The following is a 52347-nucleotide window of genomic DNA, read 5'->3' as shown; positions in this document are numbered from 1 at the left end:
CCGAATCGACCGTCTTGTTTCCGATCTCAGCCTTCTCTGCGGCCGACATCTCCTGAAGCGGCCGGAACGTGAACGTGAAGTCCTCCGGCAGGGGCGCGCCAAGCACTGAACGAGATAGCACATCGAGTAGGCGACCCAGCGGGCGGCGCAGCTTGCGCTCCTGCCGGGTGTTGACCTTCTCGTGGTACTGCTTCATCTCGCCATCACCGGTCGCGCCGAGGCCGCCGGGCGACTGACCGAACAGGCGCGTGAGCGGGATGCCCGTCGCGCCACTCAGTTGCTCGGCGAACCGGATCAGCACGTCTGACAGCCCCGAGAACGAGTACTGATGCGTCTCGAACTTGTCCGTCGAGTCGAGAACAGTCATGCCCTCGTTGGTCTGCGCGAGACGCGTGAACTCAATTTGCCCCTTCAAGCCGGCCAACGCAGGGCCGCCCGCCGCGATGATGTCGCGCAGCTTCTCGACCTGCAGGACGCGAAGGTGCGCCTTGTAGACGAGCTGCCCGGTGCCGACCGACGCGCTGTCAAACGCAATCAGTCGGTCCCACATTGGCTCAAGGATCGACAGCCCCCATCCGTTCTCGCTGATGCGCTGGTAGAACGGCAGCGCCTCGCCATCCATGCGAATCACGCGCGAGTAGTGGATGCGCCCCTTCGGAAGTCCGACGGAGTCGGTAAGAACGTCGTAGAACTTCGGCATGCCCATGTCGGGACCAAACTCAGTAACGATCTCGCCTACCGGCGGCGCCACCATCCAGCGGTCCAGCACGACGAGGCCCTTGAATTGGCCTTTGCCGATGGTCTCAGGCCGGAGTGGAGTCTCCATGTCCTGCCCATCGATCAGCATCACGGCAATCGCGCCGCCGTACAACTGCGCCCACTTTCCGGTGTCGCACAGCTGATCCCAGATCGCCAACTCCGTCATCGCGTTGTCGAGCTTCGTGGCGGCGGTCGGCTCGAGGCCCGACATCGCAATGCCCTTGCGCGTCATGTCCTCGGGGATCGCATCAACCGCGGCACGCACGATCCACGATCCGCGATACGCGGCTTCGAGCCAGACGCGGTTGCGGCTCTGATACGACAGCGTGTACTGCGATGCGGACGCCTGGTTGTCTGCGCCCCAACCGAGTCGCGCCTCGAAATTTGCGAACGAGTCGGTTGTGCGCTGCTTCGGCGCAGCAGTAGCCGGCGGCGACGGCCGCGCGTTTCGATTCTTTCTCGACATCCTCGGGAAGTCCTTCGTGCTCAACCGGCGAGCCGCTCCCAGACCGACAGGTCTTTCGCGCCTCCCAGCATGTCATTGATGGCGTCGACCATCGGATCGATCTGGTCGTCGTGCATATGCGTGTCGTCCGCTGTGAACGAGTCGCACTCGGTGATGAAGTCGTTGACGAAAGGCGCATCGGCCGGCACGCATACGTTGCCGACGTCGATATGGCTGACAACGTCCATGACGCGCGTTAGCTTGTCCTTCACCCGCTCGATACCTTCGATCGGAATGCCGCCGTCCGCCTGAATGTCTTGGATGAGGCCGGTACCGCTCGACTTGTCCTCGACCTTCATCTGGCGAAGCACGGCCGCGCTAGGATCGTCAGCTCCGATGGCCGCGTGCTTGTTCCAGAAGTCGATCGCCCGCTGTTTAAGCTCGGGCGCCTTCCACTTGCCGCGGATCTGGTCGATCAGATAGATGCGCTTGTCGTAGCCCAGACCCCAGCACTGGAACACGCTGTAGTCGTTCCGCTCCGCCGTCTTTTGCGCCGTGTCGGCGAAGATCTTCCGGTATTGCAGCTGCGGCAGCGCGCCGTAACGCACGAACTTGCCGCTTTGGATGATCCCGCCGCCCAGCGGTGCCGGCCGCTGCATGTACTGACCGTTGAACACGTACGCGTCGGCCTTCTCGGCCGCGAGCAGTTCCTGCAGAGGCTCTTTGTATGGCCAGTAGCTAAACCGGCCATCGTCGTCGCGCTCTTCGCTGTCAACCATCGCGCGGATGTGCTCCGGCAGCGCGGCGACGTAGTCGTCGGTAATCAACGCTGGAATTTCGATGAATTCCCACTCGCCGGGCATCTTCCCCGACTTGATGAAGCCGGTCGGATCCTCTTCGGCGAGACGCTGCATGATCACGATGATCGGCGTGTCCGGGTTCGCCTTCCGGCTCTTCACCGTGGACATCAGCTTCCGATTCGCCTTGTCACGATTCGTCTTGCTGTACGCATCCTCGACCTTTAGCGGGTCGTCGATGATGATCGCGCCCTGCCAGCCCTCGGCCATGTGCCCAGCACGAAAGCCAGTTATCTGACCGCCGAGCGACACTGCGTATACGCCGCCGGCCTTCTTGCCGTTGACGACCACGTTCCATCGCTTCTTCGACTTCGCGTCGGCGGCGATCGTCATCGGCCAAATGGCCTGAAAGTCGTCGGAGCCGACAATCTCGCGCGATGTCTCGCTGTTGAGCAGCGCGAGGTCGTCTGAATACGAGATGTGCAGAAAGCGCGCGCGCGGGTTGACTGCTAGGCCGCGCGCGATCAGATTGATCGCGACGAGCTCCGTCTTCGATGAGCCCGGCGGGACGTTGATAACGACGTTCTTCGACGTGCCATCCATCACACGCTGCACGATGTCGCAGATCAGCACGTGGTGCCAGTTCACACGGAACTCGATGCCCTGCCGCGCACGGAAGAAGTGCTTCGAGAATTCGAGGTGGCTGGCCGAGAGGCTCTTCCGCAGCTCGGCCAGCTTATTCTGGCGGCGCTTTTCACGCTCAGCCCGGATTTCCTCCAGGCTGGCGCCGAGCAGCGATACGCTCGAGTAGGTCGAGTTCAGCATCGGTCAATTCATCCAGATCGACCGGGACGGCCGCAGTCTTGATCGGCGAGCCGTCCTTCCCCGTGTGCTCAAGCTTCTGCCGGTTCGTGAACGCGCCGCCCGCCTCCTTCGCGGCCTGCTCAAGCAACTGCGCGGCGCCCACCGTGTTACCGCTGCGCGCGGTGCGATCGAACAGGCGCCCCAATTGACGCAGCCGGTACGCCTGGTCGGCGATGGGAATCTCCGCCACCTCGCGGCGAAAGCGCTCGCGCGTGGCGTGGAACAGCTCCACCCACTTCTTGCCGACGCCTTTCCCGGCGACCTTTGTAGGGTCGTACTGCGCGACCTGCACGCGGGAAACTTCGATGCCGAATTCGGCCTTCACCGAATCTGCTACCTCGGTGGGGGTGTCGTAGCAGGCAAGCGCTTGCACAATGAAGCACTTGACCGCCTCATTGAGCGTTGCCATTGCGTGAATTCCGTATTGGTTGGGTATCGGTTATGCCGCGCGCAGCATGCACGTCCCGCAGGCGTGGCCGATCTCGACACGCCCGATCTCCGGCGCCCGCTGCGCAGCAGCAACGAACGCCTCCGTATCGCCCGAGCCACCCGCGATGCCGTACCGCCGGACGATGCCGACGAACTCTTCGACGTCGTGCCCGCGAATGCCGAGCTTCGGCATGCCGTCCTTCGTGAACGCAGGCGCACCGAAGTCGTCGACTCGCTGCCCGACGTGGTACAGCTCGTGTTCGACCAGCGCGCACCACTGAAGATCGCTGCACTCGTGCGCGTAGTGCGCATCGAACGTGATCAGAAAGTCCGGCACCCGGCCGAACCATTCGCAGAACTGTTGCTCCTGCCGAGCCTTCTGCCATCCACCAGCGCGGATCATCACCTCCTCGCACTGGCCGACAACACGGCGCATGCGCTTCGTGTTCTCAGCCGATGCCCAGAGATAAGCGATGTCAGCATCCCAGAGGTGCCGGTGATCGTCGTTGTGTAGCGGCGCGCCCTCGCGGAGGATGGACTGCCACACCCAATCCGACATGTCGTGGGCCGGCACGATCCGGCGCGTCAGCGTCAGGTCGTTGAGCATGTCGCTCGGCGGCATGGGCCGCGAGCTCGCAGCGCCAGCGACCGCGACGTCGGCATTCTTGCGTCGCGCCATCTGATCTCCTGCGGCTTGTTCGGAATTGGTCACGCCCGGCGCTTGGGAAAATCCCGCCGAAGCGGGCAAAGGCCCCAGCATGCACCCCGTCATGACCTGCGGCGGTTACTCGTACAGATGGCGCCACTCATCCGCTAGGCGCCCCAGCTGTGAAAACGAGTGCGCGCTCGCCGGTGCGATTTCGTCTGGATAGGTTTTGGTCTCCAGCTACGAATTCGCACCGGGAGCAGCGCAACTTGGAGCGAACGACGAGAATCGAACTCGTGTGAACGGCTTGGAAGGCCGCCGCCTGACCATTCGGCCACGCTCGCATGATGATCTGGTGCCCCCGGCATGGATTCGAACCTGCGACCCGTCCCTTACAGAGGGACTGCTCTGCCGTGCTGAGCTACGAGGGCGTTACTAGCGAAAGATGCGCGGGCTCTTCCCCCACTTGCCGGATTGCGTACCGGGACCACCCTCTGGCGGGCAGTGAAGGAATCGAACCTCGCTCGACTCGGATTTGGAATCCGGCCTGCTCCCTGAGCTACCACCCTCACGGCTTACGACAACTTAGAACAGATTTCCGGTCTGTCCGGCGAACGCCTCTTTTGTCAGTTATCGCAATGCGTGAAGGTGTATAGAGACACACCCGCGGCACAGAGCCGGCATCCACCGGTTAGCTGCCTTGGGCGTTCCCTCTTTTGTATGCGCGCCCTGCGGGCGGTCAGCGGCGCGCGTGGCCCGAACAGGGCCATTTCGTTGAATCGAATCAAGCGCGGTCGCGCATGTACTGCTGCCGGTTACGTTTCCGGCGGCATGCCACTGCCCGTTACTTGACCTTCGCGTCGCTTGGCAGGCGCAGGTTCTACAGGTCGCGGCCGACTTCTTTAACACTCGCTCGGCGGGCGAACCCCACACTTTCGCGGCGGGGAAGCAGTACCAGCAGCAGGCGGTCAGCGTTATTTCATGTCACACCTCGTCAGTAGCCAGAGTTCGCGAGCGACAGCGAGGCTGCGGCCAGCGTGTTCAACGCCTGCGCGATCTCGATCTGTTCGGGGTTGTCGGGGTTCAGCGGGACGGCGCGCGGCCGCATGTCGGCGATCTCCATCTCGACGCCGCCGTGCTCGGCCATCACGCGCCGGGCGACCTCGATCGCTTTCGTCAGCGTCATTCGCTCTCCGCGTAGTCGAGCAGACGGCCGATCGTCTCGTCGAGCGCGAGGCAGGCATCCTCCATCGAGTCGCCCACCGTCGCGGTGACCCACATCAAGCCGAGCAGCGGCCAGCACATCAACCAAGCGGCCGTCCTCACGCGACACCCCGCAGCCTGCGGTGGAATCCCGCCATCAGGTCGGCCCGGCGCTCGATGTCGCGCCACCGCGCCTCCTCAATTGATCGACGGCGCCGGTTCGCCCGGGCCCGCTCGTCACTTTCGCGGATGCGTCGGACCAGGCTGCCGACGATGCAGCGCAGCGCGACCGTTAGTAGCACCGCGCCACTGAACGCCAGACAGATGACGACCGGGTAGACTTTCGGACTCACTTTTCACCCCTCTCGCCCGGCGCACCGGGCTGCGGAACGGACTGTCACGGAAAATTCCCTTGCACAAAGCGATACCATGTTGGTATCCTTTAATTGTACTCGATCACGAGCCAACAAGGGGAGAAAGCCATGTCGCGCAGATTCGAAACCTCATGCGATGCGCACCTCGATCGCGCGGCGGGGCGACACTACGCCGAGTACGACGTACTGGACGATCTCAACGAGTTCGCCGGCGAATTGATTGAGGAAGCACTGCGAACACTGCCGGGCGAAGAACTGGTCGCCGGGATGCAGTCAGTAGAACTATCGGACGCGGAACGGATCCGCGCCGCCTATCACGATGACAAGGCGCTTGCCGCACTTGTCCGAGAACTGGTGAAGAAGTCGATCACCGATAGCGCGTCAGAGAAAGCGCGCAAGCAGTTTGCTGAGCATCACTGACCACGATCAATCAGGGAGGATCAATCGATGAAATGCACATTCAGGCGCTTGGCGTTATTACCGCTGCCGGTCGGCAGTTGTCGAGCCGATCGGCCGAAACCAGCACTCGGAGCGTGACGAAATCATGTGCTCGCGCGCGCAACGAAACCCCGTGCTGAGGTTATAGCCAATGACGTTACGAGAATTACGATGAGCCCGCCGAGCGCGGGCTTTCGCTTTTCAGCGTGCCAGAAACGCAACAGCCGACGCGCGATATGATCGGGCGACGGCCGAAGAATAAAAAACCGCCACGGCATCCGTTCGGCGGAAGCACCAATATCAATTGGCGCGGAAGGAACCGACACTAGCGCGATCTCTCAACTCGCACTAATGACACGGTATAGAAACTGTACCAGAACCATAACAGTATCGTCAAGCGATAAACGTCACCATGTTGGTATCCGTTTTGGGCGAAAAAATAAGCGCCCTCATCTTCGCCAATACCTCCTGACGTTGATCAGCCGGGATCCCGCTTGCCATGGCGCGGATCTCATCGATCTCCTCCCACCCTGGCGATAAGGCAGATGCCGTGCACACGGCCGAATCTGCATCGCAGGGTACAGCGGCGCGCAGTGAAGTACCTTCCATTTGTTGCCCCCAAGCGTTTGCTTTTGTTGCGAAGTGCGCGGCCTTTCTTACCGCTGGCATTACTTCAGATTACATTTTGACACAGTTTTTTTCCACGCGCATCAAATTAAATGCGCGCAGAAAAGGTAACTTTTACGTGATTTTGTCTAGAGGCTTCCCAGCGACAAGTGCGGAAAATATCTTGAGAAGTGCAGACTTCGAAGCCTCAGGCGCCTGAGCATACAGCGCCATCACTGCCTCGTTGAATGCACGAGCATCATCGTTGTCAGCAAGGGCCTCTATGGTGTGGTCAGTGTCCATCCACCCTTTCCCTAGCTTCAATACGTTCTCTATCTTGTCCGCTGTCTCAGTACCAATCACTTTGCGATGGTTGTTCACTTGAGAGACATAGACACGGTTCATCCCAAGCCGCTCTGAGAACGCTTTTAGCATCCCTCTGTCTTTGGCTTCCGGATCGGCGCGACGCACCTCGTCCTTGAACTTCTGGAAAAGAAACTCGAAGTTTCTCCAGCGTATTTGCTCGATCGTGTCAGCCATGATTTCGGTTCCAAAGTGTTCGCCAGCTCCGGCCCCGTAGCTGAGGGCCTCGCTGCGTTTATTCGAGAGCGGGCGTGCCGCTGCAATGCGCCAAGGTAGTGGTCTCTATGGGGCGAATAGTGAAGCGTTTTTGTCCGAAACGCAACCTTAGAAGTATCTTTGTTAGGGTTATCAAAGGCTTAGAAAAGTAGGCTCACCCTTCACGCAGGGATACTTTCTGAGGATCGGATGCTACAATGGTATCCGTTCTATCCACCTAAGGAGCCTGCCCTTGAACGCCAAGGAATTCCACGACCACTACGGCATGGATGTCGTTCGCCGCATCGTCGATCGCCTCGAAGTCAGCATGATCTACTGGAACGGCATCAAGAACGGGCACAAGGCCGTCAGCAGCGCCCGCGCGCTCCAGTTAGCGCAGCTCAGCTCCGAATACATCGGGCCGAACGACGAGCCGATGACCGTGATCGACCTGCTCGGGTTGCGCGATGTTCCTGGCCGCATCACCGGCATGGGACGCGGCAAAGACAAACCGGAAACGCCGCGACCGAAGATCGAAAGTCGTGCGCCGGCGGCGCAGTAAGGAGCCGACGATGACGACTAAAAGCTTACCGTGGTTCCGGATGTACTCGGACTTTTTGAATGATCCGAAGATGATCTCCCTCGCGTTCGAGGATCAACGCCATTTCATCGGCGTCCTAGCCCTCAAGTGCGGCGGCGTGATCGATCAGAAGTGCGCTCCCGAGCTTCTAGACCGCATCGTTGCGCAGCGGCTCTGGATCGACCACGCCATCATCCGCGAGGTCAAGAAGCGCCTGCAGGCAGTCAATCTGATCGATGAGAACTGGCAGCCAACCGGCTGGGAAAAGCGCCAGTTCCGGAGCGATGCGGACCCGAGCGGCGCAGAACGCCAACGGCGATTCAAGGAACGCAAGCGCGCCGAGGCTGCAGCCTCCGACGCCGGGCCGGACGACAACGGAGACGGTAACGCACCCGGTAACGCGTTACCTAACGGACAAGGTGACGGTCAGGTAACACCGCCAGATACAGAGTCAGATACAGAAGCAGAGGGAGATAAGAAAGTAACGCGCACGCGCAAGCGCGGCGCTAGCGAATCCTCGGCCCTCAACGCGAAGGCGTTATCGGCGGAAGGCGTCGATCGGCAGGTGGCCGCGGATTGGCTGACGCTTCGCAAGGCCAAGCGCTTACCGCTGACGCAGACCGCATGGGACACCGTGAAGGACGAGGCTGCGAAGCTCGGCATGTCTCCTGCCCAGGCGGTGAAGTATGCCGTCGACGAGGGATGGGCCGGTTTCAAGGCGAGTTGGGTTGAGCGCCAGCGTACTGATGGCGGCGCAACGCACGCGCGCGCCGGCGCGCAGCCAGCGAACAAGCAAGAGGCGCTCGAAGCCCGCAATCGTGATGTCGCCGCCCGCGCCGCCGCGCGATTCCAGTCTCAGCAGGGAGGAGCCCAGCAATGACCCCGAACGACCACGGCGCCTTCGTTGCGCTGATCGCCGACGTGCATGCTTTCTATCGGCGCGACTTCTCCGACTTCAGCGCGGATGTGTGGTGGAACGCGATGAAGCCATTCGACCTCCCCGCTATCAGCGATGCGTTCGGGCGCCATAGCGTCAACCCGGATTCCGGCCAGTTCATGCCGATGCCGGCCGACATCGTGAAGATGCTGGGCGGCTCGACGCAGGATGCCGCGCTGGTTGCGTGGGCGAAGGTCGACACCGCGGCGCGCTCGTGCGGCACGTACAACAGCGTCGTGTTCGACGACGCTCTGATTCATCGCGTGATCGTCGAGATGGGCGGCTGGGTGCTTGTCGGCTCGAAGGACGAGAAGGAGTGGCCGTTCGTGCGAAACGAGTTCGTCAACCGGTACCGCGGCTACCGGATGCGCAGCGAAACGCCCGATTACCTGCCAGTCCTGATCGGGATCGCGGAGGCGCAGAACAACCGAACCGGGCAAACGAGCCAGCAACCCGTCCTGGTTGGCGACGTGCGCGCGGCCGTGCAAGTGATGCTCGCGGGCCAGGATAAACCGATGCTGGGATTCGTGCGGATGAGCCCCGAAGAGGCCGCCAATCGACCGCCACCGCAGCTTAGTTCCAGCGGCAATCGCCCGGAGATTCGCGGTCAAAAAACAGCGTGACATTTTTCCGGACACAACGGATACTTTGATAGTATCCGATACCGGAAATCGCATTTGTCGGATTCTTACCGTGTTTTGTGTGAAGAATTGAAAACAAATACCATGAAAGGACTTTAAATGCGCACGACAAACGCTTCTTTATCAACTGGGGCAGCGCGATCGACCACGAAAGCCGCGCCGGCGTTCGTCATCGAGAAGGGCTTGCCGATTCCCTCCCCCATGCGTGGGCGACCGCAGCGGTATCCGTTCTCGAGGATGGAGATCGGCGACTCGTTTTTTGTCGCCGGCGAACAGGCTGCGCTCCTTAAAGAGTTGAGCAATTGCGCGAACTATCACCGTCGTCGCCATGGTGGAAATTTTGTCGTGCGCGCGGTCGACGGCGGCGTGCGCGCGTGGCGCGTGGAACCGTCGAATACCTCCAGTTCGTCGGAGGCCGCATGACCAAACGGCAAATGAGCAAGTCGGCCTATGAGATCGTCGACTTCCTGAAGTCGCACCCGAATAGCTCGACGGAGCAGATCGCGGCCGGGATTTGCAAGAGCATCAAGTACGTCCGCAACAACATCGTGCGCCTGCGCGAGCAAAAGATCGTGAAGCGAGTCAGTTCGCGCATCCCGACGTATCGGGCGAACAGTGACGTCGGCACGAGGGTGACTGCGGCGGCCACCGTCCGCGAGCAGATGGATCCGATCGCGCTCGACTGCTCCCTGCTGATCCAGTGCGTCGACAACATGGTGCGAACGGGAGCGAGAGCATGCTGATTCGCGAAATCGAAGGCGCCACGCGCCGCCTCGGCGCACCGGCCGATTGGGATCAAAGCAAGAGCGCATGCGACGTGCTGCCCATCGTCGACGTCGAGACCGACAACGGGCCGTTCATGGTGTCGGCCTGGCAGCCTACCGCCGAGGAGCTGGCCGCGCTCAATGCTGGCGCCCCGATCCGTCTGTGGATCCAAGGCACGAACCACCCGGTCGTCGCGCTCGCCGTCGATGCGCCGGCCGAGCAGAACGAAGTAGCGCCGAATCGCACGCTTGACGAAATGTTCGATGAAGCCTTGGCGAACGTTAAAACCGACCCGGCATTGCTCGCAAGGCTGCACGCTGCAGTGCATTCCGAAAAGCCAGTGGCGGACGAGCGCACAGCACGGCTGGACGACGAAGACATCGACGCGATCGCCGAATCGATGCCGGGCGGCCTTCCCAGCTTCATGAAGCAATGGGGATGGCGGCAGTTCGCACGCGCTGTAGAAGACGAGGTGCTGATCAATTGCACCCGCGCTCCATCATCCAATGCAACGGGGCCGGAAGTGGGCACCGATCTGAACGAACGCGCGCACCTCGCGGCCGGCCAATGGGCCACGTCGAACACACCGATCGCAGAGGCGCTCGCATATCGCGACGGCTTTATCGCTGGCGCGAACGCCCCCGCGCAGTCGGCCGCCCCGGCGGCGGTTCCAGCCGATGTACGCACCGCGCTCGACCGCATGTGCACGCCGCTCGACGAATCGGTGCTTAGCGGCGCCACGGCAACTGCCGACGCGCACTCAATGAAGGTGATCCGCGACTACGTGCTGCGCGACGAGGCGCCGGCGCTCAACCGCGCAGAAGGCAAAGTATGAGGATCCATGTCCGATACGGCCCGGCACGCAAGAAGCCGCGCGTCGGCGACCGGCGCAACACGAAAGAGCATGGTGAGCAGATTCGCGTGTTCTCGATGGCGCGCGATATGCGCGGCAACGTCATCGGCTACGACTGCACCGGTGGCCGGCAGCGCTATGAGTGGGTTCCGATCGCTGATGCGGCCAAGCACGCCGCTGCGCACCACTGGACGACGGAAGAGCGCGCGAAATACGGATCGCGGGAGGCCGCATGAAAGACGCAGCCATTCCATGGTCCGAGCAGTGCCGCGACTTCGGCTCCGAGCATAAGCTCGGCGTCGTGAATATCGTCGGCGCGAAACGCTACCGGTTCAACGATCGCATGAACGGGTATGAGTTGCCCTACTACGTCAGCGACCATCGCGGGCTGCTGGGCGTGATGAAGCGCTACATCGCGGGCAACCGCAAACCGATGTGAGGGCCCCGCATGTTCAACGCATCCACGACCAGCTTCTTAGCCTACGTCTCCGTCCGCGACGACGGCACTGTCGCCAACCAGCAGGCGAAGATCCTCGCCCTGCTCCGCACGATCCCGGCCACTGCGTTATCGCGGCTCGACATCGCCAACCTGACCGGTATCCGCCTGTCGTCGGTTTGCGCGCGCGTCGCCGAACTGCGCGACGATGGCCTGGTGTTCGAGCCCGGCACGCGCCGCTGTCCGCACACCGGGAAGACCGTGAAAGTCGTGCAGGCGACGCCTGACCTCCTCTCCCAAGTCGTCCACTGACAAGGAACCTGAATGCATACGCAATCGAAAGTTGTGCACGAAAGCGCGCTCGGCCGGCTCACGCTGCGCAGCGCCGATCGCGAGGACGCCGAAGCCGCGCGCGTGCCGATGTTCCGCGACATGGACACCGCCCTGCTCTTCGCCTACACCTGGCGCGCGCGGCCGGGCGTGAAGATCGGCCAGATCGGCGAGTACACAGGACCCGACGGTTCGGCACTACTGCTGAGCATCCACGAGAAGAAGACGCAGGCGCAATTCATCCTCGACGTCGTCGAGACGCACCTGTCGCTCGACCAGCGCGCGGTGCTCGACGCCACGTACGGCGGCGAGCGTGGCGAGCGCCCGGCGGCGATCGACCGGCTGCTTCCGCAGTTCGAGCACGTCAACCGGAACCGCGCGCTCGTGCGCTTTCTGCTGATGCGCGAGTTCATCTTCGGCGAGGGATATGCCCCGAGCATCAGCGCAGTTTCCAGAGAATGCAGCTCTAATCCAATGACCGGCTCGCGCGTCGCCGCGAAGATAGCTACGAGTGTTTCGGAGTTGCGCAAAAGTGTCCTTGAAAAGCTGACGCCAGCGTTTCAGCGGCGCGGCTACATCCCACGCGAGGAGCGGCAATGAACCCACGCAATGATTTGACTCGGGAGGACGTCGCCAAGATCCTGATCTATGACCAGGAAACCGGCGTCTTTACGTGGCGCGCAAATTATCACAAGCGTCGCATAGGCGGTGTTGCAGGCGGCGTGAACAATACGGGCTATCGGCATATCCGAATCGGCTCAGGGCGATACCTGGAGCATCGCTTGGCATGGCTTTTAGTGCACGGGGAGTTGCCGGCCGGAATGCTCGACCACATAAATGGAAATCGACTCGACAATCGGATAGCAAACTTGCGGCTGGCCGACTGCACGCAAAATGCCTACAACCGAAAAAAGAAGCGAGACAACACCAGCGGGAAAAAAGGCGTGTCGGTCAATCAAGAGCGCCATCGGGCCCGAATCAACGTGAACGGAAAGACATTCCACCTAGGCTACTTCAGCACTATGGAGGATGCCGATCGGGCGGTCCGTCAAGCGCGCGAATCCATGCATGGAGAATTTTCGAGCCACGGCTGAATTTTCGGTTGCATTTCGGATACCTTGTTGGTATCTTTTAATCCAACGAGGTATCCGATCAACGCAACACGAAGGGGAACGACGATGGAACTCCAACTCGACACCGTGACCGTCACCGCAGAAACCGCGCAACGGTGGCACGACAAGCGCTTGTCAGACGCCGAAACGGCTCGTTCCCGCGGCATGTTCGAGATCGAGGCCGGGTGGCGCGCAGAGGCTGCTCAGATCGCTGAGCACTTCGGCCTTCTCGTCGCCTAACGACCGCTCCCGCTACAGGAGAAAGACCATGGAATTGAGCAATGCCGCGCAACGCTACCGAGAAGACTCGTCTCTTGTCGGCAAGGGTGGCGTTGTGGTGTTTTTCAACGGCGACGTCCAAGGCTGGGTAAATGAGCTTCGCAATCCCGAGCACTGGCAGCCAGGTTGCATTGCAATCGACGAACAAGGGCTCAGTTGGACAGCCACTGGCGGCTGCGAATACGACGGCGCTCTGAAGTGGCTGCCCAGCCATACAGGCTAAAGCAACCCCTCCCGCCCCTGCGGGAAATCACACCAAAGGAACCGGCATGACCACGCAACTTACCCTCGCAGACCGAGCAAAGGTCGCGCTTAGGACTGCAGACTGTGAACCGGCGCTTGCCGAGATGGTTCGCCAGAGCGCAGACGTCACTGAAATCAAAAATGCTGACGGCCGAACTCAGGTGCACGGCATGTATATGGTCCTGAAGAAGCGCCGCACCGACATTCGCGGCGCTGGGAAGGACGCGCGCGACGACGCCACGAAGTTTTCGACGGCGATCATTGCCGAGGAAAACCGACTCGTCGCACTGATCGAGCCAGAAGAAAAGCGCCTGCAGGCGCTGCGCGACGCATGGGACACGGCCCGCGAGAACGAGCGCCGCGAGAAAGCAGCCACCGAGCAGCGCCGCAAGGACGGCATCCGCGCGAAGATCGACGAACTCCGCGCCGTGCCGCTCAACCTGATGGATGCGCCGACAGCCAAGATCGCGGACGCGCTCGAGGACATGGAAACGTTCGACGTGACCGCCGACGTGTTCGCCGAGTTCGTCGATGCTGCGATCACCGCCCGCGCCGAGGTAGTCGCGAAGCTGACGACGATGCGTGCCGCCGCAGTGGCCCGCGACGCGGAAGCCGCCCGCGTTGCAGCCGAGCGCGCGGAACTGGCGAAGCAACGCGCCGAGCAGGAGGAGCGCGAGCGCCAGGCGGCTGCCGAACTCGTACGGCAGCGCGAGGAACAAGCCGAGCGCGACCGCCAAGCCGTCGCCGCACGCGCCGAGCAGGAGCGCCTCGACCGTGAGCGCCGGGAGGCAGCAGAAGCCCAGGCGCGCGCCGAGCGCGAGGCCGAGCAGCGCAAGCTCGACGAGCAGAAGGCCGAAATCGCCCGCCAGCAGGCCGAGATCGCCGCTGAGCGCCAGCGTATCGCTGACGAGGAAGCGTCCCGTCTGCGCGCCGAAGAAGCCGTCGCGGCCGCCAAGCGACACGCCGCTGAAGAGGCTGCCGAAGCAGCACGTCGCGAAGAAGCCGCACGCCACCGAGCCGAGCAGGAGAAAGCGGACCGTGCGAAGCATGCGGCGGCCGAGATTGAAGCGTCCAAGCGCCGCGTACACGAACAGGAGCAGGCGGCTATCCGCGACGCCGCACCAGCGATGCTTGAGGCATTGGAGAATTTGCTTGATCGCTATGTCGGATTGGCCAGCAGCGGCGATGCTGGAAATTGGGACTTCGAATCCGAGCCGCAGGTTATCGCAGCGCGCGCAGCAATCGCCCTCGCCCGCCAGGCCGAAGCGCAAGAGGTGGCAGCATGAGCCTCACGAAAGGACGAATCGAGCGCGCGGGTCGCGTCGTGTTCCGCGATGCAGCGTTACACGTTTGGGAAGAAGGAATCAGCGATGCGCGCAACGCCGGCGGTTACGCAGGTGCGCAGCGCTGGGAGCAGCAATTCAAGCGTGATGTTTTCGCACGAATCATCCAAACGCTCAATCGGCTGGGCTGGACCTGCACGATGCAGCCCATCGACGAACGCGACGTCAAGCACTACGGCGGCAACATTGCGCGCTGGGCGTCGGAGCGCAAGCGCTTCTGCGTAAAGGGCAACCTCAAAGCAGATTTGTCGATCAGCGGTCGGTGCATCGAGTTCAAGATGTTTCAATCAGTCAATACGCCGACACGCGCAGACCATGAGGGCCGCTATGAGTCGAATAAGGAAGCGTGCATGCCCTATGTGATCCGGCTGGAGATGGAGCGAACGCGCCGACGCATTCGCGACTATCTGTGCGGCGTGTTCACCGGCTACGAGTTCGATTCGCCGAAGATTGCGAGCCCCAATCCGGATCCGCTGGCCTATTTCAATGACTCATGGGACGGCGAGTACGAGAAGCGCCGCGGCATCCACCGGTTCAAGCGTGGCGTGGACGGCTGGCCGAGCGAACACGAGATCAATTCGTGGAATCGGAAGGACAAAGACGGCGCGACGCTGAATCATGGCGATGTCCGATGGATGCGCGACCGAAAGGGCCGCGCGATTTGCGGTCGGGTATATGGCGGCATCAACGGCATGTGGCTGTTCGTCTATGGCCCGGGCCATCGTGACCACACCCACGAGAGCGCCGGCCGGTTCTTTACCTATCGGCCCGGCGAGACGCCGCGAAAGCTGGTCGACGACAGGGAGCGCCGCAAGCGCATCGAGCGCGAGCTATCCGCCGCCGTCGAGAAGATGAATTTCGAGCGCGCCGCGACGCTGCGTGACATTTTGTTTCCGAGCGCGCCGATCGACGCCGCGCTCGCCAAGGAGGCAGCATGACCCCCGAAATTTCCGCATACAAGATCGTGCAGGCAATCGCAGCTATCCGGGCTATCGAGGCAGTGTGGCAGGCCACGCCGGCCGCCATCAACGCGCGGCACATGTCCGACCTCGCCATCGCGCGATGTGACCTTGAAAGCGCGCTGCTCGCGGTGCGGCTTCCGATCGCGGAGGCAGCATGAGCACGCCAAACGAAGGGACGCCGTTACAGACGGCAGTGCGCCGGCCGGTGACGGACGCCGAGCGCGAGCGCCGCCGCGAGCTGAACAAGATCTACCGCCGCTACAAATGCTACGAATGCGGCACGCACTACGAGCATGAAAGTGACGCGCAAACTTGCTGCCCTGCGGATCAAGTCTACGTCTGCCCCGAGTGCGACGAGTCGTACCACGACATTGACGAGGCGAAGAACTGCCACCAGTCGCACGCCGATGCCGAAGCCGTGCCGTTCGCGTTCAACTGCTGCCCGGCGTGCAAGGAATCGCAGCGCGACCACGAGGCTGCAATCGAGCATTGCCTGTGGAAGACCATGCCATTCGCTGACCGGCTGCACCTTGAGCGCCTGGTGCGCTATGGACAGCTCGACGCAGCGCACGCGATGCTGAGGAGCCACTGATGAACAAGCAACTGAAAGCGTACATCATCCACGACAACTACGAAGGCTACGGATGCGTCAGGTTCGCGACGAACTCGGCGACCGCGCGCCGGGAAGGCGCGTGCGAGCTCGACACCGATTGGGAAAGCATCGAGTCGTGCCGGCGCGCTCCTCACCTCGATCAGTTCAGCCCCGGCCCTGTCCCGCCAGGCGCCCTGATCGAGTCCGGATGGTGGTTCGAGTGCCATGGATGCGGCGCGCGCGTGTCGAACGATGAATACGACGAAGACGGCGAGGACGTCGCGCCGGGCACTTACGTCGCCCGCAAACAGCAGGTGTTCTGCTGTCAGGAATGCCTCGCGCGCGACGACGCACGCAAGCGCATGAACCTCGCCGCGCAGAACGCGCTCATCGAACTCGTCGAGGCGAAGTTTTTCGGATGCACCGTGACGTCGGTTCACGTCTACGGCGAAAAGCTCGAAGCGTCCGAGCCCGGACACGGCATCAGGTGCAAAGCCTACTTCACCTACCCGGGCGCAACTCACCTCGCGACGTACCACTACGGCGAAGGCAACACCGCATGGGTGCCGCGCGCTGACGAGGCAGCGTTCGTCGCCCTCTTTGGTACGCAGGAGGCGCGATGAGCGAACAACTGAAGCCCTGCCCGTTCTGCGGCGGGAAGGCGATCGTGCTCGGCGGCGGCCGGCACATCAACTGCGGCAACGAGCACTGCTACATGACGTCGGTTTGGGCGAAGGCCGAGACGCGCGAGCTGGCCGCTGAGTGCTGGAACACGCGTGCGCCGGCGGCAGCACCGTGGGTTCAAGCGTCCGAGCGGATGCCCGACGCGCCTGGCTGGTGCCTTGTGATGCTCGTGCCCGGCAACGACTGGGATCTGATGAGCGACACGCCGCTGCAGGTCGAGTACGACGCGTTCACCAAAATGCCGCAGGCGTTCACGTATAGCGACGGTTGGCACGACGGTCCGCAGGACATCAGCGATGCAGTCACGCACTGGATGCCGCTGCCGGCCGCGCCGGAGGTCACAGCATGATCGACGCACTAAGCCATGTCCGACAGCCGTCAATCGTCTGCCCGCACTGCGGCCATGCGATGACCGACGACGAGATGTGCAGCAACAGCTATCTCGACGGCAGCGACGGCGATGACCTATACGGGATCGCTCCGAACGAGGAACGCACGCATGTTGTTTGCCCGAGCGCGCTTTGCGGAAAAGGCTATTACGTGCAAGGCCACTACTTGCCGCAATACACGACCGCGATCGACGAGGACGACCTGTGAAAGCCATCGCCTACGCCCTCGCCTGCATCGCACTGGCGAGCATCGCGCCCGACGCCGAGACGCCGGACGTGCGCCTGGCACTCACCGCACTCGCTGCAGTCGCGTTCGCGGCGTTCATCTGCAATGTCGGCCGCCGGCCGGCGCGCAAGCATCAGGAGCGAGCATGAAGCGGATCACGAAAGATATGGTCGAGCGCGGCGGCTGGCGCTACTGCTGCGAGTGCCGCAAGACGGGCCCGCGCGTCAAAGCGCACTGGACCCACGGAGGCCGCGACTACTGCGACGAGCACAAGCCTACGCCCACGCCAACGCTGGCCGACGAGCGCCTCAGCGAGGCCGACTATCAGACATGGATGCGGCTGTAGCGCGCACGCAAAAAACTTGGAATCGGATCTTGCATATCCGATACCTTGTTGGTATCCTTCAATCACCGCAGCACAAACCACAACGAACGGAAGGAAGGAATCAGCCATGAACGCAGCAATTGCAGTACGTCCCCTCGCGTTATTACGCCCCGCAACCGTGTTCCACCCGCGGCAGCGTCCTGTCGCGGAAAAAAATTTGGCCACTACGGATACCATGATGGTTACTCATCGTGAAATGAAGCAGATCCCGAGCACCCTGATGCTACGCGAACTGATTCAGGCCGGGCAAGAGCATGTAGCCGATGTGGTGACTCTGGCGGAGCTGATGCGACAGACGCAGATCGCAGAAAAGTTCGCCGACGCCTATGTGCTGCTGCGCGACCTGAGCGCCGAGTGGGATCGATTCGCGGCCATCTACCCCGACGCGGCCGCCGACGGATGGCTCGGGCTTCTCGTCAACCGTGCGCGCGTGCTGCGCGCCGAGATCGACGGCATCGCAGATGCGAACGGTCCTTGAGTGGGCGATCGCGCTGGTCGTGTGCCTCGGGTATGGCGCATGGGCTGCAGTGCACAACCTTGGAGCGCTCCCATGAACGACGACGACTCCGCATTCTGGCAGCAGGTCATGGAGCAGGAACAGCAGCAGTTCGAGGAGGAAAACGGAAATGGAACCGAATCTGAAGGTGTACGGCGCGATCGCCGCAGTCATGCAGGAAATGTCACAGGTCGGGATCTCGAAAGATCGCCGCAACCAGCAACAGGGCTACAACTTTCGCGGGATTGACGACGCGTACGCAGCGCTGTCGCCGGCGCTGTCGAAGAACAAGCTGCTGATGCTCCCGCGCGTCACGAAGCGCGAACAGGTCGAGCGCACCACGGCAAAGGGTAGCGCGATCTTCTACACGACCGTCACGGTCGAATTCGACCTGATCAGCGCCGAGGACGGATCGAAGCACACGATCGTCACGGTCGGCGAGGCGATGGACAGCGCGGACAAGAGCAGCAACAAGGCGATGTCGGCCGCGTACAAGTACGCGGCATTCCAAGCGTTCTGCATCCCGACCGAGGGCGACAACGATGCCGATGCGCACACGCACGACGTCGCAGCGCGGAAGAGTGAGCGTACCACGGGTCCAGCGCCCCTGAGCGACAGTGAACTCACGGATTGCCTGCTCGCGCTCACCGAGGCGAGCGACATCGAAGTGCTTCAGGGAATTTTCGGAGCCGCATGGAAGCGCGCGAGCAAGGAGCAGCGTCCGAAGCTCAAGAAGAAGTACGACGAGCGCATGAACGCGCTCACTGAAACCGCAGCAGCGTAAGGAAACGTCATGGCATCCGTGAACAAAGTCATCCTCGTCGGCAATCTCGGCGCCGATCCCGAGGTCCGCTATCTGCCGAGTGGCGACGCCGTGGCGAACATCCGCCTCGCGACGACCGACCGCTACAAGGACAAGGCCAGCGGCGACTACAAGGAAGTGACCGAGTGGCATCGCGTCAACTTCTTCGGCCGCCTTGCCGAGATCGTCAGCGAGTACCTGAAGAAGGGTTCGTCGGTCTACATCGAAGGGCGCATCCGCACGCGCAAGTGGCAGGACCAGGCGGGACAGGATCGCTACTCGACCGAGATCGTCGCGGACCAGATGCAGATGCTCGGCGGCCGCGGCGGCTCGGGCGCCGGTGACGACAGCGGCTACGGCGGCAGCAGTGGCAACAGCCAGCGTGGCAGCGGTCGCGCAGGCAGTGCGCCGCGCGGCGGCACGAGCGGCGGAACGCAAAGCCGCCCGAGCGTTCCGGCCGGTAGCGGATTCGACGAAATGGACGACGACATTCCGTTCTAGGAGGAACGTAAGCCGCGCCACTGACCCGCAAGGAGACCGCCATGCAGCTCACACACTGGTTCGACAGGAGCATCACACCGCTGCACGTCGGCGTCTACGAAGTGCGGCGCAAGCCGAACGGCAAGCAGCTTGTCCGCTGGTTCGCGTACTGGACCGGAAAGCATTGGGCCTGCACGGCGCCGACGGTCGACGAAGCGCACGCGGCGCGCGAGTCTCCGAGCTACGAAGCGCCGCGCATCGGCGGGTTCGAGTGGCGCGGCATCAGGCGCAAAAAAATTTCTTCACGACGGATACCGTCATAGTTACCGTGACACTTTTAAAGGAAACATCATGAGCCTCAGCCTTTTCGAAATCGCCGGCGATTACCGGCAGCAGCTCGACCAGCTCGAGCAATTGGGCCTCGACGAACAGACGTTCAAAGACACGCTCGAGTCGATCAGCGGCGACATCGAAACGAAGTCGATCAACGTCGCGATGTTCGCGCGCAACCTCGAATCGAGCGCAGCCGCCATAGAAGCGCAAATGGCACTCATGGCCGACCGCGCCGCCGCGATCCGCAAGAAGAGCGAGCACGTCAAAGGCTACCTGCTCGCCAACATGGAGCACGCGAAGATCCAGAAGATCGACTCGCCGTATTTCGTGCTGTCGATCCGCAAGAACCCGGCATCCGTCGTCATCGACAACGAATCCGACGTGCCGCCCTCGTTCCTCACGACCCCGGAACCGCCGGCGCCGCGTCTCGACAAGACGAAGATCAAGGAAGCGCTCAAGAACGGCGAGATCGTTCCGGGCGCGCACCTCGAGCAGAAAACCCGTCTGGAGATCAAGTAAATGACCGCGTACATCTTCGACACCGAGACCACCAGTGCGGACGAACCGCAACTGATCGAAGCCGCCCTGCTCCGCATGAGCGACGACCTGGTCGACACCGCGCCGCTCGACGTGTTCCTGCAGCGCTACCGCCCGACGAAGGCGATCAGCTTCGGCGCGATGGCCGTGCACCACATCCTGCCGTCCGACCTCGTCGACTGCCCGCCGAACAGCGAGTTCCGGCTGCCGACTGACATCCGATACATGATCGGTCACAAGGTCGATTTCGACTGGGAAGTCGCCGGCTCGCTCAACGTCAAGCGTATTTGCACGCTCGCGATGGCGCGACGCGTCTGGCCGGATGCTGAGTCGCACACGCTCGGCGCGCTCAGCTACATGCTCGGCAGCGACCTCGAGGCCGTGCGCCTCGAACTGCGCGATGCGCACAACGCGCTGGCCGACTGCTACCTGTGCGCACGTGTCCTGTACGCGATCCTCGAGCACTGCGGCGAAGACCTGAGGACGTGGGAAGACGTCTACCAGTTCTCCGAGAACGCGCGCATCCCGACGCACATGTCGTTCGGCAAGTATGCCGGCCGCGCCATCGCCGACGTCCCCCACGACTACCGCGCCTGGTACGCGCGGCAGCCCGACACCGACCCGTATCTGCTGAAGGCGTTCGGGCTGCCGTACCAGTCGGCCGTCTAACCGGAGCCAGCCATGCGCACCGCGATCATCCCGCACTTATCCGACTACACCGAGTACGGACGCGTCGACGGTGGTGCATGGTTTCAGCGGCGCGTCGTCAGCTACCGCGAGGTGGTCTGGTGCTGACGGCCGCCGAGTGCCTGCGCAACTTCAAGGCCGCGGTGCGCGATGGGCGCTGCGGCCAGTACGGCGCGGCGAGCGAAATCGTGGAGCGCGTGCGGAAGCAGGCCGGCGATGAGGCGGCCGAGCGCGCGAAGAAAGAACTGTGGGCCTATATCAAATCGGGAAAGGCAGCATGACAGATTGGAAAAATCAGTCTCACTTAGGCGACACGCGGGATCTCATGCGCGCGATGATCGCCGACGGCGTGAAGGTGCAGACGATCGTAACTTCCCCTCCCTACTGGGGGCTGCGCTCGTACCTACCCGACGGCCACCCCGACAAGCATCGCGAGATCGGACAAGAGCCAACGTTGCGCGAGTTCATTGACACCATGGTCGGCGTCTTTGACCTCGCGCGCGAGCTGCTCGCCGACGACGGCACGCTGTGGCTGAACATGGGCGACAGCTACGCCGGCACGCGCGGCGCGGCATGGGGGCCGTCACCGTCATCCGCCGAGGCCCGCGCGATGACCGCGAGCCGCCGGCGCGACGACGCACCGGTACCGCGCTCCGACGTGCGCGTTGAGGGACTGAAGCCGAAAGACCTCGTCGGCCAGCCATGGCGCTTGGCGTTCGCACTGCAGGACGCTGGCTGGTATCTCCGTCAGGACATCATCTGGCACAAGCCGAACCCGATGCCGGAGAGCGTACGCGACCGATGCACGAAGGCGCACGAATACCTGTTCCTGCTCAGCAAGGGGCCGAAGTACTACTTCGACCAGAACGCGATTCTCGAACCGGTCAGCCCGAACACGCACGCGCGCCTGTCGCAGAACGTACAGGCGCAGATCGGCAGCGAGCGCGCGAACGGCGGTGCGAAGACGAACGGGAACATGAAGGCCGTCGCGCGCGGTGTGGGTTGGGGCCACGGCACCGACGCCGACGAGCGCAGCCGCGGTCGTGTGACGCGCAAACTGGCCGGCGACGGCAGCGGGACGAAGAACAACGGCAGCTTCGACGAAGCGATGGCGATCATGCCGACCGAGCGCAACCGCCGGTCTGTCTGGACGATCCCGACGCAGTCATACAGCGGCGCGCACTTCGCGACATTCCCCGAGGCGCTCGTCGAGCCATGCGTGCTCGCTGGCAGTCGGCCGGGCGACGTCGTGTTCGATCCGTTCTTCGGCAGCGGCACGACGGGCCAGGTCGCGCAGCGGCTCGGCAGAGCCTTCATCGGGTGCGAACTCAACCCCGATTACCGGCCACTCCAGCGCGAGCGCCTCCGTCAACCCGGCCTCATGCTGGAATCGGCATGACGACCCGCGCATTATCAGCGCCGCCACGCGGCGACTCGATGGAACTGATGCCCGCCCGCAGGCTGATCGTCGTCGCATACGGAGGCGGCACCGACTCGACGGCAATGCTGATCGAGATTGTGCGCCGGCGAATGCCCGTCGACCTGATTCTGTTCGCCGACACCGGCGGCGAGAAGCCGCACACGTATCGCTATGTCGAGATGTTCTCGGCGTGGCTGGTGTCACACGGCTATCCGGCGATCATCACGGTGCGCAAGGTGCGCGCGACCGGCGAGGTTCACGCGCTCGAAGAGAACTGCCTCGAGAACAACATGCTCCCGTCGATCGCGTACGGATTCAAGTCGTGCTCGATCAAGTTCAAGACGGATCCGCAGGACAAGTACTGCAACAACTGGCAACCCGCGCGCGATGAATGGGAAGCCGGCCGCAAGGTCGTCAAGCTGATCGGCTACGACGCGGATGAATCGCACCGCGCGAAGATTCCCGAGGACGCGAAATACGTCTACGAGTACCCGCTCGTCCAATGGGGCTGGGGCCGCGACGAGTGCGTCGCGTGCATCCGTGGCGCCGGGCTGCCCCTGCCGGGGAAGTCGTCGTGTTTCTTCTGCCCGTCATCGCGCAAGAGCGAAATTATCCAACTCAAGAGGATGTACCCAGACCTCGCCGCGCGCGCCGTCGCAATGGAACGCAATGCAGACCTGACAACCGTTCAAGGTTTGGGCCGGCGGTTCGCCTGGGGCGACCTGCTGGCCGCGGACGAAGCGCAGACGAAGCTCTTCCCCGAAAGCCCAATCGATCAAAGCTGCGGCTGCTATGACGGCGCCGCAGAAGAAGAACCGGAGATCGCCGCATGAGCGACAAGCAATCCTACCGATTAGTCCACTCCACCGCGCGGCAGTTTGCGAGCCGCGCGTGCATCCAAGCCCCCGACGGCTTCATCGTCGAGATCAAGCCGCCGCCGAAGTCGCGCGACCAGGAAGCGAAGTATCACAGCATGTTTTCGGAAATCGCCAAGCAAGTGCCGTTCATGGGCGCGATGCGCGACCTCGAGACGTGGAAGCGCCTCCTCGTCGACGCGTTCGCGCGCGTGAAGGCTGCCGAGGGCGATCCGGTGCAAGGCGTCGGCGCGATCATCCCCAACCTCGACGGATCCGGATTCGTACAGCTCGGCGTGCAGACGCGCCGATTCAGCAAGCGCCACGCGTCCGAGTTCATCGAGTTCCTGTATGCGTGGGGCGCCGAGAACAACGTCACCTGGTCGGAAACGGCCGCGCGCGGCTACGAGGAAATGGCGCGGGAGTTCGCCGCATGAATCGAACCCTTAAGCCGAAGCGCTGCCCGCAGTGCCGCGAGGTATTCACGCCCGCCCGCTCGATGCAGAAGGTCTGCGGCCCGCTCTGCGCCGTCTCGCATGCGAAGAAGCTCGCCGACCAGAAAGCCGCCCGAGCCCAGCGCGACGCGCGCAAGTCACTGCGCGAGGCGCTAGATAAATCGAAGACGCGCGGCACGCACCTTCGCGAACTGCAGGCCGCGTTCAATGCCTGGGTGCGGTGCCGGGATGCCGGGCACGCATGCATCTCGTGCGGGCGCTTCCATCAGGGCCAGTGGCACGCCGGCCACTACCGGTCGGTCGGATCAGAGCCGGCGCTTCGGTTCGAGCCGGACAACGTGCATCTGCAGTGCGCGCCCTGCAACACCCACTTATCCGGGAGCCTGATCCCGTACCGCTCCAACCTCATCAAGAAGATCGGCCTCGAGCGCGTCGATTGGCTTGAGGGCCCGCACGTCCCGCAAAAGCTCACCATTCCGCAGATTCAGGAAATGAAGACGTTCTATCGCGCCGAGGTTCGGCGGCTCAACAAGGAGGCAGCATGAATGATCCCGTGCAAGGCATGGTCCGCGCCCTGAGCGCGAAAGAAATGGTCGATTGGATGGTCAAGCATCACGGGCTGCCGGAGGGCGCGCGTCAGACCGTCGAGATGAATCTGCGCGAGCAGTTCAAATGGCACCGCCTGCAGGGGCGCCTCGATCGCGGCGGCTGGCTGAACTTCTTCGCGACGCTCTTCGGCCTGAAGCAATCGCCACTCGCGCTGAACAAGCCTGAGACTCTCTGGGACCAGGCATGAAGAACATCCCCGTTAGCCGCTCGCGCCAGCCCGAGACGGTCGCGCTGCAGGATCTCGTCGACGCCATGCTGCCCGGCCACGGCTACACGCAGGACGAAGTCTGCGACCTGATGCCCGACCGGCCGCGCAGCGCCGTGCGCGACACGCTAAACACACTTGTTGGCAAGGGCCTCATCTGGCGCGACGCGAGCGAATCGCGCGTGCGCTATTCCCTGCCCGATTGCGATGCGTTACGCGCCGCCATCGAGCACAAAGCGACGCCTCCTCAGCAATCGTTCGGCGCGCCGCTCACCGGCTACGACGCTTCCATCCGGAAATTTCGTGAGCTGTGCATGGTCGCGCGCTTTTTTTAGTTGCCTATCGGATACCTTGTTGGTATCTTTGATCCCGTAGCAGATAACAACGATTCAGGGAGGAATCGAACATGACCTACTTCACCGCGCAGTTATTACGCCGCCCCGCGGCGATTTGCTAACCAGCAACGATGCCGCTTGAGCGGCAGCAGATAACGCATTTAGGACACTTAAATGGCAAAGAACTCGATAGACGTCTACGGGGCGAAAGGAAAGACGAACACCTTATTCTTCGACCCCGAAGACCTGACTCTCGTGACCGACCCGGCGTCGCCGCTTTTCGACGAACGCGTTCACTGGCCGGTCAACGAAAACATGGTTCGAAACATCATGTTTCAGGGTGTTTTGCAAGCGATCGAAGTCAGCAAGAACCCTGAAACTGGCGACATCGAAGTCGTCACTGGGCGGCAGCGTGTCAAGGCAGCCCGCGAGGCGAATCGTCAACTTCGCGATCAAGGGCGGCCTCCCGTCCATGTTCCGGCCAGCGTACGCAAGGTGACCGCTGGGCGTCGGGCGCTCGACCTTTCATCTGCAATGGTGAGCGAGAACGCAATCCGGCAGGAAGAGACGCCCCTCACGATTGCCGCGAAGATGTCCCGCCAAGTTCAGATGGGACGAAGCGAGGAAGAAATCGGCATCCTCTTCGGCTGCAATCCGCAGACCGTACGCGCGACGCTTTCACTTCTGGATTGCTGCGATGCCGTCCAAAAGGCCGTCGATAGCGGACAAATCAAGATCACGGATGCGCGGAAGCTCGCGAAGGCTTCGCCCGAAGAGCAGCGCTCGAAAGTCCGCGATCTCGTGGCGGCGGGTGCCGGGAAAACGGGGCATGCCCGCGCGCGCGCTCAGCGGGCCGTAATGGACAGCAATGTGCCACGGATGCGCACGCGCTCCCAGATCGCGAAAGAGCTTGGGAAGAGCGACGGCGCACGCGCTGATGCGCTCCGATGGGTGCTCGGCCACGGTGACACATCCACCGATATGCACGACGCACACAACGCTGCGGCCTGATCACGGAAACCACCATGACCACCACACCGATGCTCCAGAAAATCCCCGTCGTGCGTGACCAGGACGGCTACTTCATCCACCCGGATTTGCGCCACTTCTGGCACGTCACGATGGACGGAGCCGAGCACTGCACGCCTGAACAATGGGCGGCGCTCGAAGCGCAGGCCGGCATCACGACGTCTATCTACCACCTCGAGAACGAGCGCATGGACCATCCGGCGTACGTCTCGTATTTCGATAACGGGAACCTCGACATCACGGCATGGGACCCGTCACCGGAGCCCGGATGGTGGCTGCTCGAAATTGGCGACAGCGAAGACGGGCCGTACGCGGTCTACGCAACGCACGCGTGAGGATCTCCATGACCACCGACAAGAGCCGCGCTGATGCGCCGAAATACCTGCTGCCCTGCGCATTCTGCGGCTGCACGAAATGCCCCGTTCGCCAAGGAAATGGCATCGGCGATTACTGGCTGGAATGCACGGACTGCGGCGCGAGCACCCGACTCCGCGAAGACGGCGCAGGCTGCGAGAAGGACTGGAACCGTCGCCCAGTCGAGCAACACGAAGCAGCGCCGGCCGGAGCGTTGGAGCTGATCCGCGATGCCGTCGACGCGGACAGCCATTCGAACCTGCTCGGTGAAGAATGGCATACGCAGGCGCAACAGTATCTGCGGCGCACTCCGATGACGCCGCCGGGCGACGGCAATTTCGATTGCCCGCGCTGCGCTGGCTCGGGCGAAGAGACGGAAATGACCGACGAAGGCCCGGACGCGCGCGAGATCACCGTCAACTGCCGGTACTGCGACGGTCACGGCACGCTGTACAGCGCATACGTCGGTGCGTCGAATCTGCTCGTGAAGGCAGAGGCGAAGGTACTGGAATTGAGCGGGAAGCTGTTCTTCGCGCAGTCCGAACCTCCAGTGGCGGACGAGCGGGCGGCGTTCGAATCGTGGGCGCGCGACATTCGGATGGATGCCAGCGTAAGTGTGGAAGGACATTACACGGAGGCTGCCACAGCATACGCGTGGGCTGCGTGGCGTGCCCGCGCCTCATCGCCCAATGCGGCGGGGGCGGAAGGGCTGTCGGCGATTCAAGCCGTGCTGCGTGAACTCGATCCGAAGTGGCGCGAGCGCGGCGAGTTTGGCGTAAAGCCTCACGAGCAGATCATCGCAGCGATCCGCGATCTCGCTGCGCAGCCTGAACGATCGCAGGCCCAAACATCGCGGCTGAAAGCGATCATCGATGCGATCGAAGGCGAATGCGACGGCCTTGCGATCGACGAAAAGCAAGCCGCCAGCATCCTGCAATGGCTCGACAGCACTTCCCCGAACGGCATCGTTACCACCCCCGCGCATGCGGCGGAACCGGTGGCCGTTACCGATTTGCCGCGCTTCCCGACGATGCTGCGGAAGATGTGGAGCGGAGCCGAGATCCAGCAGTGGATTGACGACAATATCAAACCGCTCGTGCAAGAGCGGCATCACGATTGGCACTGTGTTGATCGCGGTCCCGCGGCGATCCCGACCGGCTATGCGCTCGTGCCGATCGAGCGCTCCTACGGTATGCGCGCAAAGGCGCTCATCGCGTTCAACGCCACCGAAAAAGCCGGACAAGATCGAGACGACGCACTCGACGCTGCGCACCGCGCCATGATCGACGCCGCCCCGCCCCCTCCCGCCCCGGCATCCGCTCCTGTCGGGCTGACCGAACGTCAGCGCATGGACTTGCTGCTCGTCGCCGATGACATGACGGTCAGCGGTGATGCGAAGCTGGCCGACGCGCTCCGCGCCCTTCTCGAAGGAGCCAAGCAATGATCGAACTGCGACCGATCTCGCAGAAAGACGCGTTCGACTTCATTCGCGCGCATCACCGGCACCACGGCGTGCCGGTCGGCGGCCTCTGGTGGCAAGCCGTCCATGACGATGACGGCTGCCTTGCGGGCGTCGCGATCACCGGCCGTCCCGTCGCGCGGCCGCTCGACGATGGACTGACGGCCGAAGTCACGCGGCAATGCACGAACGGCACGCCGAACGCATGTTCGATGCTGTATGCAGCTGCACGCCGCGTTGCGATCGATAAGGGCTATCGCCGCGGCATCACTTACATCCTCGCGAGCGAGAACGGCGCGAGCCTGCGCGCGGCCGGCTGGCGGTTTCTGTGGAAGGTGCGCGGCCGCACATGGGATTGCCCGAGCCGGCCAAGGACCGACAAGCACCCCACCGAAGACAAGGAAGCGTGGGGATGGGGCGCGTGGCCCCAAATCATCGAAGGGAGCCAAGCATGAATAAGACGCTGACGGACAAGCACCGCAGCTTGATCGAACACGCCGAAGAGCGATTGCGCGGCCGCGGCCCGGAAGATGTTGAGGCTGCGAATGGCTTGCTCGAAGTGCTAACAGCCCATCCGGGCCAGCCGGAGCCGTTCACTCTCGCCAGCGCACTCGAATGGGCCGGCGTGTCCGATGCCTATCGCAAGGATCCGGAAGTGGAAGCAACGAGGGCCACGCGGGCCTACCCCGACGAGCTGACCGACGATCTCCGCCACGTGCTCGGCTTTCCGAACTTCCGGTGCGGGCCGTACGCGCACCTCATGCGCGCCGCCGGCGCCGACATCAAGACGAAGGCCGAGGACGAGCAGGCGTACGTCCTGCACTGGCTCGTGAAGATGGTCCTCGACCACGGCGCGCGTTGGGCCGATGTCGCTGGCGACGAGCTGGAAGCGATCCGCGCGAAGGTTGACGGCGCCCGCGCAGGAGACGCCCCATGCTGAGCGACGTCGAGGTGTTTGCGATCCGCGCCGCCGGGCTGCCGGCGCAACTGCGCGAGAAGCTGTATCCGGAGCTGGGCACGTCTTGCGAACGATGCAGCGGCACCGGCACCGTGAACTACCTGCCGGGCGGCATGCTCTTCAGCTGCCCGCTCTGCACCCAAAAAATTAGGGAGCCGCGATGAATTCAGCCGTAGCGGCTCAGCCACTCGACCGAGAAGTTCTTCGCGTACGCGACAGCCTCGGCCTCGGTGGCGAACTCGCCCAGCGAGCGGAACGCGGCCTCGCGGTTGAAGCCGACCTTCGTCACTTCGACCTGTGCGGCGAACTTGCCGTCATCAGTGGGGCGCGGCGTGCAGTTCATCTCGTAGCCGCGCATCAGAAAAACAGACTTCATGGGTGGTGCTCTTCAAAAATCGTATGTGCCAACGCCGATCACGTTGCCCGACGGGATGCCGAGTTTTTCGGCGGCCGCCGCGAATATCCGCTCTTTGCCGCGCTCGAACGCTGCCAGCCGGTCGGTGGCGTCACCCGGCGGATTGCCGAAGTGGTCCTCCAGCGCCTCGCGCGACACGCAGAAGCGCTGAACGATGCCGTCGACGGTCAACGAGAAGTGAACGTCGCCGCTTTTCACAAACGGTTCCGTGCCTGGTGTCGGTTCGTGCGCCACGGCGCTCTCCTTTCGAATGTGGAAGCGATCCTAGCATGACTGAATCGACACAGAAAATCATCGACATCACACGCAAGCACTGGGGACTCTGACAATGGCGGGAACGAAGAAGAAGCCGCGCAGCAAGTACGACCCGCGCCGGGCGTTATCGGCCGCGGAGCGCCTAGACGCGCGCGCGCACGGTCGGAGGCGGCTGCTGGACTCGCAGTTGCGGGACATGGGGATCGCGTATCGGATCGCCTTCGACCGGATGCGATCTGGCCGCGGCGACGCGTCGACTTGGTCGACGCTCAACGGGATGATGCATATCGCTGCGGCCATGGCCGAGCGCGGCATCGGCTACGAGCACACCGACGAGCTCGACCGCGCGCTGGCAGGCATTGAGCGGGCCGAGCGACACGGCCGCGAGTCAGGGTGCTGGACGTTTGACGGCGATGCTCTGTCGGCCGTCTGCGACGCGCTCATCATCCACGACGCGCAGCTCGAGGTGGCCACGATTGGCGACGCACGGGAGGCTATCGAAGAGGCCGAGCGTCGCATCGACCAGGAGATGGGCGCACGGCCGGCAAACGACAGCGCGGCGGCGCAAAGGATGGCAGCATGACCAACACGAACGCAATGGCATCGGCCGAGATCCTGACGCTTCCCAACGTGGGCGCCGCCGGTGCGTACGCCTCAACCGGCGAACGCCTCATTCGACTCCCGCAAGTGCTTGAGCTGGTTGGGCTTGGCAAGACCACCATCTACGCGCTGATGAAGGGCGACGAGTTTCCGCAGCCGAGGAAGGTGCGGAATGTCTCCCTGTGGGTCGAGTCAGAGGTTCAATCGTGGATCCGGTCGATCGCGCAGCCGGCAGCATGATGCCGCGCCACCAAGACAAAACGGACGGTTCGCCGTCCGTTTTTTATGTCCGCGCCCAGCCGAGAAAAAACCGGGTATCAGGCCGGGTATCAAACTCTACTGCCGACAAATATTTTCTTTAAAATCAATGTCGAGCTACGCCATATCGCGATTCAACTTCCACATGACGATATGACGGATCACTTCGGTTGCTCCTGTTCGTTCTGGTTCGGCGACTTGCCTGTCACCCTTCTTGCCAGTCGGGCATCTTACGCCCTTCCACCGTTCGCTCGCGTTCGCCGGGAATTGCGTCTGGCCGAGAAAGATGCGGGTAACAAAGCGGGTATCGTTTCGATCACGCGAAGACGATACCCGCTTTTTCACCGTGCCACTTGACGCCGTCAAGATCCGACAAGCAAAGGCAGGCGATAAGCGTACCAAACTTGCCGACTTCGATGGACTGGATCTGTTGGTGAGTCCGACCGGCTCCAGGCTATGGCGATACAAGTGCAGAATTGCTGGGAAGGAGAGTTTCTTTGCTATCGGCGAATATCAAAGCATCACCCTTCAAGACACGCGTGGCGAATTTAGCGAGCGATGCCCACCTACCCGGCGCTACAACAGTCAACGACTTGAACCGCCACATCGACCGACCGAATCCGCACCGGAAGCATCACCGTCATATAGAATGGTGCGCTTTGCCCGTACTCCTATGTGGTTCAAGAACCTTCAGCTTCACCGTCTTCCGGCACCTTGGGCCGTTACCCCCGATCAGATGGAAAAATGGCTGGCGCCCCACGCGTTTCAGCCGGGCAGCAGCGTCGAGATGCAGAGCCACGGATGGGCGTCGCCGCGTGACGACGGCGCACTGGTGTATTCGATCAACCGGCAAATGTTGCTGACGTTTCGTGCCGAAAAGAAGCTGCTCCCGGCGTCGGTCGTCAATCAGGTGACCAAGGAGCGAGCGCTCGAAGTCGAGGAGCAGCAGGGCTTCAAGGTAGGGCGAAAGCAGATGCGCGAGCTCAAGGAGCAAGTGACCGACGAACTGCTCCCGCGCGCGTTCACCATTCGCCGCGACACCCGCGTGTGGATCGATACGGTGAACGGCTGGCTCGTCATCGATGCGGCTTCACAGGCTGTTGCCGACGACGTTCGCGGCCTGCTCGTCAAATCGATCGATCAGTTGCCGCTCGCCGGTGTTCAGGTGGCGCATTCGCCGGTCGCCGCGATGACGGATTGGCTGTTGTCCGGCGAAGCGCCGGGCGGATTCACCGTGGACCAGGACGCCGAGTTGCGCTCGAGCGGCGAAGGCGGCGCCACGGTGCGATACGTCGGCCACGCGCTGGAAGCGAACGACATGCGCCGGCACATCGAGGCCGGCAAACAATGCATGCGCCTTGCGATGACCTGGGACAACCGGATCTCCTTCGTGCTGACGCCGTCGTTGACGATCAAGCGCGTGACGCCGCTCGACGTGATCAAGGAAGCGTCGGATCCGACCGCGCAGAACGACGCTGAACGCTTCGACTCGGATGTCACGCTGATGACCGGTGAATTGGGGCGGATGCTCACCAGTCTCATCGATATCCTGGGTGGCGAGCAGCACAACTCGCTTCATCAGGCGGCAGCAGCCTGAACGCCGTCGGCGGCCGAGAAACCTCCCCGCGACGGTGAGGTTTCGCGACGGCGCGACAGTACAACGAGGACTGTCGTTGCCCTGTCGGAGGGTCGCGACCGGGCGCTCGCGCACGATGCCCGATTCTTCTCCGTGTCGGCCGCCGACGCGAGGATCCCGCCCGCGACCGCCGGCAGCCAGCCTACCGGACCTGCCGGCTCCAATGTCCGACATCCCGAGATTCACGCATCCGGCCCCTGGAACGCGGTTTCCGTCAGCGCACCGGCACCTCGACTCACTTGATCAGGCGCAGCCCATCGCGAAAACGCGGATGCCGGCTGGAGCCCAGCCATTCGAACGCGATCATCTCGACCGTCGCGATTTGCACCCCCGCCGCCCCGAGCCGAGCGATCCCCGCATCCCGGTCGATCGTCTTGCGCGACCCCACGGCATCGCTGACCACCGTGACTTTGCGGCCGCTGCGCAACAACCCGAACGCCGTTTGCAACACGCACACGTGCGCCTCGCAACCGGCGACGATCACGCTATTGCGCCCGGCCGGCAATGCATCGACCAGGCCCTCCGCGCATGCGTCGAAATGGTCCTTGACGACGGTGTTCGAACACAGCTCCTTGATCTCCGGTACGTTCCGGCCCAGCTGGACTGGGCTCTGCTCGGTACCCAGCACCGGCACCTCGAGTATCTGCGCGATACGGGCAAGTCGGACAGCCTGCGTGACAACGGCTACCCCGTCGTGAATCACCGGCATCAGCCGCGTCTGAAAATCAACCAATACGACCACTGAATCGTCGGACACGTGCAGCACGGCGCATTCTCCGGAGTGAAGGGGACGTCAACCACCATCGACCATCGATGAATAGTCGCTCTGTCGCAAAATCGTCAGCCCCGCAAAAGACGAATATCGAATCGCATCAGTGACCGACTGCGTCAATTCGGTAAGCGGAGGCGAGCCCCAAGCCTACCAAACTTGCCGACGCCGCAGGTGCGATCGCGTGACGTCCGGTTCTCGGGATCACCCGCCGGTCCGGTCGCAGGAACGCCGGTTGCTCACTGCTCCGGATTGCCTGATCCACCGCATTCCGCGCCTTCCGTTTGCCCCACCCGGGACACAGCGACGAGCGAACCGTCACGATTCAGTCCCGGTTCGGAATCAATCGCCAATACGGACATCGATTGCCAATCTAATTTCACCAGCCTCAATAATCAGCGCCCCCAATTCATCATGAATTCGCATATTTTACCGATTCGGCAAGCAATAATTGCAGCCTCATTTAAGAACATTATTCGAAAGCCGTCAAATCATTATTGACTTCGACTTTATCCGAACTTTAGAATCCCCTACGACGGCTTACGTTTTGTTTATCACGGCGCACACGCACCAACGCCGGCACTACACCGGAGCCTCAACCGAGAAGTCTTTCATGCCTGGCCGGGGCAGCGCCTCCTTTTTTTCAAATCGAGAATTAACCATCAATCGGTTATTTCCCATTCAATTCACCCCCGAATCACGCCCGGATTAATTCCATCATTCCCAGGAATTCCGCAATACCGGACGAAGCAAGCCGAGCAGCCGCTCACTCGATAATTCTCATAAAAATCGCCAGTCATCAGGAGGGACATCAACATGCATCGCCTTGCGAAGTCGCTGTGTCTCGGATTCATCTGCGCCGGCCTGCTTGCGGCCTGCAATGACGACGACGTCAAATCGAGCAACCCGCCGTCGAACACTGCGGCGCTGTCGTTCCGCATGGACAACGGCGGCCAGATCAACGCGTTCTACCGGCAGGACAAGGTCGCCGCGCACCTGCTGGTGCGCTCGTCGACGAAACCACGGTTGCTCGTGGTCTTCCCCGCCGGCAACAGCGGCACCGGGCTGTGGTTCGACGACACCGCACAGCCGGTGAACTGGAGCCTCGATACGTCGCCGTCCGCGCTATCGGCTCCCGACACGCACGGTCGTCCGCTGTACGGCATAGGCGCCGACGTGTCGGTCGACACCAACACGCTGACGATCCGCCAGGGCGTACTCAGCAACGTGCGCTTCCTGCGCGACTTCAACGGCGGCGCGACGATTCCGCAGCAGATCCTCACCGCGCCGACGGTCCAGGGCGGCGCCGCGCAATGGCAACGCGACCGGATCGATGGCGCGCCCGGCTATTCACTGCGCATCACGCTGCGCGACGGCGGCAGCATTACGCCGGCGGCGGGCGGCAAGCTCGTCCTGAGCGCACCGGCGGGCTCGCACACATTGCGACTGCATGTCGACGCGCTGTCGGGCGAGACACCGTTATCGCCGATCACGCGCACCGACCTGCTCGCGCCGTCCGTGAACCCCGACCCGGTGAGCCAGAACGTGCTCGAGTTCCTGAGCTTCCACGACAAGCTGCTGGCCGGTTCGTGGCAGTACGACACCTACTTCGGCCGCGACACGCTGATCTCGGTACGCATGCTGATGCCCGTGCTCGAACCCGCGGCGGTCGAGGCCGGTCTGTCGTCGGTGCTGAGCCGGCTGTCGACCGACGGCAAGGTCGCACACGAAGAAGGGATCGGCGAATTCGCCCTCGTCGACAACCAGAAGAACGGCCGGCCGAACGATCCGACGCCGACCTACGATTACAAGATGATCGACAGCGACTACCTGCTCGCGCCGATCGCGGCCGCGTGGCTGATCGACGACACGCGGGGCCAGGCCCGCGCGGCCGCGTATCTCGCGCAGCGCGGCAGCGACGGGCAGACCAATGGCAGCCGCCTGGTCGTCAACCTGCTGCACGTCGCGTCAACCGCTCAGCCATTCGCGCAGCAGCCGTCGGTCGCGAACCTGATCCACCTGCGGCCCGGCGAGATCGTCGGCAACTGGCGCGACAGCACCGACGGGCTCGGCGGCGGCGTCTACCCATACGACGTGAACGCGGTGCTCGTGCCCGCCGCGTTGCGCGCAGCGAACGCATTCCTCACGCGCGGCCTGCTAGATCCGTATCTGGATGCCGGACAGCGCGCGACGCTCGCCAACACGGCGAACCAGGCGGCCACATGGGAAACGCAGGCACCATCGCTGTTCCAGGTCAGCGTGCCGGCCGCGCAGGCAGCCACCGACGTGTCGGCCTATGCGCCGTCCGCCGGCGTGCCGGCCGGCGCCGCGCCGGGCACACCGCTGGCGTTCTACGCACTGTCGCTTGATCAGCAGGGCAACCCGATTCCGGTGATGAATTCCGACGGCGGCTTCGCACTGCTGTTCGGCACACCGCCGGACGACGAACTTCAGCGGATCGTCGCCGACGTCACGCGGCCGTTCCCGACCGGGCTCGTGACCGATGCCGGCATGCTGATCGCGAATCCCGCGTATGCCAGCCAGGCGCTGTGGCCGAAGTTCACGAGTTCCGCGTATCACGGCACGGTGATCTGGTCGTGGCAGCAGGCGATGTGGGTGGCCGGGCTCGATCGCCAGCTCGCGCGCCAGGACCTGTCGGCCGCGACACGCACGCTGCTCACGCAGGCGCGGCAGACGATCTGGCAGGTGATCTCGAACGGACGCGACATGCGGACGTCGGAGATGTGGACGTGGTCGTACGTGAACGGCAAGTACCAGACCGATGCATTCGGCACGCGCAGCGCGGACGCCACCGAAGCGAACGCGGCGCAGCTCTGGAGTACGACGTATCTCGCGATCCGCGATCCGCAGCAGCGCGCGGGCAAGTACTGGTGGCAGGCGTCGCAGCGGATGCAGGATGCGCAGCCGAAGCAGAGCGCGGCGGCCCTGGCATCGCGGTAACGCATCGCCGGACGCGTGCTGACCGGGCATGCAAAAGCCCCGGGGCGTTACCGCCTCCGGGGCTTCGTTAGAGATCGAGGCGCTCGACACCGCCGCTGTACGCCCGAGTTGCCGAATGTCCCGCGCCCGGTCACCGGTGCCCGCATGCCGCGCAAAACCATGTCACCGCGACACGACCCGGTTCCGCCCTTCCCGCTTCGCCTGATACAAGCGCTCGTCGACCACGCGCAGCAACGCATCCACCGTGCTGCCGTCGGCCCCGTATTGCGCGACGCCCACGCTGACCGTCACCTGCACACGCTTGAAATCGAGCCCGAATGGCGAGCTCGCGATCGACGAGCGCACGCGCTCGGCCGTCATCCGCGCGCCTTCGAGCGGCATATCCGGCAGCAACGCCATGAATTCCTCGCCGCCGACGCGTGCCAGCCCGCCCGCCGGCCGGATCGCATCGAGGCACTGGCGCACGACGCCGCGCAGCACCTCGTCGCCGATCTGGTGCCCGTACGCATCGTTGATGTTCTTGAAATTGTCGAGATCGAGCGCGAGCAGGCAGAACGGTGTGCCGTCACGCTCGGCCCGCACCATCTCGCGCTCGACCTGCGCGATGAACTGCCGGCGGTTCGACGCGCCCGTCATCGGGTCGGTCGCGGCCATGTATTCGAGCTTCTGGTTCGTGCGTCGCAGCTCCTGCAGCGCGCTCTCGGTACGCGCCATCGATTCCGACAGCCGGCTCATCAGGTCTTCCTGGCTGTAGATCGCCGAGAATGAGCGCGTCGTCTGCAGCGCCTGCACGACACCGTAGCTGAGCAGGAAGAAGCCGCCGGCGAAAATCGCATGCGCGAGCCACCACATGTGATTCCACGGCTTGCCGAGGATGAACGCGAGCGACGACAGCGCGAACGCCATGATCGACACGCCGTAGATCACCATCAGCGGCGAGCGGATCCGCCGCGCGAGCAGCACGGCGACGTTCAGCAGCGAGAACACGAGCGCGCCGCCCTCCATCGACAGCCGTGTGCCCAGCGCGCCCGCGACCGGCGAATATGCGATGTACGCGACGACCACGTTCACGATCACGAAAAACACGATCCACGGCAGCCACGTGCGCACGCTGGTGCGCTTCTCGATCCGATCGGGCGGACGCGAATACGACAGCAGGCCCGTGAGCAGCAGGATCGACATCACGAGCCGCGACGCGGGTCCGTACAGCAGGAACAGCCAGATGTTGTGATGCGCCATTCCGGTGAATGCACCGTGCAGCGCGTAGATCATCGCGAAGCCGAGAAAGCCAAGTGTCAGCCAGCGCAGCAGCGGCTCGCCAGATGAGCGGTAGCACACCCACGTCACGTAGGTGACGAACGCGCCTTCGAGGGTCGCGGCAGCGATTGCGATTTCATGGAACGCGTGGCTCTCGAACACGACGTGCGGGTCGCTGAAGAACCACAGATAGGCGATCAGATAGGCAGGCAGCAACGCGAATCCAATCAGCAGGCATTTCGCGTAGAGCCTCGCGGCCGCGCTGACGACGCGCGGCGGTTCCCCGGCTGCATAGGTCGTACTCATTCGGTCCCCGGTCGGTCTGCTGCGTTGGTTCGAACCTTCGCGGCACGGATCGCGCGACGCATGATCCGGCCCATCGTGCCGAAAGGCAAATGTCAGAGCAAGTATAGGTGGGGCAATTCGTTTGACAAGTAAGGGGAAACGGCATTGCCGGGCGCATGCCTTTTGCTTCCCGATTGTTTCGAATGGTGGTTCAGTCGCACCGATTCGCGTCGCGGCCGCCTGCCTCGCCGAAGCGAAACCGCGGCCGCCATCTGCCAAAGATCAGAGGATTTCGAACAGGCCGGCTGCGCCCTGCCCGCCGCCGATGCACATCGTGACGACCACGTACTTCACGCCGCGCCGCTTGCCTTCGATCAGCGCATGGCCCGTCAGGCGTGCGCCCGATACGCCGTACGGATGGCCGACCGCGATCGCGCCGCCGTTCACGTTCAGTCGATCTTCAGGAATCCCGAGCGTGTCGCGACAGTACAGCACCTGCACCGCGAACGCTTCGTTCAATTCCCACAGGCCGATATCGTCGACCTTCAGCCCTGCCTGCTTCAGCAGCTTGGGTACCGCGAACACGGGGCCGATGCCCATCTCGTCCGGCTCGCACCCGGCCACCGCGAAACCGCGGAACACGCCGAGCGGCTGCAGCCCTTCGCGCTGCGCGGCGTCGGCGCTCATCACGACGCAGGCCGACGCGCCGTCCGAGAACTGGCTCGCGTTGCCGGCGGTGATCACGCCACCCGGCACGGCCGACCGGATCTTCGACACGCCCTCGAGCGTCGTGTCGGGGCGGATCCCTTCATCGGCCGAGACCGTCACTTCCTTCGTGAACAGGCGGCCCGTCGCCTTGTCGGCGAGGCCCGCGAGCACGGTGATCGGCGCGATCTCGTCGCGGAAGCGCCCGGCTTCCTGCGCGGCCGCCGCCCGCAGTTGCGACTGCACGCCGTACTCGTCCTGCCGCTCCTTCGAGATGCCGTAGCGCTTCGCGACGTTCTCGGCGGTCTGCAGCATGTTCCAGTAGATCTCGGGCTTGTGCTGCACGAGCCAGCCTTCCTGGATCATGTGGTGGTTCATCTCGTTCTGCACGCACGAGATCGATTCGACGCCGCCCGCCACATACACTTCGCCTTCACCCGCGATGATCCGTTGCGCGGCCAGTGCGATGGTCTGCAGCCCGGACGAGCAGAAACGGTTCACCGTCATCCCCGGCACCGTCACGGGCAGCCCCGCGCGCAGTGCGATCTGCCGCGCGATGTTCGCGCCGGTCGCGCCTTCGGGGTTCGCGCACCCCATGATCACGTCCTCGACGCGTGCGGGGTCGAGCTTCGAGCGTTCGAGCGCGGCCGCGACCGCGTGGCCGCCGAGCGTCGCGCCGTGCGTCATGTTGAAAGCACCGCGCCAGGATTTCGCCAGCGGCGTGCGGGCGGTCGATACGATTACGGCTTCGGTCATGCGAGTCTCCTTCGGTCCTGCATCATGTCCTGAATCGGATGGGGAATGCGCTACGCCTGCGGGCGCGCGCCCGCGGACGTCACATGCGCGACGCCCGCTGCCTGCATCTGTTGCCATGCGTGGGCGAGCGACCCGTTCAGGTCGATCGCGCGGCACGCATCGTTGATCACTGCGGCTTCGAAACCGGCCGCTCGCGCATCGAGCGCCGACCACGCGACGCAGTAGTCGGTCGCGAGCCCGCAGCACCACACGCGCTTCGCGCCGAGCTCGCGCAGATAGCCCGCGAGCCCGGTGCGCGTCGTGCGGTCGGCTTCGACGAACGCGGAATAGCTGTCGACCTGCGCATCGCCGCCCTTGCGGATCACGAGCCGCGCGTGCGGGATGTCGAGGTCGCGATGCAACGCCGCGCCGTCGGTGTCCTGCACGCAGTGCACGGGCCACAACACCTGCTCGCCGTACGGCAGCGCGAGCGTGGAGAACGGTTCGCGGCCCGGGTGGTTCGCCGCGAACGACACGTGCTCGCGCGGGTGCCAGTCCTGCGTCAGCACGACCTGGTCGAAGCGTTGCGCCAGCGCGTTGATCACCGGCACGACCGCGTCGCCGTCGGGCACCGCGAGCGCGCCGCCCGGCATGAAGTCGTATTGCACGTCGATCACGAGCAGTACGTCGTCGGTGCGTTTCATTGCGTTTCTCCGGGTGTGCGTCGCGCCGCGATCCGGCGCGTCAGCCGTTGAACCCGCGGCCCGCCTTCGCGAGCTCCGCGATCGACGGCGCGAGCTGCCATGCGTCGCCGTTCGGTGCCGCCGCGTAGCGGCGAATCGCGCGCTCGACGTTGTAGAGGCCGACCACGTCCGCGTACAGCATCGGGCCGCCGCGCCACAGCGGGAAGCCATAGCCGGTCAGGTAGACCATGTCGATGTCGGACGCCTTCGACGCGATCTTCTCTTCGAGGATCTTCGCGCCTTCGTTGGCCAGCGCGAACACGAGCCGCTCGACGATCTCGTCGTCGCCGATCTTGCGTCGCTCGACGCCGCGTTCCTTCGAATACGCGACGACCATCTCGTCGACGAGCGACGACGGCTTCGCCTTGCGATCGCCCGGTACGTAGTCGTACCAGCCGGCGCCCGTCTTCTGGCCGAAGCGGCCCTGCTCGCACAGGCGGTCGGCAATCTTCGAGTACTGGAGATCGGGCTGCTCGATGTAGCGGCGCTTGCGGATCGCCCAGCCGATGTCGTTGCCGGCGAGGTCGCTCATCCGGAACGGGCCCATCGCGAAACCGAATTTCTCGATCGCACGGTCGACTTGCGCGGGCAGCGCGCCTTCCTCGAGCATGAAGAGCGCCTGGCGGATGTACTGCTCGATCATCCGGTTGCCGATGAAGCCGTCGCACACGCCCGACACGACCGCCGTCTTGCGGATCTTCTTCGCGACGGCCATCACGGTGGCGAGCACGTCCTTCGCGGTCTGCGCGCCGCGCACGACCTCGAGCAGCTTCATCACGTTCGCCGGGCTGAAGAAGTGCATGCCGACGACGTCCTGCGGGCGCTTCGTGAACGCCGCGATCTTGTCGACGTCGAGCGTCGACGTGTTCGACGCGAGGATCGCACCCGCCTTCGCGACTTCGTCGAGCTTCTTGAACACCTGCTCCTTCACGCCGAGTTCCTCGAACACGGCCTCGACGATCAGGTCGGCGTCCTTCAGGTCGTCGTAGGACAGCGTCGGCGTGATCAGCGCCATGCGCGCATCGAGCTTCTCCTGCGTGAGCTTGCCCTTCTTCACCTGCGCGTCGTAGTTCTTGCGGATCGTCGCGACGCCGCGCTCGAGCGCGTCCTGTTTCGTCTCGAGCAGCGTGACGGGCAGGCCTGCGTTGACGAAGTTCATCGCGATCCCGCCGCCCATCGTGCCCGCGCCGATCACGCCGACGCGGCGGATCTCGCGCAGCGGCGTATCGGCCGGCACGTCGGGAATCTTGCTCGCGGCGCGCTCGCCGAAGAACGCATGCCGCAGCGCGCGGCTTTCCGGCGTCATCATCAACGCGACGAAACCCTCGCGCTCGGCAACACTGCCCTTGTCGAAGCCGTGCAGCACGCCGGCCTCGATCGCGTCGATGCACTTGTGCGGTGCGGGGAAATTCGGTGCGGCGGCCCGGGCCGAATTGCGCGCGAACTGGATGAAGCCCGCGGCGTTCGGGTGGACGATCTTGCGATCGCGCACGCGCGGATGCGGCCCCTTCTGCGCACCGACCTTGCGGGCGAACGCGACGGCCGCGTCGAGCAGGTCGCCGTCGGCCATTTCGTCGAACAGCCCGCTCTTCGCGAGCTGCTCCGACGGCACCGGCGCGCCCGACACGATCATGTTCAGCGCGGTTTCGAGCCCCACCGCACGCGGCAGGCGCTGCGTGCCGCCCGCGCCCGGCAACAGGCCGAGCTTCACTTCGGGCAGCGCGACCTGCGCGCCCGGTGCCGCGACGCGATAGTGCGCGCCGAGCGCGAGCTCGAGGCCGCCGCCCATCACGACGCTGTGCAGCGCCGCGACGACGGGCTTCGCGCTTGCCTCCACCGCGTGAATCACGGTGTGCAGCGTCGGCTCCTGCAACGCCTTCGGCGTATTGAATTCGGTGATGTCGGCGCCGCCCGAAAATGCGCGTCCCGCGCCGGTCAGCACGATGGCCGTGACCGACGGGTCCTGCGCGGCGCGATCGAGCGCGTCCATGACGCCCTGACGGGTCGACAGGCCGAGCCCGTTGACGGGCGGATTGTTGAGTGTAAGGACGGCCACGCCGTCGCGAGTCGAGTAATCCACTGCCATCTGCCTGCCTCCATGCATCGCGCGCCGGGGTGGCTGCGCTTCATTGTGCGCGGTCGAACAGCCGCATGTCCGGATGAACGGAGGCAGCATACAACGAAAAAGCACGGTCGTTCAATTTGAATTTTGCTCCCGATCCGGGGACGGATCGGGCGACTGCTTCACGAGCCGCTTCCGGCCCGGGCCCGGCGTTACGGCTCGCAGACCGCCGTCGGCAACACGAAATCGCGGAACGTCTCGCGCAGCTTCAGCTTCTGCAGCTTGCCGGTCGCGGTGTGCGGCAGCGATTCGACGAATACGACGTCGTCGGGAATCCACCATTTCGCGACCTTGCCTTCGTAGAACGCGAGCAGCGCGTCGCGGCTCAGGTTCGCCCCTTCGCGCGGCACCACGACGAGCAGCGGGCGCTCGGTCCATTTCGGGTGCGCACAGGCGATGCAGGCGGCCTCGGCCACGCCCGGGTGCGCGATCGCGACGTTCTCGATGTCGATCGAGCTGATCCACTCGCCGCCCGACTTGATCACGTCCTTGCTGCGGTCGGTGATCTGCAGGAAGCCGTCGGGGTCGATCGTCGCGACGTCGCCGGTCGGGAACCAGCCGTCCGACAGCGGCGACGACTCGCCGCGAAAGTAGTGGTCGATCACCCACGGGCCGCGCACCTGCAGTTCGCCGAACGCGACGCCGTCCCACGGCAGCTCCTGGCCGTCGTCGCCGACGATGCGCATGTCGACGCCGCAGATCACGCGCCCCTGCTTCTCGAGCAGCTTGCGCTGCGCGTCGAGCGGCCGCTGCGATTGCGCCCAGTTCAGCTTCGCGAGCGTGCCGAGCGGCGACAGCTCGGTCATCCCCCATGCGTGGATCACGCGCACGCCGTATTCGTCCTCGAAGGTACGCAGCATCGCGGGCGGGCACGCGGAGCCGCCGATCACCGTGCGGTTCAGCGTCGAGAAGCGCACGCCGGCTTCGCGCATGTAGTTGAGCAGGCCGAGCCACACGGTCGGCACGCCCGCGGAGAACGTCACGCGCTCGGCTTCCATCAGCTCGTACAGCGATTTCCCGTCGAGATCCTTGCCGGGCAGCACGAGCTTGCCGCCCGTGAGCGGCACCGCGTACGGCAGCCCCCATGCGTTGACGTGGAACATCGGCACGACGGGCAGCACGGCGTCCATCGCGGACAGGTTCATCGCGTCGGGCAGCGCGGCGCCGTACGCGTGCAGCACGGTCGAGCGGTGCGAATACAGCACGCCCTTCGGGTTGCCGGTCGTGCCCGACGTGTAGCAGAGCCCCGACGCCTGCTGCTCGTCGAGGCGCGGCCAGTCGTAGTGGCCATCCTCCGCTTCGACGAGCGTTTCGTAGCAGAGGAACGGCGTCGTGCCGGACGGCAGGTGTGCTGCGTCCGTCATCGCGACCCAGCCCTTCACATGCGGACATTGCGGCGCGATGGCCTCGACGAGCGGCGCGAAAATGATGTCGAAGAAGACGTAGCGGTCTTCCGCGTGATTGACGATGTACGCGATCTGTTCGGGGAACAGCCGCGGGTTGATCGTATGGCACACGGCCCCCATGCCGCCGATCCCGTAATACGCTTCCAGATGCCGGTAGCCGTTCCACGCGAGCGTACCGACGCGATCGCCGGATTCGACGCCGAGCCGCGTGAGCGCCTGCGCCAGCTGCTTCGCGCGGCGTTCGCAATCGCGGTACGTGTAGCGATGCAGATCGCCTTCCACGCGCTTCGACACGATCTCCGTATCGCCGGCGTGCCGCGCGGCATGAGAAATCAGCGAGGACACCAGTAACGGCATGTCCATCATCTGGCCCAGCAACGGCTTACCCATCGTCTTGTTCTCCGTGAGGATGCGAATCGGTGCCTCTGCGGCGCGCCCGTCAGCGGCCCCGGACGGGCGTGGCGCACGGTGCGCGGGCCACCATGCGGGCGGCGCGGCGCCGCCTTACAATATCGGCTTACCCAGAGGCGCTCAACATGTCGTTTTCCCGAAGCGCAGCCGATGCGGCTGACACCCTCCCCGACCTCGCCGCCACGCTCGGCGAGCCCGCCGTTGGCGCGTTCGTCACGCTCGGCGACGCGTTTCATACGCGGCTGCCGGCCGCGCCGCTTGCGGCGCCGTACGTCGTCGGCTTTTCCGGCGAAGTCGCGCAACTGCTCGACCTGCCGCCGTCGATCGCCGCGCAGCCCGGCTTCGCCGAGCTGTTCGCCGGCAACCCGACGCGCGACTGGCCTGCCAACGCGATGCCGTATGCATCGGTGTATTCCGGCCACCAGTTCGGCGTGTGGGCCGGCCAGCTCGGCGACGGCCGCGCGCTGACGATCGGCGAGCGCACCGGCACGGACGGCCGCCGCTACGAGCTGCAGCTGAAAGGCAGCGGCCGCACGCCGTATTCGCGGATGGGCGACGGCCGCGCGGTGCTGCGCTCGTCGATCCGCGAATTCCTGTGCTCGGAAGCGATGCATCACCTCGGCATCCCGACCACGCGCGCACTGACGGTGATCGGTTCCGACCAGCCGGTGGTGCGCGAAGAGATCGAAACGTCGGCCGTCGTCACGCGCGTGTCGGAGAGCTTCGTGCGCTTCGGCCACTTCGAGCACTTCTTCTCGAACGATCGCCCCGACCTGCTGCGCCAGCTCGCCGATCACGTGATCGACCGCTTCTATCCGGAGTGCCGCAACGCCGACGATCCGTACCTCGCGCTGCTCGAAGCCGCGACGCTGCGCACGGCCGATCTCGTCGCGCAGTGGCAGGCCGTCGGCTTCTGCCATGGCGTGATGAACACCGACAACATGTCGATCCTCGGCGTGACGATCGACTACGGCCCGTTCGGCTTCGTCGATGCGTTCGACGCGAACCACATCTGCAACCACTCGGATACGAGCGGCCGCTACGCCTACCGGATGCAGCCGCGCATCGCGCACTGGAACTGCTATTGCCTCGCGCAGGCACTGCTGCCGCTGATCGGCCTGCAGCACGGCATCGCCGACGACGATGCGCGCGCCGAACGTGCAGTGGAGGACGCGCAGGCCGTGCTCGCGAAGTTCCCGGAACGGTTCGGCCCCACGCTCGAACGTGCGATGCGTGCGAAGCTCGGCCTCGAGCTCGAACGCGAGAACGATGCCGAGCTCGCCAACAAGCTGCTCGAGACGATGCATGCGAGCCACGCGGATTTCACGCTGACGTTCCGCCGGCTCGCGCAGATCTCGAAGCACGACGCGAGCCGCGACGCGCCCGTGCGCGACCTGTTCATCGACCGCGACGCGTTCGATGCGTGGGCGAACCTCTACCGCGCGAGGCTGTCCGAGGAAACGCGCGACGACGCGGCACGTGCAGCCGCGATGAACCGCGTGAACCCGAAATACGTGTTGCGCAACCATCTCGCCGAAGTCGCGATCCGGCGCGCAAAGGAAAAGGATTTTTCGGAAGTCGAGCGGCTCGCGCAGATCCTGCGCCGGCCGTTCGACGAACAACCGGAGCATGAAGCGTACGCGGCGTTGCCGCCCGACTGGGCCGGGTCGCTCGAAGTGAGCTGCTCGTCCTGAGCCCCAACCCGCGCGACTCGACCGACCGATCAGGAGAACCCCACATGTCCCACGATTCCGACGACAAGACCTTCCCGTACGAGAAGGACGACGCCGAGCTGCGCCGCCGGCTCACGCCGATGCAGTACGAAGTCACGCAGCACGCGGCCACCGAGCGTGCGTTCACCGGCGAATACACCGACACCGAAGACGACGGCATCTACAAATGCGTCGTCTGCAGCACGCCGCTGTTCGAATCCGGCTCCAAATTCCACTCGGGCTGCGGCTGGCCCAGCTACTTCAAGCCGCTCAACAGCGAGGTGATCGACGAACAGGTCGACTACTCGCACGGGATGGTGCGCGTCGAGGTGCGCTGCAACCACTGCGGCGCGCATCTCGGCCACGTCTTCGAGGACGGCCCGCGCGACCAGACCGGTTTGCGGTACTGCATCAATTCGGCTGCGTTAAACTTCGAGTCCCGACCCGAAAACGAATGAGCGGCGCCGGGCGGATCCGCGGGGCGCCCCTCGCGCCGCCCGATCCGCTCCGGCGGTGCCTGGCGGGTCCCTACAACGGTGAAAGGCCGCGCAAGCGGCCTTTTACGCAGCTGCGAGCGCCATGAAATTCCTGTTCGATCTGTTTCCGATCATCCTGTTTTTTGCCGCCTTCAAGGTCTGGGGCATCTTTACCGCTACCGCCGTCGCGATCGTCGCGACGCTGGCCCAGGTCGCATGGGTTGCCTTCCGGCACCGGAAGGTCGACACGATGCTGTGGGTCAGCCTCGGCGTGATCGTCGTTTTCGGTGGCGCCACCCTCGTCCTGCATGACGAGAAATTCATTCAATGGAAACCGACTGTGCTGTACTGGCTGTTTGCGATCGGGCTGCTCGCCGCGCGCTATGCGTTCGGCAACAACCTGATCGAGAAGATGATGGGCAAGCAGCTCACGCTGCCGCACCCCGTGTGGGACAAGCTGAACGTCGCCTGGGCGCTGTTCTTCGCGGTGCTCGGCGTCGCGAACCTGTACGTGGTGCACAACTTCACCGAATCGCAATGGGTGAACTTCAAGCTGTTCGGCACGACGGGCGCGATGGTCGTATTCATCATCCTGCAAAGCCTGTGGCTCACGAAATACCTGAAGGACGAGTGACATGACGGACGCCTTTCTCCACGCGTCGCCCGACGAACGCATCGCGCTGATCGAAGCGCGCCTCACCGCGGCGCTCGCGCCCGAATCGCTCACCGTGCGCGACGACAGCGCGCAGCACGCGGGCCACGCCGGCGCGTCCGCCGGCGGCCACTTCACGGTCACGATCGTGTCGGCCGCCTTCGCGGGCAAGCCGCGCGTCGCGCGGCACCGGCTGGTGTATGATGCGCTCGCTGATGCGATGCAGCGCGGCATTCACGCGCTCGCGATCGTGGCTTACACGCCCGAAGAATTCAACGAATCTTCAATCTAGTCTCATTAGGAATTCCCGATGATCCTGAAATCCCCCCGCCTGTGGGTCGCGGCGGCTGCTTTTGCAGCGGCACCGGCATTTGCCCAGAACATCGCCGTCGTCAACGGCACGCCGATTCCGAAGTCGCGCGCCGACGCGATGGTTGCTCAGCTCGTCCAGCAAGGCCAGACCGACAGCCCGCAACTGCAGCAGGCCGTTCGCCAGGAACTCGTGAACCGCGAAATCCTGATGCAGGAAGCGATCCGCGAAGGCATCCCGAACCGTCCGGACGTGAAGGCGCAAATCGCCGTCGCGCAGCAGACCGTCGTGCTGCGTTCGATGATCGAGAGCTTCCTGAAGAAGAACCAGCCGACCGATGCCGAAGTGAAGGCGCGTTACGACGACCTGGTCAAGGGCGCCGGCGGCAATCGTGAATACCACCTGCACCACATCCTCGTCGACAACGAGCAGCAGGCGAAGGACCTGATCGCGAAGATCAAGGCCGGCGCGAAGTTCGAGGATCTCGCGAAGCAGTACTCGAAGGATCCGGGTTCGGGCAAGAACGGCGGCGATCTCGACTGGTCCGACCCGAAGGCGTACGTGCCGGAATTCGCGGCGGCCGCGCAGAAGCTGCAGAAAGGCCAGATGACCGACACGCCGGTGAAGACGCAGTTCGGCTGGCACATCATCCGTGTCGACGACATCCGCGACATCGCCCCGCCGCCGTTCGATCAGGTGAAGGCACAGATCGCGCAGCAACTCGTGCAGCAGAAGCTGCAGGCGTTCGAGGAAGGTCTGCGCCAGCAGGCAAAGATCCAGTAACGCGGGCGCTCGTCGCCCGTGTATCGAAAAGCCGCTCTTCGGAGCGGCTTTTTTATTGCTCGCGCACTGCCTGCGGCCGCGTCACGATGCGCTTGCAGCCCGGCAAAAGAAAAAGGCCGCTCCAAAGAGCGGCCCTTTCCGTACCGGATTCACGCACACCGCAAGCGCCGGCTACGCGGGATAGAACACGTCGTGATAGCGAACGTCACCCGACGGCCGCGGCGCCGAATCGTCGAGCGACAGCGCGAGGAAATACTCGGGCGGCACGCCCGGGAACACGATGTCGCCGGACGGCGCAAAGCCGAACCGCGTGTAATACGCGGGTTCGCCGAGCAGCACGCAGCCGCGTGCGCCAAGCCGGCGCAACGCGTCAAGCCCCGTGCGCACCAACCCCGCACCGATGCTCTGCCGCTGGCAGTCGGGCAGCACCGCGAGCGGTGCCAGCCCGTACCAGCCCTGGCTGCCGGACGGTTCGCCACCGATCGACACCGGCGAGAACGCAACATGCCCGATCAGGCGGCCGTCGCGCTCCGCGACGAGCGAGACGCTCAACGCACCGTCCGCACGCAGCGTATCGACGATCCGCCGTTCGAACTGCCCGCCTTCCGGCTCGCCCGCGAACGCAGCGACGATCACGCGACCGATCGCGTCGCCCTCGCTTGCGCGCTGGTCGCGCAGCGTGACGACCTCGACCGGTGCGTTCGGGTCGAACATCATCCCGATCAGCCGATCCAGCGGCGCGCGTTGCGGAACACGCGCATCCACGGGCTCGCTTCACCCCAGCTTTCCGGGTGCCAGCTCATCGCGACCGTACGATGCACACGCTCCATGTGCGGCATCAGCACCGAGAAGCGGCCGTCGGCCGTCGTGACCGACGTGATACCGGCCGGCGAGCCGTTCGGGTTGAACGGATAGGCCTCGGTCGCTTCGCCGCGGTGGTCGACGTAACGCATCGCGACCGCGACGCGATCGATGTCGCCCTGCTGCGAGAAGTCCGCGTAGCCTTCGCCGTGCGCGACCGCGACCGGAATCCGCGAGCCTTCCATCCCCGCGAAGAAGATCGACGGCGACTTTTCCACTTCGACGAACGAGAAGCGCGCCTCGAACTGCTCGGACTTGTTGCGCGTGAACTTCGGCCACGCTTCCGCGCCCGGGATCATCGACGCGATGCTCGACAGCATCTGGCAGCCATTGCAGATGCCGAGGGCGAACGTGTCCGGACGCGCGAAGAACGCCGAGAACATGTCGGCGAGGTTCGCGTTGAAACGGATCGTCTTCGCCCAGCCTTCGCCCGCGCCCAGCACGTCACCGTACGAGAAGCCACCGCAGGCGACCGCGCCCGCGAAATCGGCGAGGGTCGCACGGCCGGCCAGCAGGTCGCTCATGTGCACGTCGTGTGCATCGAAGCCCGCGCGATCGAACGCGTAGGCCGTTTCAAGATGCGAGTTCACGCCCTGCTCGCGCAGGATCGCGACGCGCGGCCGCGCGCCCGTCGCGATGAACGGCGCGGCGATGTCGTCGGCCGGATCGAAGCTCAGTACCGGCGAGATGCCCGGATCGGCCACGTCGAGCAGCGCGTCGTATTCGGCATCCGCGCATGCGGGGTTGTCGCGCAGGCGCGCGATGCGCCAGCTCACTTCGCTCCATGCGCGATGGAGTTCGGTGCGCGGTGCGTCGAAGACCTTCTTCGCGTCGCGATACACCTCGATCACGTCGCGGTCGTTGACCGAGCCGATCACGTGCGAGCACGCCGACAGGCCGAACTCGCGCAGCGCGCCGAGCACCGCGTCACGATCGGTCGCACGCACCTGCACGACGGCGCCGAGTTCCTCGGAGAACAGCGCGCGCAGCGTGCGGTCTTCGCGACGGCCGCTCGTCTGCTTCGCCCAGTCCTTCGCGTCGCCGTAGTCGGATTCGTGATTCGGGTCGAGCGTCAGCATGTCGACGTTCAGCGACACGCCCGCGTGGCCCGCGAACGCCATTTCACATACCGTCGCCCACAGGCCGCCGTCCGAGCGGTCGTGGTATGCGAGCAGCTTGTCTTGCGCATTGAGCGACTGGATCGCGTTGAAGAAACGCTTCAGGTCTTCTGCGTCGTCAACGTCCGGCGTCGTGTCGCCGACCTGCTGCGTAACCTGCGCGAAGATGCTGCCGCCCATCCGGTTCTTGCCGCGGCCGAGATCGATCGCGATCAGCACGCTGTCGCCCGCGTCGGCGATGCGGCGCAGTTGCGGCGTCAGGTGACGGCGTACATCCTCGACCGGCGCGAACGCGGAGATGATCAGCGACACCGGCGACACCACTTCCTTCGCGACGCCCTGTTCGTCCCACTTCGTCTTCATCGACAGCGAATCCTTGCCGACCGGGATACCGATCCCGAGTGCCGGGCACAGCTCCATGCCGATCGCCTTGACCGTGTCGAACAGCGCGGCATCTTCGCCGGCCGTGCCGCATGCAGCCATCCAGTTCGCCGACAGCTTCAGCTTGTCGAGCGACGCAATCGGCGCGCTCGCGATGTTCGTGATCGCCTCGCCGACCGCCATGCGGCCCGATGCCGGTGCATCGATCACCGCGAGCGGCGTGCGCTCGGCCATCGTCATCGCTTCGCCCTTGAAGCCCGCGTAGTCGAGCGCGGTGACCGCGCAGTCGGCCACCGGCACCTGCCACGGGCCGACCATCTGGTCGCGCACCGACGTGCCGCCGACCGAGCGGTCGCCGATCGTGATCAGGAACGACTTGCTGCCGACCGTCGGGTGCTTCAGCACGTCGACCGCGACTTCCGACAGCGCGATGCCCGTCACGTCGACCGGCACGCGCTCGGTCGCCACGCGCGCGACGTCGCGATGCATGCGCGGCGGCTTGCCGAGCAGCACTTCCATCGGCATGTCGACCGGGTATTCGTCGGTGCCCGTCGCTTCGTCGTCGACGAGCTTCAGCTGGCGTTCGTCGGTTGCGACACCGACCACCGCGAACGGGCAGCGCTCACGTGCGCAGATCGCCTCGAAGCGCGGCAGGTCGGCCGGCGCGATCGCCAGCACGTAGCGCTCCTGCGCTTCGTTCGACCAGATTTCGCGCGGCGACAGGCCCGATTCCTCGAGCGCGACCTTGCGCAGCTCGAAGCGCGCGCCCTTGCCCGCACCGTCGACGATCTCGGGGAACGCGTTCGACAGGCCGCCCGCGCCGACGTCGTGGATGCTCAGGATCGGGTTTTCCGCGCCGAGCTGCCAGCAGCCGTTGATCACTTCCTGCGCGCGACGCTCGATTTCGGGGTTGCCGCGCTGCACCGAGTCGAAGTCGAGTTCGGCCGTGTTCGCGCCGGTCGCCATCGAGCTCGCGGCGCCGCCGCCCATCCCGATCCGCATGCCGGGGCCGCCGATCTGGATCAGCAGCGAGCCGGCCGGCACGTCATGCTTGTGCGTATGTTGGTCGGCGATGTTGCCGAGGCCGCCCGCGATCATGATCGGCTTGTGATAGCCCTGCACCTTCCCGCCGACGTTCTGCTCGTACACGCGGAAATAGCCGCCGAGGTTCGGACGGCCGAATTCGTTGTTGAACGCAGCGCCGCCGAGCGGGCCGTCGATCATGATCTGCAGCGGCGACGCGATGCGGTCCGGACGGCCGTACGGGCCGTGCGCGTCGTTCGGGTTGCGCTCGCCGACCGGCTGGGCCGCGTCGCGTGCGTTTTCCCACGACTGGCGTGCGTCGGGCAGATCGAGGTTCGACACGGTGAAACCCGTGAGGCCGGCCTTCGGACGCGCACCGCGGCCCGTGGCGCCTTCGTCGCGGATCTCGCCGCCCGCGCCGGTCGCCGCACCCGGGAACGGCGAGATCGCCGTCGGGTGGTTGTGCGTCTCGACCTTCATCAGCGTGTGCGTGAGCTCGGTGTGGCGGCCGTAGCGCTCGCCCGGCTCGCCAGCCGCGCCCGCGTTGCGCGGGAACCAGCGTTCGGCTTCGGCGCCGACCATGATCGACGAGTTGTCCGAATACGCGACGATCGTGCCCTGCGGGTTCAGCTTTTCGGTGTTGCGAATCATCGCGAACAGCGACATGTCCTGCGCTTCGCCGTCGATCGTCCACTGCGCGTTGAAGATCTTGTGGCGGCAGTGCTCGCTGTTCGCCTGCGCGAACATCATCAGTTCCACGTCGGTCGGATTGCGTTCGAGCTTGCGGAACGCGTCGACCAGGTAGTCGATCTCGTCGTCGGCGAGCGCGAGGCCCAGCTCGACGTTCGCGCGTTCGAGCGCACCACGGCCGACGCCCAGCACGTCGACGCTCGCGAGCGGCTTGGCCGGCAGTTCGTCGAACAGGTGCTTCGCGTCGTCACGCGCCGCGACCACGCTTTCGGTCATCCGGTCATGCAGCGCGGCTGCGACGGCCGCGCGAGCATCGTCCGACAGCGCCTTCTTGCCGCCGAGCAGGCCCGACTTCAGCGTGACCGTGAACTCGACGCCGCGCTCGATGCGGCGCACCTGCGTGAGGCCGCAGTGCTGCGCGATGTCGGTCGCCTTGCTCGCCCACGGCGAGACCGTGCCGAAGCGCGGCAGCACGACGAAGGTCTCGGCCGTGCCCTTCTCGGTCGCGGGCTCGAACGGCGCGCCGTAGTGCATCAGCGCGTCGATGCGCGCGCTGTCGTCGGCCGACAGCGGCTCGGCCGCATTGACGAAGTGCAGGAACTGCCCGCGCACCGCGACGATGTTGGCGTCGATTTGCTTGAGCGTGTCGAGCAGACGGGTTTGACGGAAATCGGAGAGGGCCGAAGCGCCGGGAAAACACGAGAAGTGAGCCATGGGCTGGACTGACGTCGATGAGTCGCGCGAGGTGGCGACGTGGGGCGAAAGGAAGGCCGTAATTATACCCGGAAGTCGGTCGCCCCAGACCGGCCAATCGGTAGCCCGCATGCACCGCAACGGTGCCGCGGTGTGCGCCGCCCACGGGCCGCCCGCCGGGCCGCCCCGCGCGGGCGCGGC

70 protein-coding genes and 2 tRNA genes (1 of these 72 only partly in view) are annotated in these 52347 nt (G+C 64.3%); 52 read left to right on the top strand and 20 right to left on the bottom strand.

Translation table 11 applies throughout. From position 1 onward, the window contains the following. The 9 genes from G3O00_RS01755 to G3O00_RS01715 all read right to left on the bottom strand — a co-directional run. Window positions 1-1225 carry the 5' portion of a DUF1073 domain-containing protein gene (locus G3O00_RS01755; protein WP_206141841.1) on the bottom strand. Its footprint begins 242 nt before the window's first position, so only the first 1225 of its 1467 coding nucleotides appear in the window; the start codon lies at window positions 1223-1225; its stop codon lies beyond the left edge, outside the window. Window positions 1226-1245: 20 nt separating this feature from the next. Beyond that, on the bottom strand, window positions 1246-2826 hold the full coding sequence (gene terL / locus G3O00_RS01750; RefSeq protein WP_206141840.1) for a phage terminase large subunit: 1581 nt from the start codon (window positions 2824-2826) through the stop codon (window positions 1246-1248). After that, on the bottom strand, window positions 2762-3274 hold the full coding sequence (locus G3O00_RS01745) for a DUF2280 domain-containing protein (protein WP_206141839.1): 513 nt from the start codon (window positions 3272-3274) through the stop codon (window positions 2762-2764). Before G3O00_RS01745 ends, terL begins: the two co-directional genes overlap by 65 nt. Window positions 3275-3304: 30 nt before the next feature. Next, entirely contained in the window at window positions 3305-3916 is a 612-nt protein-coding gene (locus tag G3O00_RS01740) for a putative metallopeptidase (RefSeq protein ID WP_241024896.1), read from the bottom strand. Between the two features lie 294 nt (window positions 3917-4210). After that, window positions 4211-4284, bottom strand: a tRNA-Gly gene (locus tag G3O00_RS01735). A 9-nt stretch (window positions 4285-4293) separates the two neighbouring features. Then, a tRNA-Thr gene (locus G3O00_RS01730) sits at window positions 4294-4371 on the bottom strand. Between the two features lie 563 nt (window positions 4372-4934). Further along, window positions 4935-5126, bottom strand: a complete 192-nt coding sequence (locus G3O00_RS01725) for a hypothetical protein (RefSeq protein WP_206141838.1) — start codon at window positions 5124-5126, stop codon at window positions 4935-4937. After that, window positions 5123-5266: a hypothetical protein gene (locus G3O00_RS01720; protein ID WP_206141837.1), complete on the bottom strand. Its 144-nt coding sequence runs from the start codon at window positions 5264-5266 to the stop codon at window positions 5123-5125. The genes G3O00_RS01725 and G3O00_RS01720 overlap by 4 nt, the downstream gene beginning before the upstream one ends. Next, window positions 5263-5496, bottom strand: coding sequence for a hypothetical protein (locus tag G3O00_RS01715; protein ID WP_206141836.1), 234 nt, complete (start codon window positions 5494-5496; stop codon window positions 5263-5265). Before G3O00_RS01715 ends, G3O00_RS01720 begins: the two co-directional genes overlap by 4 nt. Before the next feature lie 129 nt (window positions 5497-5625). On the opposite strand from G3O00_RS01715, the gene G3O00_RS01710 reads away from it, so the two are divergent. Then, window positions 5626-5937, top strand: a complete 312-nt coding sequence (locus G3O00_RS01710) for a hypothetical protein (RefSeq protein WP_206141835.1) — start codon at window positions 5626-5628, stop codon at window positions 5935-5937. A 759-nt stretch (window positions 5938-6696) separates the two neighbouring features. Here the strand turns inward: G3O00_RS01710 and G3O00_RS01705 are convergent. Then, on the bottom strand, window positions 6697-7101 hold the full coding sequence (locus G3O00_RS01705) for a hypothetical protein (RefSeq protein ID WP_206141834.1): 405 nt from the start codon (window positions 7099-7101) through the stop codon (window positions 6697-6699). Between the two features lie 271 nt (window positions 7102-7372). Here G3O00_RS01705 and G3O00_RS01700 point away from each other — a divergent pair, with 271 nt between their 5' ends. The 41 genes from G3O00_RS01700 (at window position 7373) to G3O00_RS01500 (ending at window position 29053) form a co-directional block, all read left to right on the top strand. After that, on the top strand, window positions 7373-7681 hold the full coding sequence (locus G3O00_RS01700) for a hypothetical protein (RefSeq protein ID WP_206141833.1): 309 nt from the start codon (window positions 7373-7375) through the stop codon (window positions 7679-7681). Between the two features lie 10 nt (window positions 7682-7691). Then, entirely contained in the window at window positions 7692-8579 is an 888-nt protein-coding gene (locus G3O00_RS01695) for a hypothetical protein (RefSeq protein WP_206141832.1), read from the top strand. After that, entirely contained in the window at window positions 8576-9259 is a 684-nt protein-coding gene (locus G3O00_RS01690) for a DUF6475 domain-containing protein (protein WP_206141831.1), read from the top strand. The genes G3O00_RS01695 and G3O00_RS01690 overlap by 4 nt, the downstream gene beginning before the upstream one ends. Before the next feature lie 117 nt (window positions 9260-9376). Next, complete coding sequence (locus G3O00_RS01685; protein ID WP_206141830.1) at window positions 9377-9700, top strand: hypothetical protein; 324 nt, start codon at window positions 9377-9379, stop codon at window positions 9698-9700. Next, window positions 9697-10020, top strand: coding sequence for a hypothetical protein (locus G3O00_RS01680; protein ID WP_206141829.1), 324 nt, complete (start codon window positions 9697-9699; stop codon window positions 10018-10020). The genes G3O00_RS01685 and G3O00_RS01680 overlap by 4 nt, the downstream gene beginning before the upstream one ends. Beyond that, window positions 10014-10877: a hypothetical protein gene (locus tag G3O00_RS01675; RefSeq protein ID WP_206141828.1), complete on the top strand. Its 864-nt coding sequence runs from the start codon at window positions 10014-10016 to the stop codon at window positions 10875-10877. The genes G3O00_RS01680 and G3O00_RS01675 overlap by 7 nt, the downstream gene beginning before the upstream one ends. Beyond that, window positions 10874-11131 (top strand): hypothetical protein, encoded by a 258-nt coding sequence (locus G3O00_RS01670; RefSeq protein ID WP_206141827.1) that lies wholly within the window; start codon window positions 10874-10876, stop codon window positions 11129-11131. Before G3O00_RS01675 ends, G3O00_RS01670 begins: the two co-directional genes overlap by 4 nt. Continuing rightward, complete coding sequence (locus tag G3O00_RS01665; protein ID WP_206141826.1) at window positions 11128-11334, top strand: hypothetical protein; 207 nt, start codon at window positions 11128-11130, stop codon at window positions 11332-11334. The genes G3O00_RS01670 and G3O00_RS01665 overlap by 4 nt, the downstream gene beginning before the upstream one ends. 9 nt (window positions 11335-11343) lie before the next feature. Further along, window positions 11344-11643, top strand: a complete 300-nt coding sequence (locus G3O00_RS01660) for a hypothetical protein (protein ID WP_206141825.1) — start codon at window positions 11344-11346, stop codon at window positions 11641-11643. A gap of 12 nt (window positions 11644-11655) precedes the next feature. After that, window positions 11656-12261, top strand: coding sequence for a hypothetical protein (locus G3O00_RS01655; protein WP_206141824.1), 606 nt, complete (start codon window positions 11656-11658; stop codon window positions 12259-12261). After that, window positions 12258-12755 (top strand): HNH endonuclease, encoded by a 498-nt coding sequence (locus G3O00_RS01650; protein WP_206141823.1) that lies wholly within the window; start codon window positions 12258-12260, stop codon window positions 12753-12755. The genes G3O00_RS01655 and G3O00_RS01650 overlap by 4 nt, the downstream gene beginning before the upstream one ends. A gap of 84 nt (window positions 12756-12839) precedes the next feature. Then, the gene (locus G3O00_RS01645; RefSeq protein WP_206141822.1) at window positions 12840-13013 is read left to right on the top strand and encodes a hypothetical protein; all 174 of its coding nucleotides are present in this window, start codon (window positions 12840-12842) and stop codon (window positions 13011-13013) included. A 28-nt stretch (window positions 13014-13041) separates the two neighbouring features. Then, window positions 13042-13275, top strand: coding sequence for a hypothetical protein (locus tag G3O00_RS01640; protein ID WP_206141821.1), 234 nt, complete (start codon window positions 13042-13044; stop codon window positions 13273-13275). Window positions 13276-13321: 46 nt separating this feature from the next. Beyond that, on the top strand, window positions 13322-14581 hold the full coding sequence (locus G3O00_RS01635) for a hypothetical protein (RefSeq protein ID WP_206141820.1): 1260 nt from the start codon (window positions 13322-13324) through the stop codon (window positions 14579-14581). Beyond that, the gene (locus G3O00_RS01630) at window positions 14578-15576 is read left to right on the top strand and encodes a UvrB/UvrC motif-containing protein (RefSeq protein ID WP_206141819.1); all 999 of its coding nucleotides are present in this window, start codon (window positions 14578-14580) and stop codon (window positions 15574-15576) included. The genes G3O00_RS01635 and G3O00_RS01630 overlap by 4 nt, the downstream gene beginning before the upstream one ends. Then, window positions 15573-15758, top strand: a complete 186-nt coding sequence (locus G3O00_RS01625; protein WP_206141818.1) for a hypothetical protein — start codon at window positions 15573-15575, stop codon at window positions 15756-15758. The genes G3O00_RS01630 and G3O00_RS01625 overlap by 4 nt, the downstream gene beginning before the upstream one ends. Then, entirely contained in the window at window positions 15755-16192 is a 438-nt protein-coding gene (locus G3O00_RS01620; RefSeq protein ID WP_206141817.1) for a hypothetical protein, read from the top strand. Before G3O00_RS01625 ends, G3O00_RS01620 begins: the two co-directional genes overlap by 4 nt. Then, window positions 16192-16815, top strand: coding sequence for a hypothetical protein (locus tag G3O00_RS01615; protein ID WP_206141816.1), 624 nt, complete (start codon window positions 16192-16194; stop codon window positions 16813-16815). The genes G3O00_RS01620 and G3O00_RS01615 overlap by 1 nt, the downstream gene beginning before the upstream one ends. Continuing rightward, window positions 16812-17225 carry a DUF551 domain-containing protein gene (locus G3O00_RS01610; RefSeq protein ID WP_206141815.1) on the top strand — a complete coding sequence of 138 codons (414 nt, stop codon included), beginning with the start codon at window positions 16812-16814 and terminating at the stop codon, window positions 17223-17225. Before G3O00_RS01615 ends, G3O00_RS01610 begins: the two co-directional genes overlap by 4 nt. After that, window positions 17222-17473 (top strand): hypothetical protein, encoded by a 252-nt coding sequence (locus tag G3O00_RS01605; protein ID WP_206141814.1) that lies wholly within the window; start codon window positions 17222-17224, stop codon window positions 17471-17473. Before G3O00_RS01610 ends, G3O00_RS01605 begins: the two co-directional genes overlap by 4 nt. After that, window positions 17470-17640, top strand: coding sequence for a hypothetical protein (locus G3O00_RS01600; protein WP_206141813.1), 171 nt, complete (start codon window positions 17470-17472; stop codon window positions 17638-17640). The genes G3O00_RS01605 and G3O00_RS01600 overlap by 4 nt, the downstream gene beginning before the upstream one ends. After that, the gene (locus G3O00_RS01595) at window positions 17637-17837 is read left to right on the top strand and encodes a hypothetical protein (RefSeq protein WP_206141812.1); all 201 of its coding nucleotides are present in this window, start codon (window positions 17637-17639) and stop codon (window positions 17835-17837) included. Before G3O00_RS01600 ends, G3O00_RS01595 begins: the two co-directional genes overlap by 4 nt. Window positions 17838-17943: 106 nt before the next feature. Next, a complete protein-coding gene (locus tag G3O00_RS01590) occupies window positions 17944-18354 on the top strand; it encodes a hypothetical protein (RefSeq protein ID WP_206141811.1) in 411 nt (136 codons plus the stop codon). 148 nt (window positions 18355-18502) lie between these two features. Further along, window positions 18503-19156 carry an ERF family protein gene (locus tag G3O00_RS01585; RefSeq protein WP_206141810.1) on the top strand — a complete coding sequence of 218 codons (654 nt, stop codon included), beginning with the start codon at window positions 18503-18505 and terminating at the stop codon, window positions 19154-19156. A gap of 9 nt (window positions 19157-19165) precedes the next feature. Continuing rightward, entirely contained in the window at window positions 19166-19675 is a 510-nt protein-coding gene (locus tag G3O00_RS01580; protein ID WP_206141809.1) for a single-stranded DNA-binding protein, read from the top strand. Between the two features lie 41 nt (window positions 19676-19716). Continuing rightward, window positions 19717-19977 carry a hypothetical protein gene (locus tag G3O00_RS01575; protein ID WP_206141808.1) on the top strand — a complete coding sequence of 87 codons (261 nt, stop codon included), beginning with the start codon at window positions 19717-19719 and terminating at the stop codon, window positions 19975-19977. Window positions 19978-20005: 28 nt separating this feature from the next. Continuing rightward, on the top strand, window positions 20006-20506 hold the full coding sequence (locus G3O00_RS01570) for a siphovirus Gp157 family protein (RefSeq protein WP_206141807.1): 501 nt from the start codon (window positions 20006-20008) through the stop codon (window positions 20504-20506). Further along, window positions 20507-21193 carry a DUF3820 family protein gene (locus G3O00_RS01565; RefSeq protein ID WP_206141806.1) on the top strand — a complete coding sequence of 229 codons (687 nt, stop codon included), beginning with the start codon at window positions 20507-20509 and terminating at the stop codon, window positions 21191-21193. A gap of 119 nt (window positions 21194-21312) precedes the next feature. Then, window positions 21313-21492 (top strand): hypothetical protein, encoded by a 180-nt coding sequence (locus G3O00_RS01560; protein WP_206141882.1) that lies wholly within the window; start codon window positions 21313-21315, stop codon window positions 21490-21492. After that, window positions 21489-22610 carry a site-specific DNA-methyltransferase gene (locus tag G3O00_RS01555; RefSeq protein WP_206141805.1) on the top strand — a complete coding sequence of 374 codons (1122 nt, stop codon included), beginning with the start codon at window positions 21489-21491 and terminating at the stop codon, window positions 22608-22610. Before G3O00_RS01560 ends, G3O00_RS01555 begins: the two co-directional genes overlap by 4 nt. A gap of 38 nt (window positions 22611-22648) precedes the next feature. Beyond that, the gene (locus G3O00_RS01550; protein ID WP_241024891.1) at window positions 22649-23464 is read left to right on the top strand and encodes a phosphoadenosine phosphosulfate reductase; all 816 of its coding nucleotides are present in this window, start codon (window positions 22649-22651) and stop codon (window positions 23462-23464) included. Then, the gene (locus G3O00_RS01545) at window positions 23461-23922 is read left to right on the top strand and encodes a recombination protein NinB (RefSeq protein WP_206141804.1); all 462 of its coding nucleotides are present in this window, start codon (window positions 23461-23463) and stop codon (window positions 23920-23922) included. The genes G3O00_RS01550 and G3O00_RS01545 overlap by 4 nt, the downstream gene beginning before the upstream one ends. Beyond that, the gene (locus tag G3O00_RS01540) at window positions 23919-24485 is read left to right on the top strand and encodes a recombination protein NinG (protein ID WP_206141803.1); all 567 of its coding nucleotides are present in this window, start codon (window positions 23919-23921) and stop codon (window positions 24483-24485) included. Before G3O00_RS01545 ends, G3O00_RS01540 begins: the two co-directional genes overlap by 4 nt. Further along, window positions 24482-24736: a hypothetical protein gene (locus tag G3O00_RS01535; RefSeq protein ID WP_206141802.1), complete on the top strand. Its 255-nt coding sequence runs from the start codon at window positions 24482-24484 to the stop codon at window positions 24734-24736. The genes G3O00_RS01540 and G3O00_RS01535 overlap by 4 nt, the downstream gene beginning before the upstream one ends. Continuing rightward, on the top strand, window positions 24733-25089 hold the full coding sequence (locus tag G3O00_RS01530) for a hypothetical protein (protein ID WP_206141801.1): 357 nt from the start codon (window positions 24733-24735) through the stop codon (window positions 25087-25089). The genes G3O00_RS01535 and G3O00_RS01530 overlap by 4 nt, the downstream gene beginning before the upstream one ends. Window positions 25090-25263: 174 nt before the next feature. Next, the gene (locus G3O00_RS01525; RefSeq protein WP_206141800.1) at window positions 25264-26100 is read left to right on the top strand and encodes a ParB/RepB/Spo0J family partition protein; all 837 of its coding nucleotides are present in this window, start codon (window positions 25264-25266) and stop codon (window positions 26098-26100) included. Between the two features lie 14 nt (window positions 26101-26114). Further along, window positions 26115-26453: a hypothetical protein gene (locus G3O00_RS01520; protein ID WP_206141799.1), complete on the top strand. Its 339-nt coding sequence runs from the start codon at window positions 26115-26117 to the stop codon at window positions 26451-26453. Window positions 26454-26461: 8 nt separating this feature from the next. Then, window positions 26462-27916, top strand: coding sequence for a hypothetical protein (locus tag G3O00_RS01515; RefSeq protein ID WP_206141798.1), 1455 nt, complete (start codon window positions 26462-26464; stop codon window positions 27914-27916). Further along, window positions 27913-28386 carry an XF1762 family protein gene (locus G3O00_RS01510; protein ID WP_206141797.1) on the top strand — a complete coding sequence of 158 codons (474 nt, stop codon included), beginning with the start codon at window positions 27913-27915 and terminating at the stop codon, window positions 28384-28386. The genes G3O00_RS01515 and G3O00_RS01510 overlap by 4 nt, the downstream gene beginning before the upstream one ends. Further along, window positions 28383-28871 (top strand): hypothetical protein, encoded by a 489-nt coding sequence (locus G3O00_RS01505; protein ID WP_206141796.1) that lies wholly within the window; start codon window positions 28383-28385, stop codon window positions 28869-28871. Before G3O00_RS01510 ends, G3O00_RS01505 begins: the two co-directional genes overlap by 4 nt. Beyond that, the gene (locus G3O00_RS01500) at window positions 28865-29053 is read left to right on the top strand and encodes a hypothetical protein (RefSeq protein ID WP_206141795.1); all 189 of its coding nucleotides are present in this window, start codon (window positions 28865-28867) and stop codon (window positions 29051-29053) included. Before G3O00_RS01505 ends, G3O00_RS01500 begins: the two co-directional genes overlap by 7 nt. 2 nt (window positions 29054-29055) lie before the next feature. Here G3O00_RS01500 and G3O00_RS01495 read toward each other — a convergent pair whose 3' ends face one another. Together G3O00_RS01495 and G3O00_RS01490 are read right to left on the bottom strand one after the other, a co-directional pair. Next, window positions 29056-29265, bottom strand: coding sequence for a hypothetical protein (locus tag G3O00_RS01495; protein ID WP_206141794.1), 210 nt, complete (start codon window positions 29263-29265; stop codon window positions 29056-29058). 12 nt (window positions 29266-29277) lie between these two features. Then, window positions 29278-29538 (bottom strand): DUF1488 family protein, encoded by a 261-nt coding sequence (locus tag G3O00_RS01490; protein WP_206141793.1) that lies wholly within the window; start codon window positions 29536-29538, stop codon window positions 29278-29280. A gap of 94 nt (window positions 29539-29632) precedes the next feature. On the opposite strand from G3O00_RS01490, the gene G3O00_RS01485 reads away from it, so the two are divergent. The 4 genes from G3O00_RS01485 to G3O00_RS01470 all read left to right on the top strand — a co-directional run bounded on the left by G3O00_RS01485 (window position 29633) and on the right by G3O00_RS01470 (window position 32014). Continuing rightward, on the top strand, window positions 29633-30142 hold the full coding sequence (locus G3O00_RS01485) for a hypothetical protein (RefSeq protein ID WP_206141792.1): 510 nt from the start codon (window positions 29633-29635) through the stop codon (window positions 30140-30142). Further along, complete coding sequence (locus tag G3O00_RS01480; RefSeq protein ID WP_241024890.1) at window positions 30139-30399, top strand: AlpA family phage regulatory protein; 261 nt, start codon at window positions 30139-30141, stop codon at window positions 30397-30399. The genes G3O00_RS01485 and G3O00_RS01480 overlap by 4 nt, the downstream gene beginning before the upstream one ends. Before the next feature lie 45 nt (window positions 30400-30444). After that, entirely contained in the window at window positions 30445-30774 is a 330-nt protein-coding gene (locus G3O00_RS01475; RefSeq protein WP_206141791.1) for a hypothetical protein, read from the top strand. A 316-nt stretch (window positions 30775-31090) separates the two neighbouring features. Further along, window positions 31091-32014: a recombination-associated protein RdgC gene (locus tag G3O00_RS01470; protein ID WP_206141790.1), complete on the top strand. Its 924-nt coding sequence runs from the start codon at window positions 31091-31093 to the stop codon at window positions 32012-32014. Window positions 32015-32288: 274 nt separating this feature from the next. Here G3O00_RS01470 and G3O00_RS01465 read toward each other — a convergent pair whose 3' ends face one another. Continuing rightward, complete coding sequence (locus G3O00_RS01465) at window positions 32289-32819, bottom strand: isochorismatase family protein (RefSeq protein ID WP_206141789.1); 531 nt, start codon at window positions 32817-32819, stop codon at window positions 32289-32291. Window positions 32820-33638: 819 nt separating this feature from the next. On the opposite strand from G3O00_RS01465, the gene G3O00_RS01460 reads away from it, so the two are divergent. After that, complete coding sequence (locus G3O00_RS01460) at window positions 33639-35783, top strand: hypothetical protein (protein ID WP_206141788.1); 2145 nt, start codon at window positions 33639-33641, stop codon at window positions 35781-35783. Between the two features lie 162 nt (window positions 35784-35945). Here G3O00_RS01460 and G3O00_RS01455 read toward each other — a convergent pair whose 3' ends face one another. From G3O00_RS01455 to G3O00_RS01435, 5 genes are all read right to left on the bottom strand, one after another. Beyond that, on the bottom strand, window positions 35946-37346 hold the full coding sequence (locus tag G3O00_RS01455) for a GGDEF domain-containing protein (protein WP_174930931.1): 1401 nt from the start codon (window positions 37344-37346) through the stop codon (window positions 35946-35948). 261 nt (window positions 37347-37607) lie between these two features. After that, window positions 37608-38786 (bottom strand): acetyl-CoA C-acyltransferase, encoded by a 1179-nt coding sequence (locus G3O00_RS01450; protein ID WP_011352344.1) that lies wholly within the window; start codon window positions 38784-38786, stop codon window positions 37608-37610. 50 nt (window positions 38787-38836) lie between these two features. After that, the gene (gene pncA / locus G3O00_RS01445; RefSeq protein WP_011352345.1) at window positions 38837-39469 is read right to left on the bottom strand and encodes a bifunctional nicotinamidase/pyrazinamidase; all 633 of its coding nucleotides are present in this window, start codon (window positions 39467-39469) and stop codon (window positions 38837-38839) included. A gap of 40 nt (window positions 39470-39509) precedes the next feature. Then, window positions 39510-41594: a 3-hydroxyacyl-CoA dehydrogenase NAD-binding domain-containing protein gene (locus tag G3O00_RS01440; RefSeq protein ID WP_174930932.1), complete on the bottom strand. Its 2085-nt coding sequence runs from the start codon at window positions 41592-41594 to the stop codon at window positions 39510-39512. A gap of 188 nt (window positions 41595-41782) precedes the next feature. Further along, window positions 41783-43426 (bottom strand): 3-(methylthio)propionyl-CoA ligase, encoded by a 1644-nt coding sequence (locus tag G3O00_RS01435; protein ID WP_206141787.1) that lies wholly within the window; start codon window positions 43424-43426, stop codon window positions 41783-41785. Between the two features lie 146 nt (window positions 43427-43572). Between G3O00_RS01435 and G3O00_RS01430 the strand changes: the two genes are divergently transcribed. The 5 genes from G3O00_RS01430 (at window position 43573) to G3O00_RS01410 (ending at window position 47380) form a co-directional block, all read left to right on the top strand. Then, complete coding sequence (locus tag G3O00_RS01430; protein ID WP_206141786.1) at window positions 43573-45141, top strand: protein adenylyltransferase SelO; 1569 nt, start codon at window positions 43573-43575, stop codon at window positions 45139-45141. Window positions 45142-45185: 44 nt separating this feature from the next. Next, window positions 45186-45617 (top strand): peptide-methionine (R)-S-oxide reductase MsrB, encoded by a 432-nt coding sequence (gene msrB / locus G3O00_RS01425; RefSeq protein ID WP_206141785.1) that lies wholly within the window; start codon window positions 45186-45188, stop codon window positions 45615-45617. 121 nt (window positions 45618-45738) lie between these two features. After that, on the top strand, window positions 45739-46269 hold the full coding sequence (locus G3O00_RS01420) for a septation protein A (protein ID WP_011352350.1): 531 nt from the start codon (window positions 45739-45741) through the stop codon (window positions 46267-46269). Window position 46270: 1 nt separating this feature from the next. Then, entirely contained in the window at window positions 46271-46579 is a 309-nt protein-coding gene (locus tag G3O00_RS01415; protein ID WP_011352351.1) for a BolA family protein, read from the top strand. Window positions 46580-46597: 18 nt separating this feature from the next. Beyond that, a complete protein-coding gene (locus G3O00_RS01410; RefSeq protein WP_011352352.1) occupies window positions 46598-47380 on the top strand; it encodes a peptidylprolyl isomerase in 783 nt (260 codons plus the stop codon). A 171-nt stretch (window positions 47381-47551) separates the two neighbouring features. Here G3O00_RS01410 and G3O00_RS01405 read toward each other — a convergent pair whose 3' ends face one another. Both G3O00_RS01405 and purL read right to left on the bottom strand, forming a co-directional pair. Beyond that, on the bottom strand, window positions 47552-48097 hold the full coding sequence (locus tag G3O00_RS01405) for an N-acetyltransferase (RefSeq protein ID WP_174930992.1): 546 nt from the start codon (window positions 48095-48097) through the stop codon (window positions 47552-47554). Between the two features lie 5 nt (window positions 48098-48102). Further along, window positions 48103-52167 (bottom strand): phosphoribosylformylglycinamidine synthase, encoded by a 4065-nt coding sequence (gene purL / locus G3O00_RS01400; protein ID WP_206141784.1) that lies wholly within the window; start codon window positions 52165-52167, stop codon window positions 48103-48105. Window positions 52168-52347 lie beyond the last annotated feature (180 nt).

The organism is Burkholderia sp. Ac-20384 (genome assembly GCF_017104605.1).
GTDB lineage: Bacteria > Pseudomonadota > Gammaproteobacteria > Burkholderiales > Burkholderiaceae > Burkholderia > Burkholderia lata.
The sequence above is the reverse complement of the archived record's forward strand: the minus strand, read 5'-3'. Positions and strand labels throughout refer to the sequence as shown.

What these genes read in the sequence shown, in the direction of transcription:
- G3O00_RS01430 (WP_206141786.1), top strand. Translation starts at nt 43,573, where the DNA reads ATGTCGTTTTCCCGAAGCGCAGCCGATGCGGCTGACACCCTCCCCGAC.
- G3O00_RS01690 (WP_206141831.1), top strand. Translation starts at nt 8,576, where the DNA reads ATGACCCCGAACGACCACGGCGCCTTCGTTGCGCTGATCGCCGACGTG.
- G3O00_RS01515 (WP_206141798.1), top strand. Translation starts at nt 26,462, where the DNA reads ATGACCACCGACAAGAGCCGCGCTGATGCGCCGAAATACCTGCTGCCC.
- G3O00_RS01640 (WP_206141821.1), top strand. Translation starts at nt 13,042, where the DNA reads ATGGAATTGAGCAATGCCGCGCAACGCTACCGAGAAGACTCGTCTCTT.
- G3O00_RS01480 (WP_241024890.1), top strand. Translation starts at nt 30,139, where the DNA reads ATGACCAACACGAACGCAATGGCATCGGCCGAGATCCTGACGCTTCCC.
- G3O00_RS01740 (WP_241024896.1), bottom strand. Translation starts at nt 3,916, where the DNA reads ATGCCGCCGAGCGACATGCTCAACGACCTGACGCTGACGCGCCGGATC.
- G3O00_RS01570 (WP_206141807.1), top strand. Translation starts at nt 20,006, where the DNA reads ATGAGCCTCAGCCTTTTCGAAATCGCCGGCGATTACCGGCAGCAGCTC.
- G3O00_RS01695 (WP_206141832.1), top strand. Translation starts at nt 7,692, where the DNA reads ATGACGACTAAAAGCTTACCGTGGTTCCGGATGTACTCGGACTTTTTG.
- G3O00_RS01705 (WP_206141834.1), bottom strand. Translation starts at nt 7,101, where the DNA reads ATGGCTGACACGATCGAGCAAATACGCTGGAGAAACTTCGAGTTTCTT.
- G3O00_RS01660 (WP_206141825.1), top strand. Translation starts at nt 11,344, where the DNA reads ATGTTCAACGCATCCACGACCAGCTTCTTAGCCTACGTCTCCGTCCGC.
- G3O00_RS01575 (WP_206141808.1), top strand. Translation starts at nt 19,717, where the DNA reads ATGCAGCTCACACACTGGTTCGACAGGAGCATCACACCGCTGCACGTC.
- G3O00_RS01475 (WP_206141791.1), top strand. Translation starts at nt 30,445, where the DNA reads ATGTCCGCGCCCAGCCGAGAAAAAACCGGGTATCAGGCCGGGTATCAA.
- G3O00_RS01725 (WP_206141838.1), bottom strand. Translation starts at nt 5,126, where the DNA reads ATGACGCTGACGAAAGCGATCGAGGTCGCCCGGCGCGTGATGGCCGAG.
- G3O00_RS01655 (WP_206141824.1), top strand. Translation starts at nt 11,656, where the DNA reads ATGCATACGCAATCGAAAGTTGTGCACGAAAGCGCGCTCGGCCGGCTC.
- G3O00_RS01440 (WP_174930932.1), bottom strand. Translation starts at nt 41,594, where the DNA reads ATGGCAGTGGATTACTCGACTCGCGACGGCGTGGCCGTCCTTACACTC.
- G3O00_RS01710 (WP_206141835.1), top strand. Translation starts at nt 5,626, where the DNA reads ATGTCGCGCAGATTCGAAACCTCATGCGATGCGCACCTCGATCGCGCG.
- G3O00_RS01495 (WP_206141794.1), bottom strand. Translation starts at nt 29,265, where the DNA reads ATGAAGTCTGTTTTTCTGATGCGCGGCTACGAGATGAACTGCACGCCG.
- G3O00_RS01615 (WP_206141816.1), top strand. Translation starts at nt 16,192, where the DNA reads ATGAACAAGCAACTGAAAGCGTACATCATCCACGACAACTACGAAGGC.
- G3O00_RS01420 (WP_011352350.1), top strand. Translation starts at nt 45,739, where the DNA reads ATGAAATTCCTGTTCGATCTGTTTCCGATCATCCTGTTTTTTGCCGCC.
- G3O00_RS01550 (WP_241024891.1), top strand. Translation starts at nt 22,649, where the DNA reads ATGGAACTGATGCCCGCCCGCAGGCTGATCGTCGTCGCATACGGAGGC.
- G3O00_RS01415 (WP_011352351.1), top strand. Translation starts at nt 46,271, where the DNA reads ATGACGGACGCCTTTCTCCACGCGTCGCCCGACGAACGCATCGCGCTG.
- G3O00_RS01630 (WP_206141819.1), top strand. Translation starts at nt 14,578, where the DNA reads ATGAGCCTCACGAAAGGACGAATCGAGCGCGCGGGTCGCGTCGTGTTC.
- G3O00_RS01625 (WP_206141818.1), top strand. Translation starts at nt 15,573, where the DNA reads ATGACCCCCGAAATTTCCGCATACAAGATCGTGCAGGCAATCGCAGCT.
- G3O00_RS01530 (WP_206141801.1), top strand. Translation starts at nt 24,733, where the DNA reads ATGAAGAACATCCCCGTTAGCCGCTCGCGCCAGCCCGAGACGGTCGCG.
- G3O00_RS01505 (WP_206141796.1), top strand. Translation starts at nt 28,383, where the DNA reads ATGAATAAGACGCTGACGGACAAGCACCGCAGCTTGATCGAACACGCC.
- G3O00_RS01605 (WP_206141814.1), top strand. Translation starts at nt 17,222, where the DNA reads ATGATCGACGCACTAAGCCATGTCCGACAGCCGTCAATCGTCTGCCCG.
- G3O00_RS01680 (WP_206141829.1), top strand. Translation starts at nt 9,697, where the DNA reads ATGACCAAACGGCAAATGAGCAAGTCGGCCTATGAGATCGTCGACTTC.
- G3O00_RS01460 (WP_206141788.1), top strand. Translation starts at nt 33,639, where the DNA reads ATGCATCGCCTTGCGAAGTCGCTGTGTCTCGGATTCATCTGCGCCGGC.
- G3O00_RS01585 (WP_206141810.1), top strand. Translation starts at nt 18,503, where the DNA reads ATGGAACCGAATCTGAAGGTGTACGGCGCGATCGCCGCAGTCATGCAG.
- G3O00_RS01545 (WP_206141804.1), top strand. Translation starts at nt 23,461, where the DNA reads ATGAGCGACAAGCAATCCTACCGATTAGTCCACTCCACCGCGCGGCAG.
- G3O00_RS01590 (WP_206141811.1), top strand. Translation starts at nt 17,944, where the DNA reads ATGAACGCAGCAATTGCAGTACGTCCCCTCGCGTTATTACGCCCCGCA.
- G3O00_RS01520 (WP_206141799.1), top strand. Translation starts at nt 26,115, where the DNA reads ATGACCACCACACCGATGCTCCAGAAAATCCCCGTCGTGCGTGACCAG.
- G3O00_RS01675 (WP_206141828.1), top strand. Translation starts at nt 10,014, where the DNA reads ATGCTGATTCGCGAAATCGAAGGCGCCACGCGCCGCCTCGGCGCACCG.
- G3O00_RS01665 (WP_206141826.1), top strand. Translation starts at nt 11,128, where the DNA reads ATGAAAGACGCAGCCATTCCATGGTCCGAGCAGTGCCGCGACTTCGGC.
- G3O00_RS01405 (WP_174930992.1), bottom strand. Translation starts at nt 48,097, where the DNA reads ATGATGTTCGACCCGAACGCACCGGTCGAGGTCGTCACGCTGCGCGAC.
- G3O00_RS01435 (WP_206141787.1), bottom strand. Translation starts at nt 43,426, where the DNA reads ATGGGTAAGCCGTTGCTGGGCCAGATGATGGACATGCCGTTACTGGTG.
- G3O00_RS01595 (WP_206141812.1), top strand. Translation starts at nt 17,637, where the DNA reads ATGAAGCGGATCACGAAAGATATGGTCGAGCGCGGCGGCTGGCGCTAC.
- G3O00_RS01500 (WP_206141795.1), top strand. Translation starts at nt 28,865, where the DNA reads ATGCTGAGCGACGTCGAGGTGTTTGCGATCCGCGCCGCCGGGCTGCCG.
- G3O00_RS01470 (WP_206141790.1), top strand. Translation starts at nt 31,091, where the DNA reads ATGTGGTTCAAGAACCTTCAGCTTCACCGTCTTCCGGCACCTTGGGCC.
- G3O00_RS01485 (WP_206141792.1), top strand. Translation starts at nt 29,633, where the DNA reads ATGGCGGGAACGAAGAAGAAGCCGCGCAGCAAGTACGACCCGCGCCGG.
- G3O00_RS01635 (WP_206141820.1), top strand. Translation starts at nt 13,322, where the DNA reads ATGACCACGCAACTTACCCTCGCAGACCGAGCAAAGGTCGCGCTTAGG.
- G3O00_RS01645 (WP_206141822.1), top strand. Translation starts at nt 12,840, where the DNA reads ATGGAACTCCAACTCGACACCGTGACCGTCACCGCAGAAACCGCGCAA.
- G3O00_RS01525 (WP_206141800.1), top strand. Translation starts at nt 25,264, where the DNA reads ATGGCAAAGAACTCGATAGACGTCTACGGGGCGAAAGGAAAGACGAAC.
- G3O00_RS01410 (WP_011352352.1), top strand. Translation starts at nt 46,598, where the DNA reads ATGATCCTGAAATCCCCCCGCCTGTGGGTCGCGGCGGCTGCTTTTGCA.
- G3O00_RS01455 (WP_174930931.1), bottom strand. Translation starts at nt 37,346, where the DNA reads ATGAGTACGACCTATGCAGCCGGGGAACCGCCGCGCGTCGTCAGCGCG.
- purL (WP_206141784.1), bottom strand. Translation starts at nt 52,167, where the DNA reads ATGGCTCACTTCTCGTGTTTTCCCGGCGCTTCGGCCCTCTCCGATTTC.
- G3O00_RS01565 (WP_206141806.1), top strand. Translation starts at nt 20,507, where the DNA reads ATGACCGCGTACATCTTCGACACCGAGACCACCAGTGCGGACGAACCG.
- G3O00_RS01745 (WP_206141839.1), bottom strand. Translation starts at nt 3,274, where the DNA reads ATGGCAACGCTCAATGAGGCGGTCAAGTGCTTCATTGTGCAAGCGCTT.
- terL (WP_206141840.1), bottom strand. Translation starts at nt 2,826, where the DNA reads ATGCTGAACTCGACCTACTCGAGCGTATCGCTGCTCGGCGCCAGCCTG.
- G3O00_RS01510 (WP_206141797.1), top strand. Translation starts at nt 27,913, where the DNA reads ATGATCGAACTGCGACCGATCTCGCAGAAAGACGCGTTCGACTTCATT.
- G3O00_RS01685 (WP_206141830.1), top strand. Translation starts at nt 9,377, where the DNA reads ATGCGCACGACAAACGCTTCTTTATCAACTGGGGCAGCGCGATCGACC.
- G3O00_RS01650 (WP_206141823.1), top strand. Translation starts at nt 12,258, where the DNA reads ATGAACCCACGCAATGATTTGACTCGGGAGGACGTCGCCAAGATCCTG.
- G3O00_RS01610 (WP_206141815.1), top strand. Translation starts at nt 16,812, where the DNA reads ATGAGCGAACAACTGAAGCCCTGCCCGTTCTGCGGCGGGAAGGCGATC.
- G3O00_RS01540 (WP_206141803.1), top strand. Translation starts at nt 23,919, where the DNA reads ATGAATCGAACCCTTAAGCCGAAGCGCTGCCCGCAGTGCCGCGAGGTA.
- pncA (WP_011352345.1), bottom strand. Translation starts at nt 39,469, where the DNA reads ATGAAACGCACCGACGACGTACTGCTCGTGATCGACGTGCAATACGAC.
- msrB (WP_206141785.1), top strand. Translation starts at nt 45,186, where the DNA reads ATGTCCCACGATTCCGACGACAAGACCTTCCCGTACGAGAAGGACGAC.
- G3O00_RS01670 (WP_206141827.1), top strand. Translation starts at nt 10,874, where the DNA reads ATGAGGATCCATGTCCGATACGGCCCGGCACGCAAGAAGCCGCGCGTC.
- G3O00_RS01580 (WP_206141809.1), top strand. Translation starts at nt 19,166, where the DNA reads ATGGCATCCGTGAACAAAGTCATCCTCGTCGGCAATCTCGGCGCCGAT.
- G3O00_RS01620 (WP_206141817.1), top strand. Translation starts at nt 15,755, where the DNA reads ATGAGCACGCCAAACGAAGGGACGCCGTTACAGACGGCAGTGCGCCGG.
- G3O00_RS01555 (WP_206141805.1), top strand. Translation starts at nt 21,489, where the DNA reads ATGACAGATTGGAAAAATCAGTCTCACTTAGGCGACACGCGGGATCTC.
- G3O00_RS01450 (WP_011352344.1), bottom strand. Translation starts at nt 38,786, where the DNA reads ATGACCGAAGCCGTAATCGTATCGACCGCCCGCACGCCGCTGGCGAAA.
- G3O00_RS01535 (WP_206141802.1), top strand. Translation starts at nt 24,482, where the DNA reads ATGAATGATCCCGTGCAAGGCATGGTCCGCGCCCTGAGCGCGAAAGAA.